Genomic DNA, 57,671 nt, shown 5'->3' with positions numbered 1-57,671 from the left:
GTCTGCGATAGTCATCGATGACTCTGTATTTTGCGACATATCCGTTTTGATCTTTAGCGTTCTGTTCGTTAGCAGTCGAAAGCGTATCAATCAGGAGCAGATAAGCGCCCTGCCGGCATAGAGGCCTTAACTTATCGAGAAAGAAAACAAACTTTATATCGTCGATAATGCAGCTTGTTACTCCCATGCAAGCGACTAGGTCGTACTTTGCAAAGGGTGCGATTGCCTCCAGTTCCTGCACTGAAAAAGTGACATTAGTCGCGCCACAAGTACTAGCGGCTTCTCTGGCTTTGTCAATGAGTGCCGACGATATGTCGTAGGCAAGAATCTCCTTGGCAAATTTAGCCAGCTGAAAAGTGAATTTTCCATCACCGCAACCTATGTCGATAGCTTTTTCAATAGGCGGTAATCGCAGCAAAAACTGCTGCAGGATAGCTTCTTTAGCCTCGTAATAATCGGAAGGCGCTAGATAAGTGTTAGTAGAATTCTTCCAGTATGTCTCGGAGTCATTTTGTAATGAAGCCCTTTGTTTGTTAAGCCGCGGAAACCAAGTATCTCCAGCCGTTATTGATGAATAAATACTTTGGGCAATCTTCTCGCCTACGTTTACATCAAGACCCGAGAGGAATTCCGGCACTATTGCTTCACGCTCAGACTTTTTCGGATCCTGCCCATTAAAGACCATCTCGATAAAATACTTGATATCGTCGGAAGTTGAGGCCTTGTAAAGAAAGTTTACTAGTTCTCCGTCGTCGTTCATTCCCAGGCCATCGGGAAGATTGAGATAGAGTAATGGTTTTCCGGTTGGCAGGTATTCGAGTAAAAAAGACCCTACGTCAGTCATAAGTCCATCGGATACCGAAAATGCAGCATGATAATCCGGACTTTCGTCAAGTTCGACATTCGAACTCTCTTTGATAGCCTGCCTGAATTTCCGTTCACCTTCAGCATCCCAAACCCCGTGTTGCAGCATCGCTTTGAAAAAAAGCGGATGAGGTCTTAACAGAAGGAACAAATCTTGACGTTGAGTGAACTCAGAAAAAATATACTCACTATACCGACGATATGTAGACCAGGCGGGGACATCCGATACTGAAAAATGCGGCGTCCAGAGAATCACCTTACGTCCAGCGATTTTTCCAGCTATTTCATTAGACGGAGGTAATTCTGATTTGGCATTCACAGCATCAAATTTTGGATGGCCGGTGACTACAACATGACTATTACCGGCGTGGCAATATTTGCCGTACATTTTTTTATGGCGTTCAGAACGGGCAAATATTTTCCAGGCAGTTCTATGAAGCGCGGAATCAAACTGGGCGGTAATGTTCCATGCTCCTCCCCCCACTTCTAAACCATATGGAATATAGGCAACTCTTATTCCTTTTTCAGCAAGACACTCCGATCTCAAGTGCTCCGGCCGGGTTTCATCATAAGGATTCTGAAGAAACATTAAATGGGGCCGGTATGTATCAATATTGAAATAATCAACTGTACAAAACGGTATATTTGCATCGATAAAGCACGCTCGCATCTCGTCCAACGTCACGGCTGTCGAAGAAAATGGATGTATAAACGGTGACAAAACAATTTTTACAACAAAACGTGGATCCTTATCCATCGCCTGCCAAACACTTCGCCAACTGGGCCAGATTGATGGATGTTGAGCGACAAATACCACTCTGACAGACTCGCCCGGCTCTAAACTTTGTCGATCAAGGTATTTTTCTGCTGCTGAATCAACTGCAGCCTCTCCCGACATCATAGATGCCGTGAGAACATCAATTTTATTATGCATGACATCCAATCTTGCCTGATAAGCATCTAGCCCAAGCAATTTTCTTCGAATTGAACGCAAACCGGTAAATATCGATTTCATTTGTGAGCACTCGTGGAACAGAAACTAAGATTCAGATCAAATACGCAATTTATTTCTAAAGTATCGAAGATAGAAAACACCTGCAACCGAAACAACTTCCACCCCGCATTAACACACATAAGTTACCTTATGAATTCTTTTATCAGCCATAACACCACCGCCATCAAATACAAGCAATTAAGATAAGCCTTTTAAACTATTTTTCAAAATTTATTCTTTCCTTCTCAATAACCAAGGGCATGTTGCGTATTTGGGTGTGAATCGATCCTATATACTCACCGAGCAAACCAATAAAGAAAGCTTGAATAGCTCCAAAAAAGAATACCCCAATTAACAGAGGAGCAGTACCTAGCTGAAATGAATCCCAATATAACAACTTTGCTATAAAAAAGGAAAAGGCAACCAATAAGCTAAATAGTGCAAGCAGAAATCCGCTTATGGTCATAAGACGTAATGGAACTTTTGAATGATTAGTGATACCTAGCATTGCAATATCATACAAAGTATAAAAATTGTTTTTGGTAACACCGCCCTTCCGCCTGGGCTGTTTAAATGGAACCGTCGCTATGGGAAATCCTATTTCGCATAACAACCCTCTAAAGTACGGATAAGGATCTTGAATACTGCGTAGAATATCGACAACTGCTCGATCAAACAGGCCAGCCCCAGTTGCGTTTTGCACCAATGGCACATCGGATATCCTGGCCAATAGGCGGTAGTAGGCTTTTCTCAAGCCAAACATCGCCGATGATTCTTCACTTTCCGGCTTGACTGCTAATACCGTCTTGTATCCTTGCTCCCATTTATTGATAAATTCAGCGATCATTTCAGGTGGATCTTGTAGATCGGAGGCAATCAATATGCAGGCATCGCCGCTGGACTGTTGTATGCCATAGTACGGAGACCTGATATGTCCAAAATTTCGCACATTGACGATTAATTTTATGCGTTTATTCTGCTGCGCGATTTCTTTTATTTTTTCTACTGTTCCGTCGGTTGAACAATTGTCTATACAAATATGTTCATACTCGTAAGGCTGTGCAGCCATAACCGTAGCGACACGCTGACAAAGCTCTTCAATATTATCAATTTCGTTGTAACAAGGAGTGACTATACTAATAAGCTTATCGTTTTTCGTCATTTTTAAATACCCAGTAATTCATCAAAAACCAACTAAGAAGCACACTCAGTGGTATACATAAAGCCTGCCCAATATAAGGGTTGATTTGTAAGTTATTAATTAATAATTTCAGAGCAGTCGCATTTATGCAATATACCAACCCATATGCCGCAATAAACTTAGCAAATGTATGCGCCCCACTTTTTGACTTAAAAACCAATCGCCCAATGCTAAAATAGTTAAAAATCACGCCCACAATGGTTGCCATAAGAAGCGCGCCTAAATACGGCATGTTAAATAAAATTAAGAGCGCATAAATTGCGTAGCCAAAAACCGTATTAATTAATCCCACACCTAAGAAGCGAGCTATTAGTTTTATTCTGCCGCTGTTTGATCTTATTTGGCGACCCGCCGGCTTATCTCTTCGGCCTGATTTAGGCCGCCGATCCGTGCGTTTCTTACGTTTACACTTTGGTTTAGAACGCATTTTCATCCACTACTGCTTTCGAGCACCGAGTAATATTTGTTTTTCAATCAGAATATCCTCAAGGGACAACACCGAGCCAATATCTGCAACGCAGATGTTCAACCGAAAGTGAGGCGGGCTCTTTGCCGCATTAATGCCGGCAGTTGTCTCGGTTATTTCAAAAACTAAACCAAATTTGTCTTGCATGATTAACCACGGCTTCGATATGACAATCGGCGCTAGACTGTAGCAATGGAGCTTAGCAGCGGTAAAGGATTGACAAAGCAAGGTGCCGACCATCCAATAGAAACTGGAGGGACGCGGAAAGCACATGGAAATATCTTGTGTGCGACTGAAATAATTGAACACGCGAATATTGATGATAACTAACTCAGGACACCGGCAATGCCGATATTTTGCGAGACGGTAAATTTAGTCTAGATCCACTGCCGAAAAGCAAGCAAAGACCAGCGGTGCGCGCGTAACGCAAATTAAGTGGCAAACCATAAACGTGCAAGTTAATGTCAAACATTGATCCACCACCCGCCATTGTCTGCGCCGGTTTGCCCCCTTCAAAATTGATGACTACATCGAATTCTTGCTTCGCAAACCCGTAAGCTGGCTTTACCGAAAAATACCGCGACAACCGCCCAAAAGCTATCAAGAGTTTTGCGACTTCACCGGAACGGTGAACGACAACAGCTCTGACGATTCGATTGGTTATACCGAAAATAGCTATTCGAATCATCATTAATACATTGTCCAGCCCTTCAACTAGGAAAGGTGCTCATTCAGTTTCGACGATCCAAAACCCCAGTAGGGTCTACTTTCCGTCGGCACGGACAACAATAAAGTAAATGAAAACAAGCTATACATTTTAATAAAGAAAAAATAGCGCACTTCAAAGTGTGAAAACGCAATGATGACACAATGCGCGGCCACCAATCCCAACGACACCCCAAGCCACGCAGGCGCGCCATTAGTGTCTCGAACTCTCCAAAGGGACCACAACATGCCAACAAAACAGACCAATAAGGCACCTTTTAGCAATACATCCACTAAGTCCGGCTGAGCGTTGGGAACCGTAAGAGAAGTTGTAGGTGCAAACCAATATCTTGGCAGCAATTTCACCTTTCCTTTGATCCATTCATATGGATGCCCTAGGAAGATCCTCCAATAAACACTACTGCTTGTTTCGCCGCAATGCTCCGGAGCAATATGGCAAGCCATATTTATGCCTCCCTGAGCCAAAAATCCGCCGCCTTTTTCCTGTAAAGCAATATCCGTAGAAAGACTTGCTTCAATTATTAAAGGACCAGTATAAACCCACCTTAAATCATGTCCTTGATTTAAATGATATATCCGCCACGGCAGCATAAAAAGTTGCGCGACAAGCAACGCAATCAATAAAAGTCTTGATGCCTGCGACCAATTGTCCACACCCTGTTTTTTGCGAAGCGATGACACTATTGCCAAAGCAATTGAAACGAACAGCATCACATTCAGAAAAAACTCGAATTGCGATCTAGCATAAGCGGCAAACGCGAAAAACATCCCGGCCAATATGGCTGCTTTTAAGGTTGTACGCACCAATAACAAGACCGCCCAAAAGAAACACGCTATGGATAACCATTCACCAAACATCAGTCCCAAAGGGCTGATTAAAAAGACACGCGCCTCTGCAAAGCAAAAAATTAACAGTGGTATCAACCAAGCCCATTGCCCAAATGAGCTAACTAAAATACGGCGCATTTCCATCATGATAGCCGCAAAAAGTCCGGCGCTTATCACGAGCAATAGCAACGGCATGGGCGCGTTACTGCCAAACAACGTTAATAATAACGCTTCAAGCAAAACAAACCCTGGCGGCCATAGATTGAATATCCAGCTGGTATTTTGGGTAACCCAGCCTTGGGAACTCACATCCATGGCTGCCGACGCAAACGAGTTTGGATCGCCATAATGGGTTTCCCTTGCCGCTTCAAGCAAGCTGTGCCCCCAAACATCTAAAGAGGTAATTGTCTGGAACACAGCGATAACCAGCAACGCCAGGAAATAACATGCCCATACAAACCAACAACAATTAATTGCACCCAAGCCTACTTGGCCAGTCTCGGTAGTTCCTACCTCGCTCATTTTTTTTAATCCAAAAAGGGGGTTAAGCATAAGATTTGTCAATTTATGAAAGGCAATCATTCCCACCCTTACAAGCCCACCACGGGATAAACAGGGTGAGATATTAATAAACGCCGAGTGGTCACTAATGGGCAGCCTCATTGCTTGCCAAGGATATCGCGATGGTCCGGGCCGCAAATTCAACCTCATCAACCGTCATTGCCGGCGAAATTGGTAAACTCAACACTTCATTCGCCAACATTTGCGCTACCGGTAAGGCGAGCTCTCGAAACCCGACATAGCACGCTTGTTGATGTGGCGGAATTGGATAGTGGATAATAGTCGACACCCCTTGCTGTTCGAGCTTGGTCTTTAATGCATCCCGTTGTTTGCTGCGAATGACGTAAAGATGCCATACCGGTTCGGCGTAATCAGGAACCTGGGGCAAGTCAATATCCGTGCCCGCCAAGAGCTTCGAATAACGGTCTGCGACATCTCTGCGGCGGCCGTTCCATTCATCCAGCAAAGCCAGTTTTACGCGGAGGAAAGCTGCCTGCATTTCGTCTAAACGGCTGTTATAACCAGCAATATCATGGCGATATTTGATTTTTGAACCGTAATTGCGGAGTTGTCTTACCTTGTTAGCAACAGCGTCGTCATCGGTAAGTACCGCACCGCCGTCACCAAGCGCTCCCAGATTTTTACCGGGGTAAAAGCTGGTACCCGCAGCGTCGCCAAGCGATCCGACACGCCGCCCTTTATAACGAGCGCCTTGTGCCTGAGCGGCATCTTCGATAACGATAAGTCCATGCCTGGCGGCAATTTCATTGATCGGATCCATGTCGGCAGGCTGACCATACAAGTGTACCGGCATGATAACCCGTGTGCGGCTCGTCACAGCTGCTGCGATCAACGCCGGATTAATGTTATGGGAATCAATATCAGGCTCTACCGGGACCGGAGTGGCTCCACACTGAGTTACCGCCAACCAGGTAGCGATAAAGGTGTTTGATGGCACAATGACTTCATCGCCGGGTCCGACGCCGTAGGCCTGCAACAACAGATGCAAAGCTTCCAATCCGTTACCAACCCCAATGCAGTGCTTGACTTCACAGTATTGTGCAAATTCAGCTTCGAAAGCTTCCAATTCGGGACCCATGATAAACCAACCGGAATCCATCACACGGCTATAAGCAGCATCAAGTTGTTCACGAATAGAACGATGTAATCTTTCCAGATCAAGAAACGGTACTTGCATTATTGGGCTACTCTTTTGGCGTCGTTAGTAAATTCGTTATAGTCGCGATAATAATCTAGTTCGTCATAGTAGTTAGAAGCCAGAACCATACATACCGCTCCCGATGAGAAATTATCGATTTCTCGCCAAATCATTGGGCACACGTAAAGGCCATAATAACTGCGGTTCATATGTACGGTCTTCTTCGAATATCCGTCATCAAGATGAATATCAAACGAACCCGACATCGCAATGATTAGTTGATGGAGTGCTTTGTGCGCATGGCCTCCACGCTCTGCGCCGCCTGGAACATCGTATAGATAATAGACCCGACTGATGTCGAACGGTATGTGGCGGTTTGCTTCAACAAATGTCAAGTTACCCCGAGGGTCGTTAATTCTTGGTAAATCAATAATTCTGCAATCTTCTATCATTGCTGCTCTCCGTTATTTAATGCCCAATGTTCCGTTATCGAGGCCGGATAGCCACGCGAGAAGTGACTCGTCCATGGATAGGCCGGTCTGCCGGAACCATCACGCAACTTAATGGAACCAGTACTGCCAATAATGCGAGCGGGGACACCTGCCACAATCATATTCGGCGGCACGTCCTTGGTGACGCACGCTTGGGCCGCCACCAAGGAATGACGCCCGATAGTTACCCCTGGCAACACAACCGATGCCGCTGCGACACTGGCATAATCCTCGACGGTACAACCAATCAACACATTACTTGGTGGAGTTGGGTCGTTAGTCAGCACTACACGGGGCAATATCCACACAAAGTTGCCGATAGTGGTCATTTTTCCGACAAAGACATTCGACTGAAACCTGACATAGTCGCCCACCTTGCTGTCTCCTTGAATTTCAGTAAATGTGCCTATCTGAAAACTCAATCCTGCTATTGTTTTTTCTCTGACAATCACGTGATGACCAGTAATCAGACCCGGCCCGAATGAACTGGACTCATAAAACACCGACTGCGATCGAATTAAAGAATCATCGCCAATAATCAGTGGCGTTCCGTCGCCCAAGGGAGTGGATATTCCCATTTCACAGTAGGCTCCGACCTTTACTCTATCGCCAAGAACAACATTGTCATGGATGATAGAAAATGGGCCTATTTCAACGCCATCCCCAAGTTTTGCCGCAGGTGATACATAAGCAGAAGGATGAATGCCTTTCATTCTGTTTGCCATGCCTTTAATAGTTGATAAATATTATTGCTGTCGATAAAAAAGTCTCCATGGATACCCAACTCCTGCTTTTCAACTATCTCTCCGAGTACGTACGACACATTCACTTGTAACGGCGAAAGCATATTTAACCAATATCTGTAAATCATATTTTCGTGTTTCGCCATAAGCACGCCCAAGTTAGTCCCCAAGTTGCAGAAAATGGTATTGGATAATGCGGCACCCGTAGATGAAATAATTTCCTTGGCATTTCTGAATAATTGAATTTGCTGTAAAAACGTTAGCTTTTCCGGCTCAACAATTACATAACCCTGGTGAATTAATAGCTCTTCTAATTCTATTGTATTCGTGATTTGTCTTGTGCCGGAATTGCGCCGCAGATATATTTTTTCCGGCCAAGCCTGATCAGGTAGCTTTTCCATAAAGCCGGAAACTTGCATTCGAATGACCTCGAATGCCCCCGGATTAAATTTGCCATGCGAATGCCCGGCTAACTTAGTGTTACGCCGTTCGAACGGTACGTAACCGGCAACCGATGTGAGATAAAGCTCCTCGATATGAATTGCCCTACCGATGGGTAAGGTGATGATTGTCCGCTCTCCTCCCGCCACCAGGAACAAGGACTCCATAATGTTTTTGTGAAGTCCTTCATTTACGACAATAGGAACGTCCTCGAATTTTTTCTCACGACAAAATGCGGCAATTCGCGGCAACACCTCCGTCAACCAATGAGCATAATTCACTGCACAGGCATCTACAAAAACCGCAGCGACAGGAAGAAACTCAGGGAAGTCGTCGTGTAACAGCCAGCGAATTCTGCCTTTTTCCGGATCAATCAGATTGCGGCCGTGAAGCTCTTCACTAGTGTAATCCCGTTGGAAATCGTAAAGATCATGACAAATGACCTCATCCCCCATCAAAACGAGATTAGTACCGCCATAAATTGTCCCTTTACTGATCTTCGCCACAAAGACGGGCGGTAATGAGTAATGTTCTTGAGGCGAAACTAAGTAGCTTTCGTCGCTAAGCGGGAAAACTTTGGGCGCCGGCGTTTTAACCAGTTCGGCAGCTACCAATTCGACGGTCGGAATATCCCTTGTTTTCGCAAACACACTCAATTTGACCAACTTACGCCAGCGCCACACCCGTCTATTTAGCGGATGTGCAGCAAGCAGCTTAACGTAAAGCTGATAGCCATTGCGCCAAGTCCAAATGACTAACGTACGAACGATGGGGTGGGACTTGAGATAGCTAGAATAGAACTTACCCAATCCGGTCGCTTTGAGTCGGGCAAGAACATCACGCGTATTATCCTTACGCTGTTCGATCTCCCAAACTTTTGGCGCTACAACGTTTGACACGGTCAAAATTGTGTCTTCGGTTACCGACCTGAACGCTAAGGGATGAGGAAATTTATCGATCGCCTCAGACGCGGCTTGATTGGACTGCGGAAGAACGGTCATGACGGCAACCGCTCCCGAAGCTCTACATAAAAACACAATATGCTGATATCGAACGGCATTTTGCAGTTAGTTACAGTCTATTAAGGGAAATCATATTACTAAGCGCCTTTTCGGCCGGCCAAATAGCGCTCGACGATTTCTTCCGGAGCCCCATCCGCCAATAATTTGCCGTGATCCAACCAAATCACTCGATTGCAGAGGGACCTGATCAACAAGTGATCGTGGGAGACCATTATCATAATATTTGCCTTGTTAATCAGGTCGTGCATGCGTGCCTTGGCCTTGGTCATAAACGTCACGTCGCCACCGGCAAATACTTCATCCAACACCAAAATATCGGGATGCATTGCTGTTGCCAGCGAGAACGCCAGTCGCATATACATACCAGTGGAATAATACTTAACCGGGGTGTCAATAAATTCTTCCAATTCGGCAAAAGCGATAACTTCAGGCTCGATTTCTTTTAATTGCTGCTTACTGTAGCCAAGAATGGAACCATTCAGATAAATATTCTCGCGCCCAGTGAATTCCGGGTGAAAGCCCGCCCCAATTTCCAATAGCGGCGCAATACGCCCGTTGACTAAAACCTTACCATACGCGGATTCATAGACTCGACATAGGGCTTTTAGTAAAGTACTTTTGCCAGCGCCGTTGTGACCGACGATACCAACCCGGTCGCCGGCTTTGATTTCAAAGGAAACATCTTTGACCGCCCAGAAGTCCGAATAGGCGACCGGCCCATTCCGTCTGAACAGATTGGCAAAATAATCTTTTAACGATGGCGACCTGTCATGGTAAATACGAAATTTGATCGACAGGTTTTCAACACTGATGCTCGACATATTGCTCACAGTCTAAAAACGATTTTTTTCTCTTGCGACCGAAAAACGCATAATCCGCCGACCATGGCCGAGAAGGAAATCACAAGTGCTTGCATCATAACATCGGTACTGGGCAGCACAGCGTGATAAAGCGGTTCACGAAAAAGTTCGATAAACGGCACGACAGGATTCAAGGCTACCAACCAGCCAACCTTGCCCGCCAATGCGTCGTGCCTATATAGAATCGGCGTTAAAAAGAACAATCCTTGCATTACTATTAAAATGACATGCTGTAGATCGCGAAAAAACACAGTCGCGATTGACATGATCAAGCCAATCCCAAACGTAAAAAAAAATAATAACAAGAAGGATACGGGTATAAATAATACCGCCCAGGATAGGGAGCCTCCGATGACGAGTATAATCGCGAATAAAGCCAAGAATGAAAGCATACTATCTATCAACAGTGCAAAAGTAATACTCAATGGAAAAATCGCCTTGGGCAAATATATCTTTTTGATTAACCCTTCGTTATTGATCAAGGAGGAACCGGATTGAGTAACCACCGAATTGAAAAAATTCCACGGAATCATCCCTGCAAACAAAAAAACTGCAAAGCTTTTTAAATCTGTTTTGAATAGCGTTGCGAATACCAAAGCCATCACGGACATCATCAACAGCGGGTTAATTAGCGTCCATAAATAACCGAGCGTGGTACGACGGTATCGCAATATCAATTGCTGGAAAACTAGCTGTAACAGAACGTTTCTATTTGCTATTACTTCTGTAAAAAAAACGGCCAAGCCTTTAATCATAAAAAAACCTGCGCATCCGAAAGATTAAATCCGTCCTTATCTTTCGCCGATATTGTGGGTTTATCTGAAAACGGCCAACTGATATTAATTTGGTGATCGTCCCATTTGATGCAGCGTTCAAACTCTGGAGAGTAGTACTCAGTAGTTTTGTATAAAAACTCAGATGTTTCCGTTAACGACACAAACCCATGGGCAAACCCCTCAGGAATCCACATTTGCCGTTTATTTTCCGCAGATAGTATTTCGCCTACCCAATTGCCAAACGTCGGCGAACTTTTCCGAATATCGACGGCCACATCGAATACCTCTCCTTGCACCACACGCACCAATTTGCCTTGCGCCTTGGGCGGTAGTTGGTAATGTAAGCCACGCAAAACCCCTTTTTGCGACTTCGAATGATTGTCCTGCACAAAATTAACTTTTAAACCGGTTAGTTCCTGAAATACCCGTTCATTAAAACTTTCGAAGAAAAAACCGCGTTCGTCGCCAAACACCTTGGGCGTAAACAAAACAACGTCCGGAATGGATAATCTAGTAGCCTGCATTGATTTACCTAATGATTGACGGACAAACTCAACCATTACCTATTAACGAAGATTCGGATGAACAGTCGTTTGGTTTTGGTTGAATCGTTAGAGATTCTCGAGAATATTCCAGAATTCGCGCAGCCACTTTATAAAGTACTGGCGTCTTGGCATTTCGGACTCTTATAAATAGATCGACATTAGCGCCTTTCGCCTGGCGGCTATGCAATCGGGAACCAAACAAGTACACAGCAGCATCAGTTTTTGCTAAGCAGTATATTGTTTTAACGGTTAACTGGGTTCGCTCCTTACTTAAACGCATCTTTGCTATAACTTGCCCCAAATGTATTAAGGAATTCTCTAAAAATGCCCTCCTCAACTGTCTCTCAATTAGGGACGGAGATTTTTAGTGTTATATGGAATCCCCTTTAAGCATTTAGGCTTAAAAAACCTGTTTATTCAACAACGCAAGAAGATATTGTCCATAGCCGTTTTTCGCCAACGGTTTCGCCAGTTTTTCGATTTGCTCGTCGCCAATCCAATTACTACGCCAAGCAATTTCTTCCGGACAAGCGATTTTCAAGCCTTGGCGAGTTTCGATGGTTTCAATGAAATTGCTGGCTTCAATTAAACTGGCGTGAGTGCCGGTATCCAACCACGCATAACCGCGCCCCATAATTTCCACGCTCAGTTGTTGCCGGTCCAGATAAACTCTATTCACATCGGTGATTTCCAACTCTCCGCGCGGCGACGGTTTTAAATTAGCAGCAATATCCACGACTTGATTATCGTAAAAATACAAGCCGGTCACCGCATAATTGCTTTTCGGCTGTAGCGGCTTTTCTTCCAAGGATGTCGCTCTGCCCTGCCCGTCGAAACTGACAACGCCGTAACGCTCTGGATCCTGCACATGGTAAGCGAACACAGTAGCACCGGATTGTTGCGCGGTGGCGTTTCTGAGCTGCACATGTAGATCATGACCGTAAAAAATATTATCGCCCAACACCAAGGCGCTTGGCCGCTCGCCGATAAAATCCTTACCTATAATAAAAGCCTGCGCCAGTCCGTCGGGACTAGGCTGCACTGCATATTGTAAGTTGATCCCCCAATCGCTGCCGTCGCCCAGCAAATGCTGAAACAGCGGTGTATCTTGCGGCGTGGAAATAATCAAAATGTCGCGGATTCCGGCCAGCAATAAAGTACTGAGCGGATAATAAATCATCGGTTTATCGTAAATCGGCAGCAATTGCTTGGACACCGCTTTGGTCACCGGATAAAGCCGAGTGCCGGAGCCTCCTGCCAGGATTATGCCTTTGCGCTGGTTCATCCTCGCGTTCCGTATAGTTCTGACAGCATTCGTTCGACACCCAGTTGCCAATCGGGCAGCTGTAAATCGAACACGGTTTTCAATTTTTCGGTATCCAAACGGGAGTTTAACGGCCGACGCGCCGGAGTTTGGTAGGCGCTAGTGGGAATGGCCGCGACCGCCTGCTTGTCTGTTTTTAGCTCTATGCCGGCCTGTCTAGCGAAATCAAAGACGAAATGAGCATAGTCGTACCAACTGGTTTCGCCACCGGCAGTCAGATGATAAATACCTGATACCTCCGGTGATTTCAGTGCCGTTCGAATCGAATGCGCTGTGATATCCGCCAGCAATTCTGCTCCGGTAGGCGTGCCGATCTGGTCGTTAATGACCGATAACTGCTGACGCTCTTGCGCCAGCCGCAGCATGGTCTTTGCAAAATTATTACCTCTGGCGGCGTACACCCAACTGGTACGGAAAATCAAATACCGGCTCGTGCCGGCTTGGATGGCCTGTTCGCCGGCCAGTTTGGTTTGACCGTAAACACTCAGCGGACCAACCGGATCGTCTTCCCGCCAGGGTTTATCCCCGCTGCCGTCGAATACGTAATCGGTGGAATAATGTACCAGCCAAGCCCCGCAACGTTTGGCTTCTTCAGCCAGAGCGGCGGGCGCCAAAGCATTCACAGTATTTGCCAGTTCGGTCTCGGTCTCCGCTCTATCAACGGCCGTATAGGCAGCGGCGTTAACGATGACATCCGGCCCCACCGCGCGGACAGTTTCGGCAATTCCGCTTGGATTGCTTAAGTCGCCGCAATAATCTTGATCGAATCTATCAAGCGCGATCAACTCACCCAAGGGTGCCAAGCTCCGTTGCAATTCCCAACCAAGCTGACCATTTTTACCGAAGAGTAAAACCTTCATGCAATTACCCGCAACTCGCGGCCGAGCGCGGCAAACAGGCGCCGGATACATATATCATGCAGTACGCCCCGCATAGTTTTTATCCAGCCAGGACTGGTAGTCTCCGGACAATACGTTGCCGACCCACACTTGGTTATCCAAATACCATTGTACGGTTTTGCGAATACCGGTCTCGAAAGTTTCCGCCGGTTTCCAACCGAGCTCACGTTCCAACTTGCCGGCATCGATGGCATAACGCCGGTCGTGACCCGGCCTATCGGTAACGTAGGTAATCTGCTCGGCATAAGACTTACCGTCCGCGCGTGCTTGTAGTTGGTCGAGGATACCGCACAGGATGTTGACCACGTCCAGATTGGCTTTTTCATTCCAGCCGCCGACGTTATACACCTCGCCGACATTGCCGGCTTCCAGCACTCGGCGAACTGCACTGCAATGATCTTTGACATATAGCCAGTCGCGGATTTGTTGACCGTCGCCATAAATCGGCAAGGGCTTACCGGACAAGGCATTTTGGATACAAAGCGGTATCAGCTTTTCCGGAAAATGATACGGGCCGTAATTGTTGGAGCAATTCGTGGTCAGGACCGGCAGGCCATAGGTGTGGTGGTATGCACGCACCAAATGATCGCTGGCGGCCTTGCTGGCCGAATAGGGACTATTGGGCTGATATTGATTGGTTTCCGAGAATGGCGCATCGCTCTTGTCCAAGGAACCATAGACTTCGTCGGTAGACACATGCAATAGACGAAAACTCTGTTTGGCGTGTTGCGCCAAATTGTTCCAATACTGACGCACAGCTTCCAACAAGCGGAAACTTCCCAGGATATTGGTTTGAATAAAATCCTCGGGCCCATGAATGGAGCGATCGACGTGCGATTCAGCCGCAAAATTAATCACAGCCCGAATTTGGTGTTTTTCCAACAAACTCAACACCAAATCGTAATCGCCGATGTCGCCTTTTACGAAGACGTGCCGGGCATCGTCCTGCAGGCTGGCAAGATTCTCCAAATTACCTGCATAGGTCAATTTGTCCAGATTGATCACCGGTTCATCGCTCTGCGCCAGCCAATCCAACACAAAATTGCTACCGATGAATCCGGCCCCGCCTGTTACTAAAATGCTCATGTTTAAAGTATTTTTAATTTCTTATTCGCCCGCCCGGCGAAAAACGCTGAGCTAATTCTTGGACATTGTACCTTAGTACCATCGTTCAGTGTCCAGTCAAACAGCAAATTTCAGGGTAAAAATAGCCTGAACCTAGCCCCCCCCAAACGGCTGCGATTGTCCACCCGCACATAGCCGGCTTTCCCGGCATTTTTATGCAAACGCGCCATCTCCGAGACAAAATACAGACCCAGGCCGGTATTTCCCGAGACCCAATCCAACTCCGCCGGATTGTTTAAATCAGCATCTAAAAAGTAATCGGGGTAACCCTGACCATCGTCTTCGATCGATACGATCAGATAACCGTCCGCTTCGAGCGCCGAAATCAAAACCGCTTTTTTTGTGTAACGCAAAGCGTTATTCAACACTGCGGCCAAGGCATTGCTGACGATGGCGTAATCGCAATAGCAAACCAAATCTTCCGCGCAGTCCAGTTGCAGATCGATATTGTGCAAGCGGGACAAACGCGCCTGCTGATCGAGCGCCTCATTGACGATATCACTAACCGCGCATTCCTCGATCACTAAGCTGAACTTTTGCGAATCGACCTTATACATCACCAACAACTGCATCAGGCTATGATTGATCCGCGCGGCCTCGAACTCCAATTCGTCCAAACTATCGGATTGACCGTTTTGCCTGACCGCCGCTTGCCGAATCAGCTCCAGCAAGGTGCCCAAAGAGTTTTTGATATCGTGAACCGTCGAAGCGAGAATCGTGGGAAACAAGCCGTTGTTGTTAGTGTTCGTCGCCATGATCCTAGGATTTAACCGCTTGAGATTGCCTCAATTTCGCATACTCCACCTGTAAAATCCCCAACTTATGTTGATCGACGCCGATTTGTTTGGCCTTCCTGAATAAGGCCTTGATGCGGTGATTTTTTTCTTCGCAAGACTCGTTCACCTTCAAATCGTGAATCATGATCTTGAGCATGTTCACTATGATGGTTTTATTATCCGGCATGGTAAGAATCGCCCGTTCGAACAAATCCAAAGCCTCCTGGAATTTACCCTGTTTATATAACGCCACGCCCTTATTGTTGGTGGCAATCAAGGATTGTTTGGTTTTCTGAATCAGGATTTCCGAGTGATTATCCATGCCAATACCGCTTTGCATGCGGCGCAGATCGTTTAAAAACTGTTCATCGTCGATATGCGCATGGATCAGATCGTAAAGTATTTCTTCGGCTTTGCCGTGTTGGTCGCTCAAAAAACAGTTTTTGACTACTTCCAACTGCAGATCCCTGGGCACTTTATTGCCCAGGCGCCCGCTTATTTCCAAGGCATTTTGCAAAGCCTTTTGCGACAACTCCTCATTCCCCAGGGTTTTGTACACCTCGGCCTCTACAGTAGAAGCCCGCAACTCCGCCTCGGGATGATTGGCATACTCTTTACGCATTTCTTCCAGTGTTTTTAAGGCTTCGTCGGCGGCATTGGTTTTGGCATACAGCTTCGCAAGCCCGGAAAAATCGCTACAAGAACGATGCACGGAATGCTTGCCCAACTTTACCACCGATTTATAAGCTTTTTCGGCGGTTTCCAGATTGCCGTTTTTATCGGCGGTCTCCGCCAATTTCTTTTGCCTGAGTATCGATTGCGGCGACAATTGCAACGCCTGCTGCAACACGCTCTCGACATCGTTATATTGATCCAGGGCCTCATAAGCCTTGCCTAGCCAATCGTAGCTCTCCATCAGCATCGGATTATCGGCCACCAGACTTTGAAAACCGGCAATCGCTTGTTCGATGTTATTGTTTTGAAAATCGATCACTCCCAAACCTAACCGCGCCCAAGGTAATTCGCGATGCAGCAACACCTCGTGGTAGATTTGTCTGGCTTTCTCGAAATCGCCCGCCGAAATGGCCAACTCGGCCCGAACTTTCAGTAAATGCAGCTGCATTTTCTTGTCCGCCGACAACAGCAATGCATCGCATAACTGAATCGCCTTGGGCAAATCGCCGCCGGCAAGCGCCTTGTCGATACCGGCCATGAATTCCTTGCGGGCAAAATTGCGCGTCAACCGGCTCATCAGCTGCTGCGCATTGAAGGGCTTGGTCAAATACTCGTCGGGCTTGCTGTCCATTACACCCAATACCGCACTGGTCGTTTGCTCGGCGCTGATCAGGATAAATACGCACCGGTAGTCGATCAGCTTGCGGTGCCTCGCTTCCTCCAACACCTGCTGGCCGTTTTTACCCATTCCCAAGTTGTAATCGCATAACACTATATCGAAAGTACTTTTGCTCATCGCATTAATCGCGGCGATACCGTTGTCCGCCTCAACCACGGTATCGGCGCGCAAGTTATACAACATGTCGCGCATGGCTTTACGGAACACGGGATTGTCCTCGACAATCAGAATATTTTTGCCGGTTAAACTGAAATTCATTAGTTGCGGAATGCCATTAAAACAATCAAGAAATCGACTCCAAAAAAATCCGTGGATCAGGTGGGCTTGAAAAACAAAATTACCATCCCCAACTCGCCCGAGTCCACTTTACAACTAAATGAGTATAGACATGACTGTTGAGGCAAACAAACAAACCCTAGGTTTTCAAACCGAAGTAAAGCATTTGCTGCACTTGATGATTCACTCCTTGTACAGCAATAAGGAAATCTTTTTGCGCGAGTTGATCTCCAACGGTTCCGACGCCGCCGACAAGCTGCGCTTCGAAGCCTTGGCCAACGACAGCTTGTACGAAGGCGACAGCGAATTAAAAATCCGCATCGATTTCGACGAAGCCAAAAAGACCATCACCATCAGCGATAACGGTATCGGCATGACCCGCGCCGAGGTGCAAGACCATATCGGCACCATCGCCAAATCAGGCACCAAGCAATTCTTCGAACGCTTGACCGGCGACCAGGCCAAGGACAGCGAACTGATCGGCCAATTCGGCGTCGGCTTTTATTCGGCCTTCATCGTCGCCGATAAAGTCACGCTGATCACTCGTAAAGCCGGCGCGCCGGCCTCCGAAGCGGTACGTTGGGAATCAGCCGGCGAAGGCGATTACACCATCGAGTCGGTCAATAAAGCCACGCGCGGCACCGAAATCGTCCTGCATCTGAAAGAAGGCGAAGAGGAATTTTTAAACAGCTGGAAACTGCGCTCCATCATCAAAAAATTCTCCGACCATATTTCCCTGCCCATCGTGATGAGCAAGGAAATTCCGGCCGAGAAAGACGAGGAAGGCAACGAAACTGCGCCGGCCCGCGTCGAAGACGAAACCGTTAACAGTGCTTCGGCCTTGTGGACGCAATCGAAAGACTCGATTTCCGAAGAAGAATATGCCGAGTTTTACAAACACGTCTCGCATGACTTCCAGGATCCGTTAACCCACGTGCATAGCCGCGTCGAAGGCACCAACGAATATAGCTTGCTGTTGTATGTGCCAAGCCGCGCGCCGTTCGATATGTGGGACCGCGACGCCAAACACGGCGTGAAGTTGTACATCAAAAAAGTCTTCATCACCGACGATGCCGAACAATTGATGCCGCGCTTCCTGCGCTTCGTGCGCGGCGTGATCGATGCTGACAGCTTACCGCTGAACGTCTCCCGCGAGATTTTGCAGCAAAGCAAGCAAATCAGCGCCATCAAAACCGGTGCGGTGAAAAAAGTATTGGGCATGCTGGAAGATCTGGCCGAGAACGACGCCGAGAAGTACCAAAAATTCTGGGAGCAATTCGGTAACGTCATCAAGGAAGGCCCAATCGAAGATCACAAGAACAAAGACCGGGTTGCCAAGTTGTTGCGATTCTCTTCGACTCATACCGACGACAAAACCCAAAACGTTTCGCTGGCGGACTATGTCAGCCGGATGAAGGAAGGTCAGGATAAAATCTATTTCGTCACCGCCGACAGCTTTGCCGCCGCGAAAAACAGCCCGCATCTGGAAATCTTCCGTAAAAAAGGTATCGAGGTGCTGCTGCTGTCCGACCGCATCGACGAATGGCTGGTCTCCAGCCTGACCGACTTTGACGATAAGCATCTGCAATCCATCGCCAAAGGCGAACTGGATCTGGACAAATTCGATACCGAAGAAGAGAAACAGCATCAGGAAGAGATAAACAAGGATTTCGAGTCGGTAATCAAACAGATCCAAGACGTGTTGAAAGACAAAGTCAGCGAAGTGAAAGTCAGCCACCGTCTGACCGACTCCCCTGCCTGTTTGGTCACCGGCGCTTACGACATGAGCTTGAACATGGAGCGGATCATGAAGGAAGCCGGCCAATCCATGAACATGATGGGCATGGGTGGTAGTAAGCCGATTTTCGAGATCAACCCCGAGCACGCCATCGTCAAAGCCTTAAAAAACGAGCAAGACGACGCTCGTTTCGCGGACATCAGCCACATCCTGTTCGACCAAGCCATTCTGAGTGAAGGCGGTCAGCTGGATGATCCGTCGGCTTTCGTCCACAAACTGAACGGTTTGTTGCAAGGACTGTTGGGTTAAAAACTCAACACGCTAAACAAAAGGCCGGGTAACCGGCCTTTTTCGTTCGGCAACGGTTAACTTCAAATCGCGCGAACACCATCCTAACTATCGAACAATATCCGCTTAAACCTACCGCAATTTTTATCTAGTCGATTTTTCTATTTTAAAACTGCCCAGTCCCCGACATAATTGGACGATAGCCTGGTTACAAGGCCTATTAGCCCAATACAGGCAGAGTATGTCGGATGGTAGAATCGCCCCATCTTTTCCTTTCCGATCACGGCTTTCAGGAATGATTGTGAGAATTCGCATCGTCGCGTTATCTCTGCTGCTGTTGGCGAACCTCTGGTTACACACCGGTGCGGCCCAACCACGCATTGCGGTCATCGTGCATCCGGACAGCAGTTTCACCGATATTTCGCCTAAACAGGTCGTCGATATATACATGGGACGCCTGCTAAGCCTACCCAACAACCACATCCCGCTGCCGCTGGATCATCAAGGCGGCTCGCCGCTGCGCGAACGTTTTTACGAAACCCTAACCGAACGACCGCTGGCGCAAATCAATGCCTATTGGGCGCGCTTGATGTTCAGCGGACGCGCCACGCCGCCGCGCATGCTGCCGGACAGCCTCAGTGTATTGCAGGCAGTCTCGCAAAACCGCGATGCGATCGGTTACGTGGAAGACGACAAGGTCACCCCGGCGGTCCGGGTATTGTTTTATATCGAATAGCAAGCAGGAGTTCAGCCGATGAAAACCATCACCACTCTATTTGCCGCCTGCGGACTTCTGGCCGCCTCGGTCGGCGAGGCGGAATGGAATATCGATCTCAGTGACGAAGCGCGGCTGCGCATCAGCGGTTTCGGCACCTTGGGCCTGGCCACCAGCGACCAATCTCACAATGCCTTGACCCGGGACATCGCCGATCAGGAAGGCATCAGCAGCAGTACCCTGCCACTGTCCACCGACAGCCGGCTGGGCATGCAGATCGACGCGATCATCAACTCCCGCTGGTCCGCTACGGTGCAAGCCGTATTGAAAGACCGGCCCGCGCAGACTATCGAAGAAAGCCTGCAATGGGCATTTATCAGCTATCGACCCAACGCCAATTGGCAGATTCGCGCCGGCCGGGTGGGCTTGGACATGGGCTTGGTGTCGGATCAGCGCAATATCGGCTACAGCTATCTCTGGGTACGTCCGCCCATTGAGTTTTACGGCCGCTTACCGCTGTTTCATTTTAACGGCGGCGATGTGACCTACTCTTTCGACTTGGATGAGGTTAATTTCAGTATCAAAGCCTTCGCCGGAGAAGCCTCGCCATTTTATCCCAGCACCCCCAATTACAAGATCCAGATCGCGCCGCTATGGGGCGGCAACGTCAATCTGCGTTGGCGAGACTGGCATGCGCAATTGTCTTACGTCGGCACCCAACTGCAATCCAACCATCCGGGTTTGCAAGAGTTACAAAGCAATATCGAACAACTTCCGGCCTTTATCTATCCTGATGCCGCTAGTCTGAGTAACCGCTACACCTTACGCGGTACCCAAAACCATTTTCTGTCGGCCGGTTTGGCCTACGATGGCGATCCTTGGCGCGCCCAGTTGGAGTTCGGCCGTCTGTTACACGGCAATGGCTTTATTACCGACGTTTATATGGCTTACGCCTCGGTCGGGTACCGGATAGGCTCGATTACTCCCTTTATCGGCTATAGTACACTTTGGCCTTCGAATGGCCGCCCCGCCACGCCAAGTCCGCTTCCGGACCCAGCCCTGCAGGCTGCGGCCGAGCGGCCATTCGCGGAAAGCTATTCCAACCAGGAAACGTTTTCCGTGGGCGGACGTTGGGATTTTTACAACAATCTGGCTCTGAAACTACAATACGATCTGGTACACGTCAGAAACCGCGACGGCATCGGCCTATGGCGTACCGACCAAGCCGGCATACCCCAACCTCAGGAATTCTCGAATATGTTTTCGGCAACACTGGATTTTGTGTTCTAGCTCAGGCGTTTTCCCCATCGACAATCCGACCTAATGCAAAATGAAGTCGCCCATAGCCTGAAAACCCGCCTATCCTTGCTGGTGTTTTTGGGTATGCTGTTGCTCAGCACATTAATCGTACTGGGCGTTTACAAGCTGACTTTCGACGACGCAGAACACGACGCCAGAAAACAAGCCAGCGAACTGGTCGATGCAATGGAATATTCAGCGGCAATTGCCGTTTATGCCGGCGATGCCCAGATCGCCGACGACGTGGTACGCGGCGTGTTACGCGGGAGTTTTGTGGCTTCCGTACATCTGTTCAACGATAACGGCCTGGATGTAAAGCGCAGCACCTACCTAAGTTATCCGGCGCAACCCTTGATTAAGCGTTCACTTAAATCGCCGTTCGACAGTACCGAAGTAGTCGGCACCTTGGAAGTCGCGCTGCATCCGCCGGAAATCAGCAAACGCGCAGCCGCCAGCGCCAAAAAAATGGCAATAGCCTTGGGCGGCATTGTGTTGTTTCCCACCATGCTATTTTGGTTGATCATCAGCCGCATGATCAGCAAACCCCTGTTAAAGCTTTCCAGTCAACTCGCCACTATTGTGCCCGGCAGCGAGCAGCGTTTAAGATTGATGGGCACCCAGCATCGCGACGAACTGGCCGCGCTGACGGACAATATCAACGCGCTGTTGGCGGCCAGCGCGCAATCGATGCGTAAAGAGCGCAGTTTACGGTTACACATCCAAGCCTTGGAACAACAATACGAAGCTATTTTTACTCAAGCATCCACAGGCATCGCCCTACTCGATCAATATGGCCGCTGCCTGATTGCCAACCCGGCTGTCAGCGACTTGTTCGACGATTGGCGCGATCAAGTCCAAAGCGTGTTTTCCCTGCTCGCCAATTGGGAAACAGAGCTGTTTTCCGAGCCGGATCAATTTCGCTACCTACTGACGCAAGCCCTGAACAGCAATATACCGCAATCGCAAGACCTACGTTTGCAGCGCCGCGCCGCCGACAAGCAAGACTGGGTACATCTCCTGATTTCCCGCCATCCGCACCCGGAGCATACCGTGGTTGCGGAATGTTTATTCATCGACGTCAGCGACCGGAAACAGCAAGAAGACGAAGCGCGTTTTCAATCGCATCACGACTTACTCACTCAATTACTAAATCGCCGCGGCCTGGAAGCCCGCCTGAATCTGACGTATGCCGCCCGCGGCAACGACAATGTCACGCTCGTATTGCTCGACCTGGACCGTTTCAAACAGATTAACGATGTCTGGGGCCATCTGGCCGGCGACAAGGTATTGGTGGAAATAGCTCAGCGCATGAAAACCCTGGTACGCGGTATCGATCTCCTGGCCCGTTTGGGTGGCGACGAATTTCTAATTTGTTTACGCCGGCAGCCCGGCGAACAAGCCTTACATCAGTTTCTGATTCGTCTGATCGATAGCCTGGGCCAAGAAATAGAGTTGGGTTTTATGCAAAGCGATTACGTCGGCGCGAGCGTGGGCGTGGTGCAGTACCCGCAGGATGGCAACGACTTGGCGAGCTTGTTACACAAGGCCGATGCGGCCTTGTACGAGGTTAAACATAATGGGCGCAACGGCTACTGTATTTATTGTGACGGTAGTTTGGCGCCGGTGATTCTGGAGCGCGGATAGTGGTGTTTCGGATCTTGTCTTCAGAAACTGGAACCCGGTTGTTTTAAAAATTCAAGCTCTTCGACCGTTGAAGTACGACCCAGAATTTGGTTGCGGTGCGGGTAACGGCCGAAGCGATCGATAATCGCCTTGTGCTTTAATTCGAATTGGTAATTATCCGGCAAGCCATTTTCGCGGAAGAGCTTTTCCGCCCATGTATGCATGGTTTTGGACTCGCTGTGCATGAAGGGCAAGTATAGGAAACTCCGCTCGATAGATGACAAGCTTAGGTCAGCGCTCGCGGCAATCGCTTCCTGCGCCAGGACCAGTGCCAGCACATCGTGAGCGAATGCCAACGGCGTGTTGCGGTGGATGTTTCTGGAAAACTGGTCGATGACGATGACTTCGGCGAGGCGGCCTTTGGGGTCTTGCCGCCAACTGAATAATTCGCCTTTTACGGCTTGTTGGAGTGTGGATTCGAATCGGTGGGTGATGGTTTTATCGAATTCTAGATTGGTTGACCACCAGAGTTTGGAGGATGTTTCTTCGAACCAGAATTTTAGGATTTCTTGGTAGTTGGTCATTGGCTTGTAGTTGTGTCGCTGGCGCGACGGCTGATTTGTATGTCGGTGCTCGGACCGACGGCCGAGTAACTTTTCTTTGTTTGGCCAAAGAAAAGTCACCAAAAGAAACGCCACCCGGATGCCGCTTTTTCCCTGCGCTCCTCGCTTTTGAACGGGGTTGCCTGAAGGGGCTTCCCAGCCACTGCATGCAACGCGCCGCATCCCTGCGGCGCCCCTTCGGGCTAATCCGTTCAAAAGCTCCGGTGCTCGGCGCGGCATACGGGGGGACCATCCCGAAAGTTGGAGGAAACCTTGTTTATTTTCTGGTGGCACGGACATTCGGTAGGCAATACTTTTCTGCCCCCTAGTCGGCTAATCAAGTGACATATAAGCAAAACTGACCTTCAAGGGTAATCGGATAAGCATTGTTGATCACCATTTTGTTAAGAACTGTACCGTAGAACTTGTTTTCTTCGAGAACACCACTTGCTGAGGCCGACACACTTATAAGCATGTTGTCCAGTAGCCTAACCATTTTCCAAGTATTCATATCAAGTAACTCTTCGCCAGCGGGGAAAATGACTGATTTTGAGCAAATAAAACTCGTTGGCCTTGTGGGGTCAGTTGATATATTTGGGTCGCTGGAAACCATCTCAACTGTAGCCAAACCCAGACGCTCATTGAGTTCTTGAAATGAACGAGTTGGGGCACGCGATTCTAAAAAAGCGACCATTCTGTTTTCTGAATCCCTCTCTACCGCTCCAGAAGTTATCGATATTTGTAACGCCTCCAACGCTGGCATAGGGAAAGTACATTTTTCGTAATAAATATGTCCACCTGTTATCCGCGCAATTGACCTAAGGCCAGGACCAAGGGGAGGATATACATCAATAACTTGCGCTGGATGATCTCTGAGTAAAGCCTCAGGGGATAATACATTGAGTAAAATGCCTATGACGGCTTGATCACTTAGCTGTTCGTAGTCAAATGACAAAATAGGTTGCGATTCAGCGCCACGATTGGTTTGATAGACCAATAGACATTTGCCATTGCATATCGAAAAATAAACCGCTCGTACTTCTGGATGATTAGCATATGTCCATGCTTGTTCTATTTCATCTGCGTCAATAGCACAAGATGGCGCTTTAGCCTCTATGACCCAACGTACCTCTCCACCTGCTTCAAGTATGTAATCTGCCTTCCCTCGCAAGACCGGATCCTTTTTTGAATCCTTTCGTCCCAGATATATTCTCGGATAGCGAAGGGACTGCTCTCGTAAGACATTGTGTTCAGACGCTGATCGATAACCCAATTCACGAATCAATGGCGCAATAATTTCCTCGCGTACATCGGTTTCATTGAGCTTTGTAAAATCCATGTCGTAAATTCTCTTTGTTCTTTAAGGATTATTTGCCAAGTATACCTGTAGATTTAATACAGCCATAAATTCAGATGGTTAACTCAAAATATCTCAAAGCAAAAGCCTTATCGATAGATAATGTATTTCCAAACTTCTTAGGTTTTGGCTCCTAAAATTCAGTAGGTGTTCAAAATCAAATTTATACGATTCCTCCGCTAATTCTCGGATGGTTTTCTCCCGTATGCCGCGCCGAGCACCGGAGCTTTCGTCGGGATCAGCCCGAAGGGGTGCGGCATGGATGCCGCACGTTGACGAAGGGGCAGGAAGCCCCTTTCGTCAACCCCCGACGAAAGCTTCGGAGCGCAGGGAACAAGCGGCATCCGGGTGGCGTTTCTTTTGGTGACTTTTCTTTGGCCAAACAAAGAAAAGTTACTCGGCCGTCGGTCCGAGCACCGACATCTAAACAGCCGTCGCGCCAGCGACACAAAACAATTCAACGCTACCGAATAAAAACACAATCCCCTATAATCGAACTTACTCAAAAACAACCACCCCAATCATGCCAACCCCCTTCCAGCGTATCGGTATCATCGGCAAATGCGGCGATCCCGGTATTGCCTCGACGCTGAACGAACTTTTCCGTTATCTAAAAACCCGTGGTCACGACATCGTCGTCGATAGCCAAAGCGCGGAATTGATCGAAAACGCCGACATAAAGGCTGTACATATCGAGCGCTTGCCGGAGTTTTGCGACTTGATCATCGCCGTGGGCGGCGACGGCACTTTTCTAGCTGCAGCTCGCGCTGCGGCAGATTTCGAAACGCCGCTGTTGGGCGTAAACCTCGGTAGGCTGGGTTTTTTGGTGGATATTTCGCCGGAACAATTGTCTAGCCGCCTGGACAGGATTTTGGCTGGGGAATTCAAGACCGAGCAGCGCCAGCTGCTCAGTACCCATATCATCCGCGACCACGAAATCATCCATCAGCAAACCGCCGTCAACGAGGTGGTGGTGCACCGTTGGGTGACGCCGAGCATGATAGAGATTGTCACCAGCATTGATGGCGTGTATCTGAACACCCAGCGCTCGGACGGCCTGATCGTCGCCACCCCGACAGGCTCGACCGCGTATTCCTTGTCGGCCGGCGGCCCGATTCTGCATCCGGCCTTGAACGCCCTGGTATTGGTACCCTTGAACCCGCATACCTTGTCGAATCGCCCTATCGTCATCGACGACAACGTCGTTATCGAAATCCGTTTCAGTCAGACCAAACAGATCAATGCGCTGGTGACTTGCGATCATATGGAGATTCCGGACGTGCGCATCAACGACAAAATCGTCATCAAAAAATCCGCCAAACCGATTAAAATTTTGCATCCTGCGGATCACGATTTTTTCCATACTTTAAGAAGCAAACTCAACTGGAGCGGCTACCCCGCCTAAGGCCATGCTGTTAAACCTGAACATTATCGACCTCGCCGTCGTCGACGCCCTGGACCTGGACCTGGACCCAGGCATGTCGGTGCTGACCGGCGAAACCGGCGCCGGCAAATCGATCTTACTAACCGCATTGGGCCTGGCTTTGGGCGACCGCGCCGATTCCGGCTATGTGCGACCCGGCAGCAAGCGCGCCGAAGTGAATATCGAATTCGATTTAGCCAAGGCACCACTGGTCAAACAATGGCTGATAGACAATGAATTGGACGACGACGGCCAGTGCATGATCCGCCGTACAATCAGCGACGATGGCCGTTCCAAGGCTTACATCAACAACCGCCCGGTCAACCTGCAAACCCTGCAAGGCCTAAGCCGGCAACTGGTGGAGATCCACGGCCAACACGCACATCTGACCCTGCTGGACAGCGAGGAACAGCGCCGGCTGCTGGACGGTTTCGCCGGCAACCAGGCCTTGCTGGATAACTTGAATAGCTGTTACCAAAACTGGAAACAGGCGCATAAGCAATTGCAGCAATTATTAAAAGCCGGCAGCGATCAGGTCGAACGCGAGGAATTGCTGCGTTACCAACTAGACGAGTTACAACAGCTGGATTTGGAAAATTTCGATTACCGAGCCTTGGCTGACGAGCATCACAAGCTGGCTAACTTGGGCAAAATCCTCGGCGTCGGTCAGCAGCAATTGGATATTTTGTACGACAACGATCAGCAATCGGTGGCTGATATGCTCGGGCATGTGACTCATGCTATCAACGAGTTGGCGCAATATGCCGGCGAGTTAAAAGGCGTTTCCGAGTTATTGAGCGACGCGGAAATTCAGATTGGCGAGGCCACCCAACAATTGCGCCGTTTCCTGGAAAATCAGGAAGCCGACCCGCAGCAACTGACTTGGCTGGAAAATCAGATCGGCGTGATTCAATCGCTGAGCCGCAAGCATAAAATCCAGCCGGAAGAACTGCCGGAACTGGCCGCGCGCTTCGCTACCGAACTGGATAACCTCAGCCATAGCAGCGAGCGTATCGAAAGCCTCAATGCCGATTGCGAGCGGCTATTAAGCCAGTACCGCAAGTTGGCCGGTGAATTGTCCGCAAGCCGCCGTCAAGCCGGCTCGGAGTTGCAACAGCGCATTTCCGATGCGATCAAGGAACTGGGCATGCCGCACGGCGAGTTCATCGTCAACCTGCGCACCCCGGAAGACGCCGAACCGCAGCGCAACGGTGTGGACAGCATCGAATTTTTGGTCAGCACCAACCCCGGCCTGCCCGCCAAGCCGCTGGCGAAAGTCGCATCGGGTGGCGAGTTATCGCGGATCAGCTTGGCGATTCAAGTCACCACCAGCACCGACAAGACCACGCCGACCATGATCTTCGACGAGGTGGACTCCGGCATCGGCGGTGGTATTGCCGAGATCGTCGGCCAGAAGCTGAGACGACTGAGTGTGAATCGGCAAGTGTTGTGCGTCACACACTTACCGCAAGTCGCGTCGCAAGCGCATCAGCATTTGTTTGTCGCCAAGAATCAGAAAGCGGCGGTGACATCGTCGACGGTACGCCGTCTCAGCGACGACGAACGCGTCCACGAAGTAGCGAGAATGTTGGGCGGTGTGACCATTACCGAAAACACGTTGGCGCATGCGCGGGAGATGCTGGTATCGGGTGGCTTATCGCAGTGATATAGGGTCGAATTTCTTCGACCCAGTTCAAACCCATGCGAATCTATTCGCACCTACAAGTCACTTCCACGACAAACTCAACACCCCCACCATCACTAGCGCCGCCCCACCAATCTGAGCGGGCGTCAATTCCTCGCCCAGAAAATAACTGGCCATAAACAAGGTAGCCACCGGCCCCAAAGAACCGATCAACGAGGTATGACTGGAGCCGATCATTTTAATCGCTGCCGATAGCATGAACACCGGCAATACTGTCGAAAATATCGCCATCAACAAACTCAGTTGATACACCCGCATCGGCAACACCAATGCCTGCGACGGATGAGTGAGAAAAAATTGCATCAAGGTCGCCGCGCAAGCTACCAGCATCGCATAGGAGGTGAAACGCGAGGCGCCGATACGGGCCACCGTCTCGCCCGTGCCGATCAGATAAGCCGCGTAGGTCAGCGTGCTGGCAAACACGAAGCCGGCACCCAACGACAGATGTTCGGATTGAACGTTCAACTCGTCAAAAAACACCACGCCGATACCGGCATAACTCAGTAAGAGCGCAACGACTTCCTTGCGGCCAAAGGCTTTACCGAGCAGTAAAGCCGACAGCAAAACCACCATGGTCGGATACAAAAACAAGATCAACCGTTCCAGTCCGGCGGAAATGTATTGCAGGCCGATAAAGTCGAACAAACTGGACAAGTAATAACCCAGCAAACCTAAGGCAAACAGCCCCAGATAATCTCGGCCGTTGAGTGGGACCAAGTGTTTCTGCCCAGCATGGCGCCAGGCGACGACCAGAAAAAACGGCGCGGAAAACAACATGCGTAAGGCCAATAAAGTCACCGCATCCACCGGTTCGTAATACGCCAACTTCACCAAAATAGCCTTGCCGGAAAAACCGATAGCAGCCAGCGTCGCTAGGCCAAAGCCTAACAAACGGTTGCGGTTGGATAATGCGAGAGATGTAGTTGTTGCCATTAGGCCTCCTGGGTTGGTGCGGGCCTTAGGCGAGTGTCGAAACAACTGCGGATAGCCCGCGGTTGCTTGGATTTTTTAGAAAAACGCAAACACCACGGCAATGGGCATTGCCCAAGGCCATAGGCGTTTATTTAGATTAGCGATGCGATTGTTCATGGCTTCGGACTATATAGCCAAGCCGTTGTAGCTGTCAATCGCCACTCGCCGAAGCTAACGCTTGAATTTCCCAACCAGTTCGTTCAGCTGCGACGCCAGTTTCACCAATTCGTTACTGGCGGAATTGGTTTGCGCGGCATCCTGCGCGGTCCGTTCGGTCAGTTGTCCTATATTGGCAATGCTTTGCCCGACATGCTGCGCGACCCGGCTTTGATTATCGGCGGCTTGCGACATCCTCGAGTTCAACTGCCGAATCTGCGTGACCCGTTCGGCAATCGCACTCAAGCCCTGGTCGGCGCTTTGCACTTGCTCGCGGCGCTGCTCCGCACTGTTTTTGGCATTATTCATCACCGTTACCGCATCTTTGGCTTCGCGTTGCAATTGATCGATGATGCTTTGAATTTCCTCGGTTGCCTTATGCGAACGGGTTGCCAAGGTGCGTACCTCGTCGGCCACTACAGCAAATCCTCTGCCCTGCTCGCCGGCCCTGGCGGCTTCGATGGCTGCATTCAACGCCAGCAAATTGGTTTGCTCGGCCAGGCCTTTAATCACATCCAGCACCGCGCCGACGCCGTTGCTTTTCTGATCCAGGCGTTTAATCACCTCGGCGGCACGGTCTATCTCATTGACCAGTTCGTTGATGCCGTCGATAGCGTTTTTGGTGGTGGCCGCCCCTTGAGCGGCCTGTTGATCCGCTTCCACGGAGGCTTGCGCCGCGCCGGTCGCGCCACCTCGCACGTCTTGCACCGAGTCCTCCAGTTCGTGTATCGCCTGAATTACCGTCTCGGTTTCGCTACGTTGTTGCGTGGCCGCTTGCGAAGTTTGTCTGGCCACACCGGATATTTGGTTAGTCGCGGCAGCCAATTGCTGACTTACCGAAGATACCTGTCCCAAGCTACCGGCAAAATTGGTCAGCATGGTATTGAAGGATACACTGACCTGGCCGATTTCGTCGCCCGAATCGACTTGCAAATGCCGACGCAAGTCGGATTGTCCGGCAATGGCATTGACCGTATCGCGCATGGCCACCAGCGGATTGACCACGATTTTGCGCATCAGCATGTTCACCAACAGCAATCCGCCGGCAAACATTACCAAGGAAATAGCCGATGCGGTGACCAAATCGCGATTGATCTGCGCATCGAGATTTGCCAGTGAAAAACTCACCCGCACCGCTCCCAACACCGTCCCCTCGCTCACCGCATGACAAGTTAGGCAGTTGGTACCGCGAAAATTGGCGCTAGCCTTAATCGGCTCCAGCACGGTGATCAGACGTCCGTTTTTGTCGCTGCCCGGTTGAATAATGCTTTCACCCGCCAGTGCTCGGTCATCCAGATTATCAACGGCTCTTTGCTCGGCTTTGCCCGGGCCGTAAAAATCGGCAATCTCCTTGCCACGAATTAAACGAACTTCAGTGACATTGGCATGCGAAAGGGCTTTTTCACGCAGTACTTCGCCTTGCGCCATCGCGCCGGTCAACATCAGTGTATTTACGCCGTCGAAATAACTATTGGCAATATCCCGCGCTTTATCGGTCGCCAGAGTCTGTATCATGTCTTTTTGCCGTTCCGCCATAAACAGCGTGCTGACAAACATCAGCAATAAAAAAACGCTGGCTATGCTTAGTAAAATTTTGGACTGGATAGTGGCGTTCTTATTCATGGGATCGACCAATGTATTGTAGTGTTCGGATATATACTTTGGGTTGTCGGCAGCTTGTTGAAAACCTGTACATCATCCTAGGCTTACCTTTGTAATCCATACCTCAATCATAGAACAAATCCTGATCAGGCGTGCCGTTAATAGCCGTCCGTACAACAGGCGACTATGCTGAATATTGAACCCACTCGCAAATACCGTTCTTTTTTTACCCATTGACGTTTAACATGGTGCCTCGCCACGCTCAGCAGGCGAAAAGTAGACCTTATTGGCAGAGTCTGTTTACTTCACCCCAATCACTCGCCGTTTACCCAGCCCTGGAGAGTTGCCGTGGACGATTTTTTCGGTTTTATTGGTTTTATACTGGTTTTGGTACCTATCGTAATGATAGCGATGTTGGTCACTTTATTGGGGCGCCAAAAACGCAATCAGGACGAAATTAATCGGACCTTACGCAACATAGAGGCTGCGCTACGCGAAGACCGTAAGCTACTGCGGGAATTGTCGCCAGCACAGTTAAAAACGGTTACCGAGACGCCGCAGCAGCCGGCCATATTCGAAGCCCAAGCGCCGGTAACGGAACAGGTGATATTCGACATCGCCGCCAGCCAACTACCGGCGGAACCGGTAGCGCCGATTCCGGCGAGCATACAGGAGCCAATTGCGGCAACCGCCCAGGAAAATCCCTGGAGTCAAAACACCTGGCAACCCGCCGAGCCCAGCCGTTTCGAGCAGGCAGCGCAGAAAATCCTCAAAGAAATTTGGAACTGGATCATCGTCGGCGAAGGCCATCGGCCGGAGGGTGCGGCGATGGAATACGCGGTCGCCAGCAACTGGTTGCTGCGTATCGGCGTACTAATTCTGGTCACCGGCATCGGCTTTTTTCTGAAATACTCCATCGACAACGGCATGCTGGGCGAGCAAGCGCGGGTGGCGTTGTCAGTGCTGGCCGGTGTCGGCATGATCATCGGCGGCGTGCGCCTGGTCGGCGGCAACTACCATCTTTTCAGCCAGGGTTTGCTGGGCGGCGGCATCGCGGTGTTGTATTTCAGCGTGTTCGCCGCGCACAGTTTTTACCATCTGCTGGACGTCTATCCGACCTTTGCGTTGATGATTTTAGTGACCGCTTGCGCAGCGTTTTTGGCGATCAAGCTGGATTCCATGTTGGTGGCAATCTTTGCCATCATCGGCGGCTATTGCACGCCCATTATGCTCTCTACCGGCCAGGTCAATTTTCCCGGTTTGTTTAGTTACATGTTGTTGCTCGGTACCGGTATTTTGGCGATCAACTGGTACAAGCAATGGCATTTATTAAATTTCCTGAGCTTTTTCTTTAACTACCTGTTGTTCTTCGGCTCGATGCAAAACTATCAGGTCGAGTATTTCTGGCAGGTCTTGCCGTTTTTGACCGGTTTTTTTGTGCTGTATTCCACCACGGTATTTTTGTTTTGCCTGGTCAACCAAACCAAATCGACCCTGCTGGATTTAATCGGCCTGATCGTCAATGCCGCGATTTTCTTCGGCGCCGCCTACCATTTGACCGACGAAGCCTACGGCCAAATTTGGACCGCCTTGCTGACCGTGGCGCTGGCGGCATTTTATGTCGGCCACGTTTATTACTGCCTGGCCAGAAAGGTGGCGGATAAGGAATTATTGATCAGCTTCATCGGCCTGGCGGCGTTCTTCGTCACCATCACCCTGCCCTTGCTGCTATCCAATCAATGGATTACCGTCAGCTGGTCGCTGCAAGCACTAGTGATGTTGTGGATGGCCGGTAAATTGCGGAGCGCGTTTTTAAAGCAAGTGGCGTATCTACTGTACGCAATGGTACTGGTGCGTTTTTGTTTCATCGACTTGCCAGGTCAATACGGCATGCAAATGGATAGCCAGCAGTCGTTCGGCGCCTTTTTGCTGGGCTTGCTGGAACGGGTCATCAGCTTCGGCATTCCGATTCTGTCTCTAGCGCTGGCGCATACGCTGATCGAAAAGCCGGCGCCTGCCTCGCCTTTAGCTTGCGATGCCGGCAACGATGTGCCGCTATGGCTAAAAGACAATCTGCTGTTGCAAATCATCCTGCTGGCCGGCGGCGGCCTGTTGTTTATCGTGCTGCAACTGGAATTATTCCGCAGCTTTGCCTACCTGTACCCGCCCTTGCAATTGCCGGTATTAACGCTGATCTGGCTGGCGGCGTGCTGGCTGCTGTTAACCCGCTACGTGGCCGGCGCCGGCGATTGGCTGTTACAAGCGATGCGGCTGTTTCTGATCGGCGTGTTCGTTAAAATGCTGTTGTTCGATCTGCCGTCCTGGGATTTGACGCTGGGCCATATTGCGGTCGGCGACAGCGTCTGGACCCTGCGTTACGGCGGCGGCTATTCGTTCGAACTGGCTTTGATGCGTTTACTGGATTTCACCGCAACCATAGGCTTTTTGCTATTTGCGTTGCGCCGTCTGTCGGACAGCACGGCCGACACCGGCAACATCCGCCACTGGCTGGGCGGCGCGGCTTTGGTATTGCTGTTTACCTTTTTAAGTCTGGAAATTAACTCGCTGCTGTATCAATATGTGCCGGGTTTGCGCTCCGGCGGCGTGTCGATCTTGTGGTCGATATTTGCGTTGACGCTGGTGTTTAACGGCATCAAGCGGCAAATCTCCAGCTTGCGCCTGGTCGGTCTAGCGCTGTTTGCGCTCGTGGCCTGGAAGGTGTTTTTCATCGACTTGGCCCGGCTGGAACAAATTTACCGGATCGTCGCCTTTATCGTACTGGGCATGCTGGCGCTGGGCGGCGCGTTTTTTTACATGCGTTATCAACAAACTTTTATCGGCAATGCCGACCACGAAACATGATCATGATCGCCAAAATTGCAGTACTGGGTTGCCTATTATTTGCTCAAGCGCAGGCCAACGAAGCACCGGCTTACCGGTTTAGCAGGCCCGTGCAAGCCCCAGATAGCGGGCAACAAAACTTGCTGGCCGTGCCGCTGGACAGCGCGGTTTACGCCAACAGCGCCGCGGATTTTCGCGACCTGCGCCTGACCGATCAAAACGGCGTCGAGACCCCGTATTTGCTGCAAAAAATCGCCGGCCAAAAAACCGTAAGCCGCCGCCAACCAGCCCGCAGCGAAACGGTGGACTTGCAAAAATTCGGCGACGAGGGCTTCGTGATCACCGTAAAACTGGACAAAAACGCGGCCAATGCCGACGGCTTGAGTCTGGTCACCAGCCAACACGATTTTGAATACGCCTTACAAATCCACGGTTCCAACGACGGTGAAAACTGGCAGCTATTGGTGGATAAAGCGCTGATTTACGACTACTCACGCTACATGAGCGTCGGCAAGCGCGATGTCGCCATCCCAGCCAACAGCTTCCGCCAGTTCAAGATCGTCGTCGCCAAAGCCAATCAAACCCGGGTAGCCGAACTCTTGGAATTGACCCGCACGCTGCGCGGCAGCGAGGAATTGCAGCGCCAGGAATCGACGCAATTACAAACCGAAGCGCTGCACGTCGAGCGCATCGATCTATGGCATCTCAACAGCGAAACGCTGGCGGCGGATAATCAATCTTTCGATTACCCGGTCAGCAGCTTCAAAATCAGCCAGGATGAGGAACATAAAACCAGCGTGGTCGATATCGAAACCCTGCGGCAACCTTTGACCGGCTTTAATTTGCAAATCATGACGCCGAATTTCAGCCGTAACGCGGAGGTACAAATCCCGCTGCAACAAGGCATAGCCACCCAAATGCAAACTATCGGCAGCGCTACGCTGGAAACCTTGCATTATCAAGACATCAACCGCGATCAAACCGGCATTTCCTTCCCGGAACAACGCCAACCGCATTACCGCATTCTGATCCGCAATCAGGACAATCCTGCATTGCATATCAACACGATCACCGGCACCGGACTAGGCTATCAATTGCTGTTTCTGCCGCAAGCCGGTTTGAGTTATCGCTTACAGTATGGCGCCGACCATATCGACGTGCCGCGCTACGACACCGCACCGATCCAAGAATTACTGCGCAGAGGCTATCAAAGCACGACCGCCGGCTTGGGCCCGGAAACCGCGTTGACGCCTAAAGAGGAAAAATTCGATTTTGCCAAGCTATTGAATAGCCACCTGTTCCTCGGCTTGGCGATCGGACTGATGGTACTGGTGCTGGCTTGGAGTTTATTTAGAGTCGGCAAGCGAATTGGCGGCCTAAGTGACGAAAATTGATACATCCGGCCGGACCAGTCGCGCTATTCCCCCAGCATCTGCCTGGCCAACTGATTGCCCGCCTCCACCAGCGGATGAATGACGAAACTGGCGCCGAGCTGTTTTAATTCCCGCTCTTCGCTACGGTGGTAACAAATCGTCCCGAGCTTACCTTCGAAGCCTCGTTTGCGCAGCTGACTGATGGCTATGGCCCGCGCTTCGAACGCCGGCACGGTGATGACGATGCCCTTGACTCTTTCCAAACGCAGCCCGCTCCATAACTCGTTATCTTCCACATCGCCGTAAACCACGCGTTTGCCGGTAGCCAACAGATTTTCCAGTACGGTGGGATCGGCATCTAAACCGACGACCCGCTGATCTTGGCGGGATAACGATTGATACGCAGACACCCCGGTACGCCCCATGCCGATGACTAGCCATTCGGCAACACCGAAAGATTCCGGCAAGCGATCCGGATTGCCGGATTTTTTTTCCCATCGCACCAAAAACGGTTCGACCCAGGAAAACAACTTGTGGGAATAGCGGTTTAGGGGCGCGGCTACCGCCAACGAACCGGCTACCGCCAAACTAATAATTGCGTTCCACTCCGCCGGCAGCAGTTCCGCCTTGACCACGGCTCCCGTGGTAATCAACGCAAATTCGCTGTACGTCATCAAAGCCAATGAGGAAACGAAAGCGGTGCGCGCCCGCAATCCGGCCAACAAAAACAGACTAAAAAACAAGACGCCTTGCATCGGCAACAGCAACAGTAATTCCAGGGCATGAAAAATCTGCTCGCGATTCGGCAAATCGCTCAAACCGATTTGCAGAAAAAATGCCACCAAAAACAATTCCTTCAAACTCCACAGGCGATCGGTCAATTCATTGATCTTGGCATGATTGGCCAACATGATGCCGGTCAGCAAGGCGCCGATATCGGCTGCGATACCGACGCGTTCCGCGGCCACGCCGCCTGCTAAAGCCAAGGACACACCCAGCAGCAGCTTCAGCTCCGACGAACTGCTCACGGACAGCATGCGATGCGCGAACGGCCGCAACAGCGGCAACAAAAACAAAGCCAGCGCCCAGGGCGTGGGTTGCTTACCTTCGGCCAAAGCCAACAGTCCTATCGCCACGATGTCCTGCAGAATCAAGATACTCATGACATCGCGACCATGTAAAGAAGACAGTTCTCCACTGTCCTCAAGCACCTTGATAGCCAACACTGTGCTGGAAAACGCCAGGCTGACGCCCAGCACCAATCCGCCGGTCACCTGTTTATTCAACCATAGAAAAACCAGCGCGAAGATTATCGCCATCAGGAACAAATGCAGCCCGCCGACGCTAAGCACTTCCCGGCGAATCAGTGAACTGGGCTTGAGCTTCAAACCGACCGAGAACAACAGCAATTCGATACCGACATCCGCCAAATGACTTAAATTGGGCAAGGGCTCGATATGCAAAGCATGTAATGCGTACCCCGCCACCAGGTAGCCCACCAGTGGCGGAAAAGTCAGGCGGCTTGCCACCAAGCCCATCAAATAAGCCGCACTAATCCAGATTAATTCCATCATATCGATCAACCAAAACATAAACATTGTTTAATATATTTGGGATCGTAACTTGTTTTGAAAGTTTTCTGGCTAAATTTTGCCGGTTACCGCCGATAGACGGTAGCCGGTGTTTTCCAGCTGGCAAATTGTCGGACGATTAGCTCAACTCTGCGGGTATTCAGAAATAGCACCTCATCGAAAGGCAGGGACAAGCTTCGCATGACCACCGTATCGAACTTACATGGCTTTGGTGGAAGGCCGGAAAACGCGGGTTAAAATGATTCCACCGCATGCCGGCACCAACAAGACCGTAACCGAATATGAACGGATCGTCGCCCACCAACCGGATACAAAGCCATGGAACCCGCAGACACTTACCGGCAGCAAGGATATTTAGTCGTTAAATCGCTGTTCAGCACCCCGGAAATCGCTGCGTTGACGAATATCGTCGACCGGATTCATCAGCAATGGCTGGAAGAAAACCACGCTAGTTATGTCGAGCAAGGATTGGTCAATATGCATTCGCTGACCAACCCACGCTATTTCACTCATCATGCCTCAGACCGGCTGCGTTTTTTTCGGCTCCTGGCCTCGGATCGCCTGACAGCACTTGCAACCGGCCTATTCGGCCCGCGGATTTATTTTCACAATACGCAGCTTTTCTTCAATCCTCATCAAAATCGCCGCCTGCCCTATTGGCACCGGGATTTACAATACAGCCCGTTGGGCGACGCCGAGCTCCAAGCCGAGCAGTTGAATTTGCTCTCGTTGCATATCCGGATTCCACTGCTGCCGGAAACCGGCATCGAACTGATACCGGGCACGCACCAACGTTGGGATACCACGTTGGAACGGGATGTGCGGCTGGAATTAAACGGTCATCGAAACAGCGAACAACTACCGGATACCTTGTTAATCGGCCTGGAAGCGGGCGATATTTTGATTTTCGATGCGCAAATGCTGCATCGCGGCAATTACAGTTTAAATTCGGCCAGAAAAGCCCTGGATCTTTGCGTCGGCAGACCGCACCGGTACGCCTTGCAGTATCTCGATGCCGACAATCTGCCGACATCCGCCGAACTGGAGGCCATCGAAAACCCGCAATGGTACAAACTAGCCCGCACTATGCTGCTAGAGCCCCGAGATCATCCGACAATTTGACGCCAAAATGCACCAAGCAGTAAGCAATAACGAATTTTTTGCCCGAGTCGGTTCGATATTCCAAGAACCGGGCATTCCGCCGGGCCTGCCCGCAAGCAAAAATTTGATCCCCTGGCCGGAGCCCGCAGTACTGGTCACCGCCGACATATCCGCGAACGGCCGAATTTTTCAGCTAAAACCGCCTGCCGCGGTCGCCTGGCAAGCACTCAAAGCCGCGGCGGCCGACGATGGCGTCGCCCTACTCATGGTATCGGCATTCCGTAGTGTGGAATACCAGGCTACCATCATTCGCCGAAAACTTGAGCGCGGGCTGAGCCTGGCGCATATCCTCACCGTCAACGCGCCGCCCGGCTATAGCGAGCATCACGGCGGTTGTGCGATCGACATCGGCAGTCCTGATTGCCCCGATATTGGCGAGGCTTTCGAAAACACCGATGCCTACCGCTGGCTGGCAGCCAATGCCGAGCGCTTCGGGCTGTATTTGTCGTTCCCGAGAGATAACATTTATGGATACGTCTACGAACCATGGCATTGGCGTTATCGCGGCGATGACAAGACCTAAAACGGATCGGCCGGGAATCCGCCGATAAATTATACTGATCGCATTTTCACTCTGCGGCGGCGCTGCCAGTAAACCCATGAAACATCCTGAATTCCCCTTAGTCGACGACTTGATCTATCTCAATCACGCCGCCGTGGCGCCCTGGCCGAAACGCACCAGTGCCGCCGTGATTCAGTTTGCCGAACAAAACTGCCGGTTCGGCTCACATTACTATCTTGATTGGCTGAAGAAGGAAAACGAAATCCGCCGCCAATTGCAAGCCTTACTCAATGCGCCATCGGCTAACGACATTGCGCTGGTGAAAAATACCTCGGAGGCCCTATCCTTCGTCGCCTTTGGCCTACCCTGGCAGGCCGGCGACAACATCGTCTCCAGCAACGAGGAATTCCCCTCCAACCGCCTGCCCTGGCAAGCCCTGGCCGAGCGCGGCGTGGGGTTTAGAGAAGCCGATTTGCATAGCGCCGACACGCCGGAAGACGCCTTGTTTGCGCTGGTGGATGGCAATACCCGTTTGCTGACCGTCAGCTCCATCCAGTTCGCCTCCGGCTTGCGCATGGATTTGGAACGCATCGGCGAGTTTTGCCGACAACGCGACATCTTGTTTTGCATCGATGCGATTCAAAGCCTGGGCGCGGTGCAATTCGATGTGCAAGCCTATCATGCCGACTTCGTGATGGCCGACGGCCATAAATGGATGTTCGGTCCGGAAGGCCTGGGGGTGTTTTATACCAACCCGGCAGCCCGCGACCGGCTAAAGCTCAGCCAATACGGCTGGCATATGATGAAAGACACCCATAACTACGAAAACCTGCCCTGGGAAGTTCACCCCGGTGCGCGCCGGTTCGAATGCGGCAGTCCGAACATGTTGGGTATCCATGCCCTGTCCGCCAGCTTATCCTTATTGCTGGAAACCGGCATGACCGCGGTGGAAGCGCTAGTCTTGGAACGTAGCGATTATCTGCGGAACGCTATCGGCGCAAGCGACGATCTGGTTTTGTTGTCGCAACCGCAAGGCATTTTGAAATCCGGCATCGTCAACTTTAAACACCATAAGATAGCGAACGACTTGCTGTATAAGCATCTACAGCAAAACGGCGTGGTATGCGCCTTACGCGGCGGCGGCATCCGCTTCTCGCCGCATTTTTATAATACCTTGCCTGAACTTCAGCGAGCGCTGACATTGGCAGCGGAGTATTCCTAAAAAACATCGCGCAACGGCGGCCACGATTAAGCTTCTTTGCTTGTAACAGAAGAAGTGGCAACCAATCGGATATTGCCGTCACAGTCCGGATTTGCATCTCCATGTTTACCGTGGGCTCGTTTGTAATCAGCCAGTCCGCCGGCACCAAATTCACTACGCTGTTTTTGCCAGAACGCAACGCCGGAAATACTCTGCGAAAACGGCTAAACCGACACCGATACAGCCGAAAAATTAAATTATTTTTCGGCTGTATCGCTTGCTTGGTAAATCCGACAATTTAATAACTTCTTGATTTTCTGTGTGCAAATTCAAATACATCAAATTCTTGCAGGAAGCTCTGCCGATTTAAATTTATTTACACACGCAAAGACCTTTGAATAAGGCTTGCAAAGCCCATTTTAATGGGTGTAAGGTTGGCTCCAACGGTATAAAAAAACAATTTAACACCGCATATAAGCAACGGCTTTTGCAAAAAAACGTCATTATTGTGGTCATTAAGCAACTGGCATTTTTTAATATTTGCCTGGGGTGTTTTCTTGTTTATGCCGTGATAATAACGACAGCGTAATAACTAAATGCGCGTCTATAAAAAATAATATCCTCACCATGAGCTTAGTTATGTCCAAATTTCCAATCGATCTTGGCGCTTATCAGCGCATTGCTTTAAATCCGAATAATTCAACCTTAACTGCCGAACAACGTGCCAGCCTCAAAGCCAATATTCAGCTTTGCCGGGATGCCATCGTATTTTTTACCGCCACCGGCGCGGCGCGCGGTGTAGGCGGCCATACCGGCGGACCTTACGATACCGTGCCGGAAGTGGTGATCATGGATGCCTTATTCCGCGGTTCACCGGACGGCTTCGTGCCGATATTTTTCGACGAAGCCGGCCATCGGGTGGCGACTCAGTATCTGATGTCGACGCTGAACGGCGACCTGCCGGCCGAGCGACTGGTGGAATACCGCGCCGCGCATTCGCATTTGCCGGGTCACCCTGAATTGGGTTTTACCCCCGGCGTGAAATTCAGTTCCGGCCGTTTGGGCCACATGTGGCCCTATGTCAACGGCGTGGCCATTGCCAACCCTGGCAAAATCCTATTCTGCCTGGGTTCTGATGGTTCGCAACAAGAAGGTAACGACGCGGAAGCAGCCCGTCTGGCCGTGGCGCAAGGCTTGAACGTCAAACTGATCATCGACGACAACAACGTCACCATCGCCGGCCATCCGTCCGAATATCTGAAAGGTTGCAGCACCGCCAAAACCCTGGCCGGTCAAGGCGTCACCGTGTTGGAAGGCGATGGCGAAGACCTGGATGATCTGTACAAACGTATCATCACCGCCATCAATACCCCTGGCCCGGTTGCAGTGATTAACCACCGTCCGATGTGCCCAGGCATTGTTGGTCTGGAAGGTTCGACTCACGGTCACGATGTAGTCTCCGTGAAAGTCGCGCTGGAATATCTGGAGTCGCACGGCCAACAAGCGGCCGCTGATGCTTTGCGCGAAGTAAAAGCGCCAAAAAATGACGCGGTATTTTTGGGTTCCAGCGACAAATGGGATGCCAACCGCAACGTCTTCGGCGATGCCTGCGTGGAAGTTTTGGGTCGTTTGACTGAAGCGGAACGGGTTGCCAAAGTACGGGTAGTGGACAGCGACTTGGAAGGCTCTTGTGGCCTGTTCAAAATCCATAAAGCCTTCCCGGAAGTATTTATCTCCTCCGGCATTATGGAGCGCGGCAACTTCTCCGCGGCAGCCGGTTTTGGTATGGAAGCAGGCAAGCAAGGGATTTTCGGTACCTTCAGCGCGTTCTTGGAAATGCTGATGTCTGAGATCACCATGGCCCGTTTGAACAAATCCAACGTGCTTAGCCATTTCTCGCACTCAGGCATTGACGACATGGCCGACAACACCTGCCATTTCGGTTTGAACAATATGTTCGCCGATAACGGTTTGAGCGACGGCTACGATACCAAGCTGTATTTCCCGGCTGATCCGCTGCAAATGAAAGCCTGCGTCGAAAAAGTCTTCTTCGATCCGGGTTTGCGTTTTATTTTCTCCACCCGTTCCAAAGTGCCGACTATTTTGGATAGCGACGGCAAAGAGTTCTTCGGTGGCGACTATAAATTCGTGCCTGGTAAAGACGAAGTCATTCGCGAAGGTACTGCCGGCTATATCGTCAGTTTCGGCGAAGCCTTGTATCGTGCGCTGGATGCGGTCGAACGCTTGAAACAACAAGGCGTCGATGTAGGCTTAATTAACAAACCTACGCTTAATGTCATCGACGAAGATATGCTGGCGAAGCTCGGCAAATCGCCCAAAATATTGGTGGTTGAATCATTCAACCGTAAAACCGGTTTGGGCAGTCGGATGGGCACTTGGTTACTGGAGCGTGGCTACACACCGAAATACTCTCATATTGCGACGCATAAAGAAGGTTGCGGCGGTTTGTGGGAGCAATTCCCGCATCAAGGTATTGACCCGGCCGGCATCATGGCCAGCTTCTTGAAGGGTTAATCCTCCCCACTCTTGGGGCACAAGGAAGTGCCCATATTTTTTGGCTGCGGTTCGTCGCAATATATGGTGTTGTTATCGGCAATCATCCAATTGGTCAAATTTGCAGGAAACCATAACTCTAAGCTTCAAAAAGGCACTACATGTCGGAATTAATTTATGTCTTAACGGTGCTGTTTTTTTCTTATGCCATTTATGTGGTTCTTGGAGACAGAATCTCGGCGCATCTTAAAAAGAGCTCGCAACCCAATTAATCTGTTCGCAGTACTGCTTAACTTTACGTAAGCAATTCAATATATCTTTCGGCTGTGTCTAGCAGTCTTGCACTGGGTGGAAAATGCAAAAACGAATCATCGGCAACGTTCGATCAGACACCGCGTGTTTAGCCGAAAACTGTCTAAGCCTGGCGGAACTTGCAGACGTTGAAGTGAGTTCCGAGGATTCCCGGCACCCTATCGAAGCCGCTTTATTGCCTGGTTTTAGCCAAGGTTGGCGAGCAGGAACCCCCGGCAAGCAAACCATTCGGCTGTTGTTTAACCAAGCCCAACCGATCAAAGCCATCCAACTGGATTTTCTCGAAGCCGACATCGCCAGAACGCAGGAATACACGGTCCGCATGTCGTCGGATAACGGCCGCTCGTTCTTGGAAATCGTCCGTCAGCAATGGAATTTTAATCCGGAAGGCGGGACCGCAGAATCGGAACGGCATATTATCGATCTACCTGCGGTAAGTATTATCGAATTAAATATCACTCCGGATATTAGCGATTCAAGCGTGTTTGCCTCGCTTGAAAAAATGCGTGTATTTTGAGTTTTTACTGATGCCTTTAAGACTTTAACAGCCTTGAAACACCAGGATACACCTATTAAACATATTCGGTCAGCAGCTTATTTTATCTGAAGATATGACAATGTCAGCGCCTACCCACAATATCCATCAACTTACTAAAAATACTATAGCTTTAATTCTTGCCGGAGGACGCGGTTCGCGCTTAATGAATATGACCGATTGGCGAGCGAAACCCGCCGTACCTTTTGGCGGAAAGTTCCGTATTATCGACTTTCCGTTATCCAATTGCGTAAACTCCGGTATTCGTAAAATCGGCGTAATGACGCAATACAAGGCCGATTCTTTGATTCGCCATATTCAAAAAGGCTGGGGCTTTATGCGCGGCGAATTTGGAGAATATGTCGACATAATGCCCGCTCAACAGCGCATCGACGAAAACTCCTGGTACAAAGGTACCGCCGATGCGGTATTACAGAATATCGATATTCTGAAAACCCGTAAACCGGAACATATTTTAATCCTAGCCGGCGATCATATTTATAAAATGGATTATGCGGCGATGTTAATCGACCACGTCGAAAAAAATGCCGATTTAACCATAGGCTGCCTGGAAGTATCGTTAAAAGACGCGTCTGCTTTTGGCGTGATGGATGTGGATGCCAATCGCCGAGTCAGAGCCTTTGTGGAAAAGCCGGCCAACCCGCCGGTCATGCCCGGTAGAACCGATACGGCCTTGGCATCGATGGGTATCTATATTTTTAATGCCGACTTTTTATGGCAACAATTAATAAAAGACTCTCAACTGGAAAACTCCACCAACGACTTCGGCAAGGATATCATTCCCGCCGTCATCGATGACCATATAGTGAATGCCTACCCCTTTTTGGATCTGCAAAGCGGCCAACAAAGTTATTGGCGCGATGTCGGGACTATAGACGCCTATTGGGCCTCCAATCTGGAATTAATCGGTGTCGAACCGGATTTGAATTTATACGACGCGAGCTGGCCTATCTGGACTTATCAGGAACAAACGCCGCCGGCTAAGTTTGTGTTTGACGATAACGGCAGGCGCGGTCAGGCGGTTGATTCAATGATAGCCGGCGGCTCCATTATTTCCGGCGCAACCGTCAAACATTCCATGGTGTTCTCGAATGTGGTTGTCAGAGAACACTCGTTAATCCAAGACAGCATCTTATTGCCGCAAGTACAAATCGGCAAAAATTGCCGTATCAGTAAAGCCATTGTCGAGAAAGGCTGCGAAGTTCCCGAAGGCACCGTGATTGGTGAAAATCCGGATGCAGACAAAAGTCGATTTTATGTCAGCGAAGGCGGTGTCGTGTTGGTAACTGCGGAGATGCTCGGACAAAAATTACATTACGTCAGGTAACCGGATGTAAGTGCGGCTCGCGGCATCAACCTTTTTCATAATTGAATATAAAACAAACGCATGACTGAGTCCGTCCCTCTCTACACTCTTAAATCCTTGCTTGCACACCCGGAGTTTTCGGAAGGACAGTATTGGTATCAACAAGCGTACGACGCCAATCAAGTGGTATTTTTAGAAGGCGATAAAGGCAGGAATACATACGTAATCTTAAACGGGCAAGTATCGGTCTGTACTCGCGTGGTCCTTTCCGAAAATCAACAGATGTTGTCCGGACTGTGCGAGCTATTCGACGGTGACGAGTTTGCCCATTCCTGTTTTTTTGATGACGAACCGCATAACGCCACGGTCAAAACGGTAAGCCCGTGTCTGTTGGCAGTCATCGATGCGATCAAGCTGAAGGCATTCCTGGACGCTAATCCCGAAATTGGTTACGGTTTATTGACACACTGGATCGGCATTATTTTGCCACGTATTAGGCAAGGCAATAAACGGCTTTCCAGTTTGTTTAGCTGGGGACTGAAAGCGCACGATATCGATAGTTTGTTTTAATCCGCGGCTTTTGGCTCCGGAGCATCGCTTGAAAATCCCCGGCTTTAACTTGATGGCCCGCACCGTTTGTTTCATTCCACGCGGTGCCGGCCACGTTAATCCACCGCCACTTCCACCCGGTTTCTGCCGTGTTTTTTGGCTTCATACATCGCTGCGTCAGCCCGTTTGATCAAGGAATCCGGGCTGTCGCTACCTTTTAACGTAGCAATCCCCAAACTCGCGGTCAGGTTCAGCACATCCATGCCGTAAGCCAAAGTATGAGATTCGATGTCGGCGCGGATCCTTTCGCCAATCACCATCGCGCCGTCGATATCGGTGTCGCTGAGCAAGATGACAAACTCTTCGCCACCATAGCGAAACACCGCATCGCTACCGCGTACGCTGTCTTTCAACCAACCTGCCAACGATGACAAGGCCAAATCGCCGCAACCATGACCGTAATCGTCGTTGATATGCTTGAAATGATCGATATCGACAAATATCAGCGACAAATGCTGCGAGTTGCGATGCGCGCGTTTAATCTCGCGCATTAAGCTGTCGTTGAACGCGGTGCGGTTGTTGGTTTTGGTCAATTGATCGGTAAACGCCATTTTCAGCGCTTGCTGAAACAGGGTGGCATTTCTCAAAGGGTAAATCAGACAGCACAGCAGGCTTTCCAACATTTTCAGCTCGTCTTTGCTGAAACGACTACTGCGGGTCAGTTTTAACTCGCCCAACTGTTGCTCTTCGACTTTCAAAGCGTAGTTGCAAAAGTGGCGGGCCATCACGCCGCGCTTGAATTCTAACCCAAACTCCTCGTTGATATATTCCACACCGTTATGCGGAATAGTATTTTGGATTTTATTGCAGAAAATACTGATCAGCTCGTTGAATTCCAATGTGGTCTGCAAGGCACTACTGATATCGTAATGATGCAAATTGACAGCGGTTGAAGCTTCAAAGGTTTTATTGCTGACAATGGCTAAATCGGCTGCTTTATCTTTCATGACGGTTCCCCGAGTCTTGAATCAAAGTTCAAGAACAAATAAGCCAGGAACGTGCCAAAACAATATTACAGTTACATAACAATTAGTTATATAAAATCAACGCACCATATTTGCAACAAGCGGCAATTTTCCGCCGCATCGCTGCCGCTCTATGCAAAAGCGGGTCGTTGCCGAAGCAACGACGGTCTAAAACAAACCCAACTGCACCTGTGCCACTTCGGACATCATTTCCCGCGACCAAGGCGGGTCCAGAACGACTTCGACATCAACCGAGCTAACGCCAGGCAAGGCGCGAATGCATTTCTCGACGTCGCTTTGAATTACCGGGCCCATGCCGCAACCCGGCGCCGTCAAGGTCATCTGCACATGCACATCGTTGCCGCCGCCGGCATTGGGGCTGGCGCTGCAGTGGTAAACCAAACCTAAATCGACGATGTTGACCGGAATTTCCGGGTCATAGACAGTTTTCATGACTTCCCAGCAGTTCTTTTCGACGGCTTTGCTGTCGGTTTCGGACACTAGGGTGTGCAGATGTTGGGGTTCCTTACCTAAGGCGTCGGCATCGATACCGGCGATACGCACCATATGACCATAGTCCGTGACTACGGTATAGTTGCTGCCTAAGGCCTGATGTATCGTGACTTCCTGACCCTTGTTCAAGGTGCCGTGATTGCCGTCCGGAATCGTCACAATGTTGACGTCGCGGGTTAAAAATACAACTTCTCTGTCTGCCATAAGATTCTTAAGGTTTAAAAGTTTGGGCGTCAATAATTTGACCGGTCTTACCGATACTGGCGTCGCTGAATAAATAAACATAAAGCGGCTCAAGGCTGCTCATGCTTGGAATGGCGGTTTTATCTTCCGCGGGATAGGCTCGCTTACGCAGCGGTGAATCCACCGGCCCCGGCACCAAAGTATTAACACGAATTTTTTGCGCTGCTTCCAGTTCGGCGGCCAGAATGCCGGCAAAGCCTTCCAGCGCGATTTTTGCTACGCCGTAAGCACCGGAATAAGCCTGGACTTTGCGCGCAGACGAATCGGAAATAAACACGATGGAAGCATGCTCGCTGCGTTGCAGCAAGGGCAGCAACACCCGACATAACAGGAAAGGCGCGCTGAGGTTGACGTTTAACGCGTGGCCCCAATCCTTGGTTTTGTAATTGGCGATGGGGCTATAGGCGCTAAATTCCACCGCAGCATGCAATAGGCCATGCAAAACACCGTAGCGTTGCTCGATAGCATCGGCCATCTCTTCGTATTGCGCTTCGCTGGCGCCGGCCAGATCGAAGGGATACATCACCGGCTCCGGGCCACCGCTCGCCACGATTGCATCGTAAACTTTTTCCAGCTTGGGAATGCTTTTATCCAACAGAATGATTTGCGCGCCTTGCTTGGCTAACGCCAGGGCCGCAGTCCCTCCCAAACCGCCGCCGGCGCCGGTGATGAGTAAAACTTTATCGCTTAATGACATAAATTCGCGTGTATCCATTGCATCAATTGCGGCGGTTGTTCTATCAACGCATCGGCACCCCAGGTGTGAGGTTGATCGTCGCTTTTCAGGTAACCGTAAAGCGCCGCCAGGGTTTTCATATTGGCTCGTTTGCCGGCGGTAATGTCATGAATGGCATCGCCGATATACACACAGTTCTCCGGCGATACGCCGGCTTGACGGCAGGCCGCCAGCATCGGTTCGGGATGCGGCTTGCTGTTGGCTGTGGTATCGCCGCTGACAATGCAGGCAGCCCGGCTGCTGAGTTGCATCGCTTCCATTAACGGAACGGTAAAGCGGGACTTTTTGTTGGTGACCACCCCCCACTTCAAACCCAGCTGCTCTATAGCCGCCAAACTATCGGCAATACCTTGAAAAAATTGGCTGTGTTCGGCAATATTGTTTTGATAGGTGTCCAGCATGAACGCCAACATCTGTTGCGCCAGATTGTCGTCCACGCTCACGCAATGCTTGATCATCGGCAAGGCCCCGTGGGAAATGAACGGCCGCACCGTTTCCGTAGGCGCTTCCGGAAAGCCGTGCGCCGCCAAAGTCTTATTCAAGCAAGCGATCAAATCCGGCGCGGTATCGACTAGCGTACCGTCGAGATCGAACAACACGCAATCCAGTTTAAATCCGCTCATGCGCCGTTACTCGGGACGCTGAAACGCGGCAATATAATTGACGCCGATATCCTTACCCAGACTAAAGCGCTTGCTGAAAGGACTATACTCGATGCCCACTATCCCTTGCAGCTCAAGTCCTACGTTTCTAGCCATCTGTCCCAGTTCGGAAGGTTTGATAAAGGTTTTATAGTCATGCGTGCCTTTCGGTACCATTTTCAGCACATGCTCGGCCGCGACAATAGCCAACAACCAGGCTTTCGGCACCCGGTTCAACGTCGAGAAAAACACCATGCCGCCGGGCTTAACCAGCGTCGCGCAAGCGGCGATGATGGATGCGGGATCGGGTACATGCTCCAGCATTTCCATGCAGGTAACGTGATCGAAGCCGCAGGCTGTTCTTCGGCGAGCCGTTCGGCGCTGATTTTCCGGTAACTGGCATTCACGCCGGTTTCCAGGCCATGCAAATCGGCAATATCCAACAAGTCTTCGCTTAAATCCACACCCAATGCTTCAGCACCGGCTTTCGCCAGTCCTTCGGTCAGAATGCCGCCGCCACAGCCAACATCCGCCACCCGTTTACCTTGCAAATCGGCGTACTGCTGAATAAATTGCAGCCGTAAGGGGTTGACGTCGTGCAAGGTTTTAAACTCGCCGTTCGGATCCCACCAGCGCTCGGCCTGCGAACCGAACTTATGAATTTCGTGGGGATGTACGTTTTCTGTCGCTGTCATAATGCCAACCTGTTCATAGGGCTATAGTTTACTGTATTACTAGGTTATTAGTCATGCGCCAACTTGCAACATAGTCGCCACAGTAACTGCGACCGGCGCTAAGACTTTAACTCCGAGGAAATTACCAATCAATCGCCCGGACGCTCCTGCAAGCGCTCCTGCCAAAGCTTGATTTTTTGCTTGAGGGCCGGCAAATCGAAGGACGTCAGCTTGCGCTTTTTCAACAACTGCTTGCCCGCTACCCAGACATCGGTGACCTGATGCCGGCTGGCGGCATAAACGATCTGCGCCAGCGGATTAAACATGGGTTGGGTCTCCAGTTCGCTCAAATCGATCGCCACCACATCGGCGGCTTTACCGATGGTCATCGAACCGATTTCGCCGTCCAAACCCAAGGCCTTGGCACCATTGATGGTAGCCATCTGCAGTGCCGTCATCGCCGACACCGCGCTGGCGTCGCCGGCTACACCCTTGCCCAGCAAAGCGGCCGTGCGCATTTCCGACAGCATATCCAGATCGTTATTACTGGCGGCGCCATCGGTGCCCAAGGCCACGTTGATACCGGCAGCCAGACATTGCGCCACCGGACAAAAACCGCTGGCCAGTTTCAAATTGGATTCCGGACAATGCACGATGTGGCCGCCGGTTTCCGCATAAATACGAATGTCTTCGGCGGACAATTGCGTCATGTGCACCGCGATAAAAGAAGGCGTCAGCAAACCTAAATCATGTAGGCGCCGCAGAGGCGTTTGGCCGTTTTTACCTTTTTGCTCATCCACTTCATGCGCGGTTTCGTGCAAATGCATATGCACGGTCAGATTCATCTCGTCTGCATAAGTTATGACATTGCGTAAAGGTCCGTCCGATACCGTATAAGGCGCATGCGGCGCAAACGAGGTGCTGATCAGCGTTTCGTGACGCAATTGCTCGTGCAGCGCCAAGCCCTTAGTCAAATATGCGTCGGCGTTTTCCGCCCATACCGTTGGAAAATCAAACACAATCAAACCGACATTGGCGCGCATGCCGTGCTGCATGGCCTGCTGCGCGGTAATTTCCGGGAAAAAATACATATCGTTGAAACAAGTCGTACCGCAGCGCAACATTTCGGCTATTGCCAGATCCGTACCATCGCGCACAAAGGCTTCGCTGACCCATTTTTGCTCGGCGGGCCAGATATGGTTTTGCAGCCAATCCATCAACTGCAAATCGTCGGCGATACCTCTCAGCAAAGACATGGCCGCATGGGTATGGCAATTTATCAGGCCGGGAATCAGCGCATGCTGATCCAGAATCTCGACGCTACGCGCCTGATATTTCAGAATCGCCTGTTCGGTCGGCAATAAATCGACGATTTTCCCTTCATCGACAACCAGACTGGAATTCTCATGAATGACGGATTCCGGCTCAACCGGGATAATCCAACGGGCTTGAATCAGAAGATCGACCTGCATCTGCGCTCCTGGCATGCAAATTGGCGATTATACCGCGTAGCCGATAAGCCCGTGCGCGGAGTAAAGCCTCTCGGCGAGTTTACCGGCATGCGCTTGCCATTCCCGGATAGCCGGGAACACTCGGCAATATTCGACAACGCCGACAACAATCGTTAAAACATCTTAAAATAGAGGCCAAGCGAAAAAACACGCTGTCAGCCAGGCAAGTGCCGGCTGACAAGCTCTCGAAAAAAACACCCGTTAATTAATTGATTTCATCTAAACCACCATGAGCACCATCCAAAAACTTTCCGTACAAGCCTTGCAATGGAGCGGCCATAGCTTAAAGGTACTGGATCAGCGCCGGCTACCGGAAACCATAGCCTACGACGAATACCGGGATGCCGCTGGCGTAACCGATGCCATTGCCTCCATGCGCGTGCGGGGGGCACCGGCCATCGGCATCGCCGCCGCCTACGGTGTGGTGTTGTCGGCGATGCGGCACTATCCGCAGCAGGGTTGGCAAACGGCTGTAGAGCACGATATTCGGCAACTGGCCGCCTCGCGGCCGACGGCGGTCAATCTGTTCTGGGCGCTGGATAAAATGCGCGGTTTACTGGCTAATGAACCGGCCGAACCCGTCGCCGCCCTGACACAACTGGCCGAACAAATACACGCCGACGACATTGCCGCCAATCACGCCATGGGCGAGCGCGGCGCGGATGTGATCGGCAACGCCAAAGCGGTGTTGACGCATTGCAACGCCGGCGCGCTGGCGACCGGCGGTTACGGCACCGCGCTGGGCGTGATCCGCAGCCTGCACCAGCGCGGCGAATTGCAAAATGTGTATGCCGACGAAACCCGGCCCTGGCTGCAAGGCGCGCGCCTAACCGTGTGGGAACTGGCGCAGGACGGCATTCCCGCCACGCTGATCGCCGACTCGGCGGCAGCCTGGCTGATGAAATCCGGCAAGGTAGACTGGATTATCGTCGGCGCCGACCGCATCGCCGCCAACGGCGACGTGGCCAATAAGATCGGCACCTATTCGCTGGCGGTATTAGCCAAACAACATGGGGTCAAAGTCATGGTCGCGGCGCCCTCTTCCACTTTCGACTTCAGCATGGAGAACGGCGACAGCATCGAAATCGAGGAACGCAACCCCAAAGAGCTGCTGACGGATTGTTACTTAAACGACGGCTCGTTGGTGAACGCCTGGAACCCGGTGTTCGACGTCACTCCGGCCGCATTGATAAATGCCATCGTCACCGAACGCGGCGTGGTTATCGATCCCGGTCTACACGGGGTAAGGAGCTTGGCACCATGTTAAATCTAACGCGCGGCAACAACCCCTTATTTGCGCTGGGCTGTTTGTGGCAAGGGGTAAAAATGTTGACTCACCCCGAGTTGCGCAAATACTTGTTAATCCCCTTGTTCATCAATATGGTGCTGTATACCGGCGCCTTCGTGCTGGGCTACCATTCGGTGTCGGCCTTGATTCATTCCTTTATCCCGGACTGGTTGTCCTGGCTGAATTGGATTTTGTGGCCGCTGTTTTTTATCAGCTTTTTGGTGATCGGTTTCTTTACTTTTACCCTGTTCGCCAATCTGATCGCCGCCCCCTATTACAGTCAATTGGCGGCCAAAACTCTGCAAATTATCAGCGGCGGGCAGATCGCCAAAGCCGATCTGCCTTGGGATAAAGTATTTTTTGGGGAGCTGCGGCGGGTAGGCTATCTATTACTGCGCGTATTGCCGCTATTGCTGCTGTTTTTGATACCGGCCGTTAACCTGATCGCGCCCTTACTATGGGCCGTATTTGCCGCCTGGGGCATCGCGATGGAATTTTTGGCCTATCCGCTGGAAGAGCGCGGCCTGCCGTTTCCCGAACAAAAACAATTCATGAAGCAAACCCGTTGGGGGGTATTAAGTTTCGGCGGTCTGACCGGTTTAGGACTGACACTACCCCTCGTCAATTTGTTGATCGGCCAAGCTGCGGTAATCGGCGCGACGATATACGTGCACAGCCTGTCGGAAAACACTTCCAACAATCCCAAATCTTGAGGAAAACCCCATGAAATATCAACCCTGTATCGACCAATGCACTTGCGAAGGCAGCCATTGCGAAGGCTGCGGCAGATCGCATCAGGAAATCACCGACACCAAAAAACTGGTGAAATCCGTGGTGGATTTTATCCGGGACCATGAATACGAAAACCCCGAAGAGTTTGTCGAGCGGATCGGGAAAAGTATTCTGAAAAAATTACAAAAACCTGCCTAATCTCCGCGCTGTTCCTGCCGGCAATGCCTTGGCGTTGCCGGCTAGACTCAAGTTAGAAACTCCCGATATTCATTCCAAATCCGCCGCCAAGCGGTAACCGACGCCGACTTCGGTCAATAAGTAACGCGGGCGGGCCGGATTGATTTCCAGCTTGTGGCGCAATTGCCCCATGTAAATCCGCAGATAATGCTGATCGTGAATATGTTCAGCGCCCCAAACTTCCGTCAGCAACTGCCGATGAGTAACGACCAAACCGGCGTGGCGAATCAGGATGCTCAACAGGCGGTATTCGATCGGCGTGATCCGTAGTTCGTTTTCGGCGATAAACACCTTACGCCGCGCCAGATCGACGCGCAACTGTCCGGTCTCGAAACTTTCGAAATTGCCGATACTGCGTGAAACCCGGCGCAACAAGGCCTGCAACCTGGCCTGTAATTCGCCGCTGCCGAACGGTTTGGTTAGATAATCATCCGCACCGGCATCCAGGGCCATAATTTTGTTTTGCTCCTGACTGCGCGCCGACAACACCAGCACCGGCAAGTCGGATAACTGCCGCAGACGCCGAGTGACCGAAATACCGTCCATATCCGGCAAACCCAAGTCCAGAATGACGCAATCGGGATGATCGCTTTTCAGCAATGCCAAGCCCGTTTTGCCGCAATCCGCCTCTATGATGCGCCAGCCTCGGTTACTCAGGCTGCTTTTCAGGAAACGCCGGGTTTGGGAGTCGTCTTCTATCAACAGGATCAAGGGTTCGGATTGATTCATCATTCGACTAGCCCGGTTTCCTTAAAATCCAGAGGCGGCGGTTCGTGCACGGGTAATTCGATAACAAATATCGCGCCTTTACCGGACAAATTGGCCGCGCTTATCGTCCCCTCGTGCGCCTCGACGATGGCCCGGCATAAAGCCAAACCCAGCCCTACCCCGCTTTGCTGGGTTTCGGCCACGGCCCGATAGAATTTATCGAATATTTTTTCTTCCATACCCGGCTCGATACCGGGGCCGTAATCCGATACCGCCAAACGCAAACCACGCACGGTTTTTTCGGCGCCGATATCGATAGGACTGCCGGGCGGCGTGTATTTGACGGCGTTCTCGATCAGATTCACCAACACCTGCTCCAACAGCACCGCATCGATCCAAACCAAGGGCAAACTGTCAGGCAACTGCGTGCGCACCGGCCTGTCCCGCAAATGTTTATTCAAACGAGTCAGGGCGCTGCCGACGATTTCTTCCAACGCATTCCATTCCCGATGCAGCACAATCTCGCCGCTACTCAGCCTGGCCATATCCAGAATTTTACTGGTCAACTCCGCCATGCGTTGCGCTTCGTCAATCACCGCTTTATATAAATCCTGTTTTTCATCCGCCGAAAAATCCCTCGCATTGTCGATCAATGCGCCGGCGGCACCGATAATCCGCGTCAGGGGCGTGCGTAAATCGTGAGAAATGGCGCTAAGCAAGGCATTGCGCAGGGCTTCGGCCTCCGCTTGCAAAATGGCATCCCTGGCCTGTCCCGCCAGATGCAATCGCTCCAGCGCTTGCGCAATCAAATTGCGGAAAGTATCGAATAGCGCACTTAATTCCGCATCGGACAAAACCGATACCGGATCGGGTCTAACCGCCAACACTCCCGGCCAGGACTGCGAACCTTGCAAGGGGTAATACTCCAAACCCGCTTGTTGTTGGACGGCACGCTGTTGAAACGCTTGCCTGGCAATTGCCGGGTCGGCGCCACGCAGGGAACAGGATAACGGACCGGCGGCGGGTAGATGCAAATCTCCATGCGCATCGGTAAACAGCAGCACCGTCCGCGCTTGGAATTGATCGTGAATATGTTGAATCGCGATGGCCGCGACCGTTTGATTATCCTGTGCGTCCGACAACGCCCGGCTCAAACGGTATAGCGCGTTGGCTCGGCTTTCCCGTTGCCAGGCGATTTCGGCCTGTGCGCGCGATTTATCCAGCAAATTGCTGGTCAGATTGGCAACCACGATCATCACCGCCAAGCCCAGCATGTTCTGTAGATCGGAAATCGCAAACGAGAAAATCGGCGGGGCAAAGTAGTAGGCAAAAACCGGCGAACTCAGTAGCGACGCGGTGATCGATGCGCCGCGGCCATAGCGGCTGGCCACCAGAAACACGCCCAGTAGAAACGTCATCAAAATACTGGCCGGCCCCAGTATATGGCGCAGCGGCCAGTCGATTGCGGTACAAATAAACGGCGCCGCTACACCCCAGAGGTAACCGTGCCAACGCTCGGCGCCGCTTATCGCCGCAGGCAAATGCGGCTCGACTAAGGGTAGCGGCTGTGTGTGCTTAGCCTGACTGCGCAAAATATTCCTCCACCATGGGTACTGTCAGCCCGATTTCTCAAAACGAATTGGCATTGACCAGAAAATGCACCCCAATGCTGGCGAAATAACCTAACAAAATCGCCGGACACCATTTCATATGGCTGCTAAAGGTGTATTGACCCTTGGCTTGGCCGAGCAAGCCTATACCCGGCGCAGAACCGATTGCCAGCAAACTGCCGCCGACGCCCAGCGTCAAAGTCAATAACAGCCATTGGCCTTGCGGAATATCCGGATGCATGGTCAGCACCGCAAACATCAAGGTACCGTTATCGACAAAGGCCGACGATAAACCGATCAGAATATTGGCCAGGGATGGGTTGAGTTGCCCGTATAAAATATGCGAAATGGCATCCAGATAACCGATATAACCCAGGCCGCCGATACCCATCATCGCCCCGTAAAAGAACAGCAAGGTATCCCACTCCAGGCGTCCCACTTTGTCGAAAATATCGAATCGGCTGGCATTAACCGCCGAGGCGTTCAGATCGCCGCCGCCGAAAAACAACGCAAACTCGGATTGTTGCTGGGCATCGGCTTTATCGGTTTTATGCATATAGAAATAAAAAAACTGCAGCAGCGACAAGCCGGCCATCATGCCGGCCGCGGCCGGCAAATGCAACGCCATGTCAAAGCCAACCGCCAACCCAATGGTGACGCCGAACAGCAAAATGATGCGTTTGGCACCGCGCGGCAATTCCACTTGCTCAACTTCGATAGTCGGTTTGTCCTTGGGCAATGCAAAATGCATCGCCATGGCGGGAACCAACAAATTCACCAGGCAAGGTACGAACAGTTTGAAAAATTCGGTAAAGCCCAACATGCCGTGTTGCCAAACAAATAGCGTCGAAATACCGCCCAAAGGACTGAAGGAACCGCCGGCATTGGTCGCGACCACAATATTGATGCAAGCCAAGGACACAAAGCGCGGACTATCTTTACCGACCGCCACCGCCACCGCTCCCATCAATAAGCCGGCCGTCAGGCCGTTGACCACGCAGGAAATGAAAAACACCAACAAGCCGGTGATCCAGAACAATTGCCGATAGCTCAAATTCTTCCGGACCAGCCAAACTTTCAAGGCATCGAAAATCCGCATGTCTTCCATCGCGTTCAAATAAGTCATCGACACCATAATGAACAGCAACAGTTCGATATACGTTTGCAAATTGCTTTTAAAGGCGGTTACCGCCAGCAAATCGTTGCCTTGCTCTTGATATACCAGGACGATGACGAACCAAATCAACGCCGCCGCCAACAACATGGGTTTGGATTTGCGCAGTTCCGTCGCTTCTTCGAACATCGCCGCGACATAGGCCGCCACCATCACCGTCAGTGAAAAATAGCCGGCCCAATGATGAGTCAGATCGAGCGGCTGCACGATCGCCGCTCCGTTCGTTTCGGCATAACCCCATTCGGGTAGCGCCAAAGCCGCCAATCCCAGCAGCCAAAATATACCTTGCACGATGCTCTCCTTAGATTGTTTGCCATTCGCAAATTCTAATCGGCGGGATATAAAAAAGGTGTAAAGAACCTGGGAGATTGCGGTTAATTGGCAGAAGCCAGGGTATGCTTTGGCGGCCTTCTCTATTCCGTTATTTCCCGCAGTTTCCAAAAACAAGCGTAGTATGCTCAATGCGCTAAATTTCGTTTCCTGAATTCACCCGGTGCACACCCCACCTCTCGGCGAAAGAATTTGACGAAATTCGTTGCTTCCTCAAAACCCAAGCTTTCTGCAATCAGCGACACGGATAAGTCTGTGTGGAACAAAAGCCGTTTTGCTTCCAGAGCTATACGCTGGGAAAGATAGGTTTTGGCATTCACGCCGGCGACTTCCAGTGTAGTGCGACCAAGCGTCTTTTCAGAGCAACCGAGGAATTTGGCATAGTCGGATACCCGGTGCCAATGGTAAAAGTGTTGCGCTATGGCCGATCGGTAACGTTTGAAGCGCTGTACTGCCGATGGATCAGCTCTCTCCAGTGAAGGTTTATCCGACTGATAAAGATACAGACGAATAAGCAGCTCATATAACTGGTAACGCAAAATGGCATGCACCACACCCCGCTCAGCCAAACGCTGCGTATCGGCGAACATGCATGCGATACTTGCCGCCATCCATTGTTGCTGGTTTTCGTCGAGCACCAATGCAATTGGTAAATCTTCCACATATTGAAAGACTTCCTGTTCATCGGCAGACATCGGAGTTTTCCTAGGCTCTCGAAATTCAGGACGATAAAGCATCACCCAACCTTGCCAGTCAGTCGCCATATCGAAACGGTGTACCTGTTCCGGCTGTAATATCAATAGCGAGCCCGGCTCACAGTCGATAAACTCGAAATCCACCATGTGTCGACAACATCCATCGCTGACATAAATCAACATGTAAAAGGCGATACGTTCGGCCAGTTGCAGCCTTTTCGCGCTCACTCTTTGCCTAAGCGCTGATATGGGGAAAATCTCCAAATCCAAATCATAGCCAGTCGGCGGCGCGTAGCCGATTTGGGCAATGGCGGCTTTTACAGAGCGGTGAGCCATGACAACCTCAAATTGTCCATTTTATACCATAAATCCCCCCTTAGTTACCTTGTGAATAATGCAGATGAAGCCGAAAATTTCCTTCGTAATTTTTTATCAACCATTTGAAAAACATGAAGGAGATTTTTGTCATGACCATCATCAAATCACGGCGTCTTATCTTGGCCTCGGTTGGGATAGGTGCAATTTTTATCCCTTTTATTGCCATGTCTAATGATTATTCCCAGGAGAAAACCATGTCCAGCCAGTACAAACAAAAAGTCGTCAGTTTGCTCAAAAGCATCGAATCCGGGGATCCCAAACCAGTCGGCTATATCAATCCTAATCAATACATTCAGCATAATTTAGCAGTAGCCGATGGCTTGGAAGGTTTTGCTGCCGTGCTTAAACTACTGCCGAA

The 57,671-nt window shown here is 50.6% G+C and carries 52 protein-coding genes and 1 pseudogene (2 of these 53 only partly in view); 19 read left to right on the top strand and 34 right to left on the bottom strand.

Features of this window, described 5'->3' with window-relative positions; genetic code table 11:
• The 18 genes from ACH50O_RS04465 to ACH50O_RS04380 all read right to left on the bottom strand — a co-directional run.
• Positions 1 to 1,879 carry the 5' portion of a methyltransferase domain-containing protein gene (locus ACH50O_RS04465; protein WP_446810837.1) on the bottom strand. The gene continues 104 nt to the left of window position 1, outside the view, so 1,879 of the gene's 1,983 nt are visible here — the first part of the coding sequence; the start codon lies at positions 1,877 to 1,879; the stop codon falls past the left edge of the window.
• Between the two features lie 196 nt (positions 1,880 to 2,075).
• Complete coding sequence (locus ACH50O_RS04460) at positions 2,076 to 3,020, bottom strand: glycosyltransferase (RefSeq protein ID WP_446810836.1); 945 nt, start codon at positions 3,018 to 3,020, stop codon at positions 2,076 to 2,078.
• On the bottom strand, positions 3,004 to 3,492 hold the full coding sequence (locus ACH50O_RS04455; RefSeq protein ID WP_446810835.1) for a GtrA family protein: 489 nt from the start codon (positions 3,490 to 3,492) through the stop codon (positions 3,004 to 3,006). Before ACH50O_RS04455 ends, ACH50O_RS04460 begins: the two co-directional genes overlap by 17 nt.
• Before the next feature lie 3 nt (positions 3,493 to 3,495).
• Positions 3,496 to 3,672, bottom strand: coding sequence for a hypothetical protein (locus tag ACH50O_RS04450; RefSeq protein WP_446810834.1), 177 nt, complete (start codon positions 3,670 to 3,672; stop codon positions 3,496 to 3,498).
• A 184-nt stretch (positions 3,673 to 3,856) separates the two neighbouring features.
• Entirely contained in the window at positions 3,857 to 4,216 is a 360-nt protein-coding gene (locus tag ACH50O_RS04445; protein ID WP_446810833.1) for a hypothetical protein, read from the bottom strand.
• 23 nt (positions 4,217 to 4,239) lie between these two features.
• Positions 4,240 to 5,661: a hypothetical protein gene (locus tag ACH50O_RS04440; RefSeq protein WP_446810832.1), complete on the bottom strand. Its 1,422-nt coding sequence runs from the start codon at positions 5,659 to 5,661 to the stop codon at positions 4,240 to 4,242.
• Positions 5,662 to 5,725: 64 nt separating this feature from the next.
• Complete coding sequence (locus ACH50O_RS04435; protein WP_446810831.1) at positions 5,726 to 6,838, bottom strand: DegT/DnrJ/EryC1/StrS family aminotransferase; 1,113 nt, start codon at positions 6,836 to 6,838, stop codon at positions 5,726 to 5,728.
• A complete protein-coding gene (locus ACH50O_RS04430) occupies positions 6,838 to 7,251 on the bottom strand; it encodes a sugar 3,4-ketoisomerase (RefSeq protein WP_446810830.1) in 414 nt (137 codons plus the stop codon). The genes ACH50O_RS04435 and ACH50O_RS04430 overlap by 1 nt, the downstream gene beginning before the upstream one ends.
• Entirely contained in the window at positions 7,248 to 8,003 is a 756-nt protein-coding gene (locus ACH50O_RS04425) for a hypothetical protein (RefSeq protein WP_446810829.1), read from the bottom strand. The genes ACH50O_RS04430 and ACH50O_RS04425 overlap by 4 nt, the downstream gene beginning before the upstream one ends.
• Positions 8,000 to 9,475 (bottom strand): glycosyltransferase family 61 protein, encoded by a 1,476-nt coding sequence (locus ACH50O_RS04420; protein WP_446810828.1) that lies wholly within the window; start codon positions 9,473 to 9,475, stop codon positions 8,000 to 8,002. Before ACH50O_RS04420 ends, ACH50O_RS04425 begins: the two co-directional genes overlap by 4 nt.
• 98 nt (positions 9,476 to 9,573) lie before the next feature.
• Positions 9,574 to 10,317: an ABC transporter ATP-binding protein gene (locus ACH50O_RS04415; protein WP_446810827.1), complete on the bottom strand. Its 744-nt coding sequence runs from the start codon at positions 10,315 to 10,317 to the stop codon at positions 9,574 to 9,576.
• A 5-nt stretch (positions 10,318 to 10,322) separates the two neighbouring features.
• Entirely contained in the window at positions 10,323 to 11,111 is a 789-nt protein-coding gene (locus ACH50O_RS04410) for an ABC transporter permease (protein WP_446810826.1), read from the bottom strand.
• Positions 11,108 to 11,656 carry a dTDP-4-dehydrorhamnose 3,5-epimerase gene (gene rfbC / locus ACH50O_RS04405; protein WP_446812111.1) on the bottom strand — a complete coding sequence of 183 codons (549 nt, stop codon included), beginning with the start codon at positions 11,654 to 11,656 and terminating at the stop codon, positions 11,108 to 11,110. The genes ACH50O_RS04410 and rfbC overlap by 4 nt, the downstream gene beginning before the upstream one ends.
• Before the next feature lie 421 nt (positions 11,657 to 12,077).
• The gene (gene rfbA / locus ACH50O_RS04400) at positions 12,078 to 12,962 is read right to left on the bottom strand and encodes a glucose-1-phosphate thymidylyltransferase RfbA (protein WP_446810825.1); all 885 of its coding nucleotides are present in this window, start codon (positions 12,960 to 12,962) and stop codon (positions 12,078 to 12,080) included.
• Positions 12,959 to 13,861: a dTDP-4-dehydrorhamnose reductase gene (gene rfbD, locus ACH50O_RS04395; RefSeq protein WP_446810824.1), complete on the bottom strand. Its 903-nt coding sequence runs from the start codon at positions 13,859 to 13,861 to the stop codon at positions 12,959 to 12,961. Before rfbD ends, rfbA begins: the two co-directional genes overlap by 4 nt.
• Before the next feature lie 54 nt (positions 13,862 to 13,915).
• Positions 13,916 to 14,986 carry a dTDP-glucose 4,6-dehydratase gene (gene rfbB / locus ACH50O_RS04390; protein WP_446810823.1) on the bottom strand — a complete coding sequence of 357 codons (1,071 nt, stop codon included), beginning with the start codon at positions 14,984 to 14,986 and terminating at the stop codon, positions 13,916 to 13,918.
• Positions 14,987 to 15,096: 110 nt separating this feature from the next.
• Positions 15,097 to 15,780: a sensor histidine kinase gene (locus ACH50O_RS04385; protein ID WP_446810822.1), complete on the bottom strand. Its 684-nt coding sequence runs from the start codon at positions 15,778 to 15,780 to the stop codon at positions 15,097 to 15,099.
• 4 nt (positions 15,781 to 15,784) lie between these two features.
• Positions 15,785 to 17,413: a tetratricopeptide repeat protein gene (locus ACH50O_RS04380; RefSeq protein WP_446810821.1), complete on the bottom strand. Its 1,629-nt coding sequence runs from the start codon at positions 17,411 to 17,413 to the stop codon at positions 15,785 to 15,787.
• A 130-nt stretch (positions 17,414 to 17,543) separates the two neighbouring features.
• Here ACH50O_RS04380 and htpG point away from each other — a divergent pair, with 130 nt between their 5' ends.
• From htpG to ACH50O_RS04360, 4 genes are all read left to right on the top strand, one after another.
• Positions 17,544 to 19,478, top strand: a complete 1,935-nt coding sequence (gene htpG / locus ACH50O_RS04375; protein ID WP_446810820.1) for a molecular chaperone HtpG — start codon at positions 17,544 to 17,546, stop codon at positions 19,476 to 19,478.
• 274 nt (positions 19,479 to 19,752) lie between these two features.
• Positions 19,753 to 20,193 carry a hypothetical protein gene (locus tag ACH50O_RS04370; RefSeq protein WP_446810819.1) on the top strand — a complete coding sequence of 147 codons (441 nt, stop codon included), beginning with the start codon at positions 19,753 to 19,755 and terminating at the stop codon, positions 20,191 to 20,193.
• 18 nt (positions 20,194 to 20,211) lie between these two features.
• Positions 20,212 to 21,462 carry a hypothetical protein gene (locus ACH50O_RS04365; RefSeq protein ID WP_446810818.1) on the top strand — a complete coding sequence of 417 codons (1,251 nt, stop codon included), beginning with the start codon at positions 20,212 to 20,214 and terminating at the stop codon, positions 21,460 to 21,462.
• Positions 21,463 to 21,495: 33 nt separating this feature from the next.
• Entirely contained in the window at positions 21,496 to 23,115 is a 1,620-nt protein-coding gene (locus tag ACH50O_RS04360) for a diguanylate cyclase domain-containing protein (RefSeq protein ID WP_446810817.1), read from the top strand.
• 20 nt (positions 23,116 to 23,135) lie between these two features.
• Here ACH50O_RS04360 and ACH50O_RS04355 read toward each other — a convergent pair whose 3' ends face one another.
• A complete protein-coding gene (locus tag ACH50O_RS04355) occupies positions 23,136 to 23,990 on the bottom strand; it encodes a DUF924 family protein (RefSeq protein WP_446810816.1) in 855 nt (284 codons plus the stop codon).
• Between the two features lie 43 nt (positions 23,991 to 24,033).
• Positions 24,034 to 25,035, bottom strand: a complete 1,002-nt coding sequence (locus ACH50O_RS04350; protein ID WP_446810815.1) for a hypothetical protein — start codon at positions 25,033 to 25,035, stop codon at positions 24,034 to 24,036.
• Between the two features lie 541 nt (positions 25,036 to 25,576).
• On the opposite strand from ACH50O_RS04350, the gene ACH50O_RS04345 reads away from it, so the two are divergent.
• Both ACH50O_RS04345 and recN read left to right on the top strand, forming a co-directional pair.
• Complete coding sequence (locus ACH50O_RS04345; protein ID WP_446810814.1) at positions 25,577 to 26,458, top strand: NAD(+) kinase; 882 nt, start codon at positions 25,577 to 25,579, stop codon at positions 26,456 to 26,458.
• Positions 26,459 to 26,462: 4 nt separating this feature from the next.
• Complete coding sequence (gene recN / locus ACH50O_RS04340) at positions 26,463 to 28,142, top strand: DNA repair protein RecN (protein ID WP_446810813.1); 1,680 nt, start codon at positions 26,463 to 26,465, stop codon at positions 28,140 to 28,142.
• A gap of 60 nt (positions 28,143 to 28,202) precedes the next feature.
• Here recN and ACH50O_RS04335 read toward each other — a convergent pair whose 3' ends face one another.
• Positions 28,203 to 29,114 carry a DMT family transporter gene (locus ACH50O_RS04335; protein ID WP_446810812.1) on the bottom strand — a complete coding sequence of 304 codons (912 nt, stop codon included), beginning with the start codon at positions 29,112 to 29,114 and terminating at the stop codon, positions 28,203 to 28,205.
• 210 nt (positions 29,115 to 29,324) lie between these two features.
• The gene (locus ACH50O_RS04330; RefSeq protein WP_446810811.1) at positions 29,325 to 30,932 is read right to left on the bottom strand and encodes a methyl-accepting chemotaxis protein; all 1,608 of its coding nucleotides are present in this window, start codon (positions 30,930 to 30,932) and stop codon (positions 29,325 to 29,327) included.
• Between the two features lie 327 nt (positions 30,933 to 31,259).
• Here ACH50O_RS04330 and ACH50O_RS04325 point away from each other — a divergent pair, with 327 nt between their 5' ends.
• Together ACH50O_RS04325 and ACH50O_RS04320 are read left to right on the top strand one after the other, a co-directional pair.
• Complete coding sequence (locus ACH50O_RS04325) at positions 31,260 to 33,773, top strand: DUF2339 domain-containing protein (RefSeq protein WP_446810810.1); 2,514 nt, start codon at positions 31,260 to 31,262, stop codon at positions 33,771 to 33,773.
• 2 nt (positions 33,774 to 33,775) lie between these two features.
• A complete protein-coding gene (locus ACH50O_RS04320; protein WP_446810809.1) occupies positions 33,776 to 35,146 on the top strand; it encodes a hypothetical protein in 1,371 nt (456 codons plus the stop codon).
• Positions 35,147 to 35,169: 23 nt separating this feature from the next.
• On the opposite strand, the gene ACH50O_RS04315 is transcribed toward ACH50O_RS04320, so the two are convergent.
• The gene (locus ACH50O_RS04315; RefSeq protein WP_446810808.1) at positions 35,170 to 36,699 is read right to left on the bottom strand and encodes a cation:proton antiporter domain-containing protein; all 1,530 of its coding nucleotides are present in this window, start codon (positions 36,697 to 36,699) and stop codon (positions 35,170 to 35,172) included.
• A 336-nt stretch (positions 36,700 to 37,035) separates the two neighbouring features.
• Between ACH50O_RS04315 and ACH50O_RS04310 the strand changes: the two genes are divergently transcribed.
• The 7 genes from ACH50O_RS04310 (at position 37,036) to ACH50O_RS04280 (ending at position 44,839) form a co-directional block, all read left to right on the top strand.
• Positions 37,036 to 37,839 (top strand): phytanoyl-CoA dioxygenase family protein, encoded by an 804-nt coding sequence (locus ACH50O_RS04310; protein ID WP_446810807.1) that lies wholly within the window; start codon positions 37,036 to 37,038, stop codon positions 37,837 to 37,839.
• A 7-nt stretch (positions 37,840 to 37,846) separates the two neighbouring features.
• Positions 37,847 to 38,401 (top strand): M15 family metallopeptidase, encoded by a 555-nt coding sequence (locus tag ACH50O_RS04305; protein ID WP_446810806.1) that lies wholly within the window; start codon positions 37,847 to 37,849, stop codon positions 38,399 to 38,401.
• Positions 38,402 to 38,477: 76 nt separating this feature from the next.
• Positions 38,478 to 39,602, top strand: a complete 1,125-nt coding sequence (locus ACH50O_RS04300; protein WP_446810805.1) for an aminotransferase class V-fold PLP-dependent enzyme — start codon at positions 38,478 to 38,480, stop codon at positions 39,600 to 39,602.
• 618 nt (positions 39,603 to 40,220) lie between these two features.
• On the top strand, positions 40,221 to 42,116 hold the full coding sequence (locus ACH50O_RS04295; protein ID WP_446810804.1) for a transketolase C-terminal domain-containing protein: 1,896 nt from the start codon (positions 40,221 to 40,223) through the stop codon (positions 42,114 to 42,116).
• A gap of 334 nt (positions 42,117 to 42,450) precedes the next feature.
• Entirely contained in the window at positions 42,451 to 42,924 is a 474-nt protein-coding gene (locus ACH50O_RS04290; protein WP_446810803.1) for a carbohydrate-binding protein, read from the top strand.
• Positions 42,925 to 43,024: 100 nt separating this feature from the next.
• Complete coding sequence (gene glgC / locus ACH50O_RS04285) at positions 43,025 to 44,290, top strand: glucose-1-phosphate adenylyltransferase (protein WP_446810802.1); 1,266 nt, start codon at positions 43,025 to 43,027, stop codon at positions 44,288 to 44,290.
• Positions 44,291 to 44,350: 60 nt separating this feature from the next.
• Positions 44,351 to 44,839 carry a cyclic nucleotide-binding domain-containing protein gene (locus ACH50O_RS04280; RefSeq protein WP_446810801.1) on the top strand — a complete coding sequence of 163 codons (489 nt, stop codon included), beginning with the start codon at positions 44,351 to 44,353 and terminating at the stop codon, positions 44,837 to 44,839.
• Positions 44,840 to 44,934: 95 nt separating this feature from the next.
• Here the strand turns inward: ACH50O_RS04280 and ACH50O_RS04275 are convergent, their stop codons facing one another.
• The 7 genes and pseudogenes from ACH50O_RS04275 to ACH50O_RS04245 all read right to left on the bottom strand — a co-directional run bounded on the left by ACH50O_RS04275 (position 44,935) and on the right by ACH50O_RS04245 (position 50,122).
• On the bottom strand, positions 44,935 to 45,825 hold the full coding sequence (locus ACH50O_RS04275; protein ID WP_446810800.1) for a GGDEF domain-containing protein: 891 nt from the start codon (positions 45,823 to 45,825) through the stop codon (positions 44,935 to 44,937).
• Between the two features lie 186 nt (positions 45,826 to 46,011).
• Positions 46,012 to 46,560: a putative Fe-S cluster assembly protein SufT gene (sufT, locus tag ACH50O_RS04270; RefSeq protein WP_446810799.1), complete on the bottom strand. Its 549-nt coding sequence runs from the start codon at positions 46,558 to 46,560 to the stop codon at positions 46,012 to 46,014.
• Positions 46,561 to 46,567: 7 nt separating this feature from the next.
• Positions 46,568 to 47,296 carry an SDR family NAD(P)-dependent oxidoreductase gene (locus tag ACH50O_RS04265; protein WP_446810798.1) on the bottom strand — a complete coding sequence of 243 codons (729 nt, stop codon included), beginning with the start codon at positions 47,294 to 47,296 and terminating at the stop codon, positions 46,568 to 46,570.
• A complete protein-coding gene (locus tag ACH50O_RS04260) occupies positions 47,287 to 47,958 on the bottom strand; it encodes an HAD family hydrolase (protein ID WP_446810797.1) in 672 nt (223 codons plus the stop codon). Before ACH50O_RS04260 ends, ACH50O_RS04265 begins: the two co-directional genes overlap by 10 nt.
• A 6-nt stretch (positions 47,959 to 47,964) precedes the next feature.
• Positions 47,965 to 48,447, bottom strand: coding sequence for a bifunctional 2-polyprenyl-6-hydroxyphenol methylase/3-demethylubiquinol 3-O-methyltransferase UbiG (ubiG, locus tag ACH50O_RS04255; RefSeq protein WP_446812110.1), 483 nt, complete (start codon positions 48,445 to 48,447; stop codon positions 47,965 to 47,967).
• Positions 48,393 to 48,671 (bottom strand): annotated as a pseudogene (locus tag ACH50O_RS04250) (methyltransferase domain-containing protein); the annotation flags it as partial. The gene ubiG and the pseudogene ACH50O_RS04250, both read right to left, overlap by 55 nt.
• Before the next feature lie 128 nt (positions 48,672 to 48,799).
• Positions 48,800 to 50,122: a TRZ/ATZ family hydrolase gene (locus tag ACH50O_RS04245; protein WP_446810796.1), complete on the bottom strand. Its 1,323-nt coding sequence runs from the start codon at positions 50,120 to 50,122 to the stop codon at positions 48,800 to 48,802.
• Positions 50,123 to 50,390: 268 nt separating this feature from the next.
• Here ACH50O_RS04245 and mtnA point away from each other — a divergent pair, with 268 nt between their 5' ends.
• The 3 genes from mtnA to ACH50O_RS04230 are packed head-to-tail and all read left to right on the top strand — an operon-like array spanning position 50,391 to position 52,379.
• The gene (gene mtnA, locus ACH50O_RS04240) at positions 50,391 to 51,428 is read left to right on the top strand and encodes an S-methyl-5-thioribose-1-phosphate isomerase (protein ID WP_446810795.1); all 1,038 of its coding nucleotides are present in this window, start codon (positions 50,391 to 50,393) and stop codon (positions 51,426 to 51,428) included.
• Positions 51,422 to 52,162 carry a sulfate transporter CysZ gene (gene cysZ / locus ACH50O_RS04235; protein ID WP_446810794.1) on the top strand — a complete coding sequence of 247 codons (741 nt, stop codon included), beginning with the start codon at positions 51,422 to 51,424 and terminating at the stop codon, positions 52,160 to 52,162. The genes mtnA and cysZ overlap by 7 nt, the downstream gene beginning before the upstream one ends.
• A gap of 10 nt (positions 52,163 to 52,172) precedes the next feature.
• The gene (locus ACH50O_RS04230; RefSeq protein ID WP_446810793.1) at positions 52,173 to 52,379 is read left to right on the top strand and encodes a DUF1289 domain-containing protein; all 207 of its coding nucleotides are present in this window, start codon (positions 52,173 to 52,175) and stop codon (positions 52,377 to 52,379) included.
• A 69-nt stretch (positions 52,380 to 52,448) separates the two neighbouring features.
• On the opposite strand, the gene ACH50O_RS04225 is transcribed toward ACH50O_RS04230, so the two are convergent.
• The 4 genes from ACH50O_RS04225 to ACH50O_RS04210 all read right to left on the bottom strand — a co-directional run bounded on the left by ACH50O_RS04225 (position 52,449) and on the right by ACH50O_RS04210 (position 57,271).
• Positions 52,449 to 53,147, bottom strand: coding sequence for a response regulator (locus tag ACH50O_RS04225; RefSeq protein WP_446812109.1), 699 nt, complete (start codon positions 53,145 to 53,147; stop codon positions 52,449 to 52,451).
• Positions 53,147 to 54,718 carry a DUF4118 domain-containing protein gene (locus ACH50O_RS04220; RefSeq protein ID WP_446810792.1) on the bottom strand — a complete coding sequence of 524 codons (1,572 nt, stop codon included), beginning with the start codon at positions 54,716 to 54,718 and terminating at the stop codon, positions 53,147 to 53,149. Before ACH50O_RS04220 ends, ACH50O_RS04225 begins: the two co-directional genes overlap by 1 nt.
• A 37-nt stretch (positions 54,719 to 54,755) precedes the next feature.
• Positions 54,756 to 56,201 (bottom strand): sodium:proton antiporter NhaD, encoded by a 1,446-nt coding sequence (gene nhaD / locus ACH50O_RS04215; protein ID WP_446810791.1) that lies wholly within the window; start codon positions 56,199 to 56,201, stop codon positions 54,756 to 54,758.
• A 167-nt stretch (positions 56,202 to 56,368) separates the two neighbouring features.
• Positions 56,369 to 57,271 carry an AraC family transcriptional regulator gene (locus tag ACH50O_RS04210; RefSeq protein WP_446810790.1) on the bottom strand — a complete coding sequence of 301 codons (903 nt, stop codon included), beginning with the start codon at positions 57,269 to 57,271 and terminating at the stop codon, positions 56,369 to 56,371.
• Between the two features lie 131 nt (positions 57,272 to 57,402).
• On the opposite strand from ACH50O_RS04210, the gene ACH50O_RS04205 reads away from it, so the two are divergent.
• Positions 57,403 to 57,671 carry the beginning of a nuclear transport factor 2 family protein gene (locus tag ACH50O_RS04205; RefSeq protein ID WP_446810789.1) on the top strand. 505 nt of this gene lie beyond the right edge of the window, so the window shows 269 of its 774 coding nt (coding positions 1-269); the start codon lies at positions 57,403 to 57,405; its stop codon lies off the right edge, out of view.

The sequence above is a fragment of the Methylomonas sp. 2BW1-5-20 genome, assembly GCF_052474515.1.
This window is presented reverse-complemented; position numbering and strand designations above follow the sequence as displayed.

Bases quoted from the DNA above. Each gene is read 5' to 3' on its own strand.
- ACH50O_RS04380 (WP_446810821.1), bottom strand. From the start codon at position 17,413: ATGAATTTCAGTTTAACCGGCAAAAATATTCTGATTGTCGAGGACAAT.
- ACH50O_RS04225 (WP_446812109.1), bottom strand. From the start codon at position 53,147: ATGAATCAATCCGAACCCTTGATCCTGTTGATAGAAGACGACTCCCAA.
- ACH50O_RS04280 (WP_446810801.1), top strand. From the start codon at position 44,351: ATGACTGAGTCCGTCCCTCTCTACACTCTTAAATCCTTGCTTGCACAC.
- ACH50O_RS04245 (WP_446810796.1), bottom strand. From the start codon at position 50,122: ATGCAGGTCGATCTTCTGATTCAAGCCCGTTGGATTATCCCGGTTGAG.
- ACH50O_RS04360 (WP_446810817.1), top strand. From the start codon at position 21,496: ATGCAAAATGAAGTCGCCCATAGCCTGAAAACCCGCCTATCCTTGCTG.
- ACH50O_RS04370 (WP_446810819.1), top strand. From the start codon at position 19,753: ATGATTGTGAGAATTCGCATCGTCGCGTTATCTCTGCTGCTGTTGGCG.
- rfbA (WP_446810825.1), bottom strand. From the start codon at position 12,962: ATGAACCAGCGCAAAGGCATAATCCTGGCAGGAGGCTCCGGCACTCGG.
- ACH50O_RS04230 (WP_446810793.1), top strand. From the start codon at position 52,173: ATGAAATATCAACCCTGTATCGACCAATGCACTTGCGAAGGCAGCCAT.
- ACH50O_RS04300 (WP_446810805.1), top strand. From the start codon at position 38,478: ATGAAACATCCTGAATTCCCCTTAGTCGACGACTTGATCTATCTCAAT.
- ACH50O_RS04290 (WP_446810803.1), top strand. From the start codon at position 42,451: ATGCAAAAACGAATCATCGGCAACGTTCGATCAGACACCGCGTGTTTA.
- ACH50O_RS04385 (WP_446810822.1), bottom strand. From the start codon at position 15,780: ATGGCGACGAACACTAACAACAACGGCTTGTTTCCCACGATTCTCGCT.
- ACH50O_RS04330 (WP_446810811.1), bottom strand. From the start codon at position 30,932: ATGAATAAGAACGCCACTATCCAGTCCAAAATTTTACTAAGCATAGCC.
- ACH50O_RS04415 (WP_446810827.1), bottom strand. From the start codon at position 10,317: ATGTCGAGCATCAGTGTTGAAAACCTGTCGATCAAATTTCGTATTTAC.
- ACH50O_RS04260 (WP_446810797.1), bottom strand. From the start codon at position 47,958: ATGAGCGGATTTAAACTGGATTGCGTGTTGTTCGATCTCGACGGTACG.
- ACH50O_RS04450 (WP_446810834.1), bottom strand. From the start codon at position 3,672: ATGCAAGACAAATTTGGTTTAGTTTTTGAAATAACCGAGACAACTGCC.
- ACH50O_RS04315 (WP_446810808.1), bottom strand. From the start codon at position 36,699: ATGATGGAATTAATCTGGATTAGTGCGGCTTATTTGATGGGCTTGGTG.
- ACH50O_RS04445 (WP_446810833.1), bottom strand. From the start codon at position 4,216: ATGATGATTCGAATAGCTATTTTCGGTATAACCAATCGAATCGTCAGA.
- ACH50O_RS04275 (WP_446810800.1), bottom strand. From the start codon at position 45,825: ATGAAAGATAAAGCAGCCGATTTAGCCATTGTCAGCAATAAAACCTTT.
- ACH50O_RS04335 (WP_446810812.1), bottom strand. From the start codon at position 29,114: ATGGCAACAACTACATCTCTCGCATTATCCAACCGCAACCGTTTGTTA.
- ACH50O_RS04420 (WP_446810828.1), bottom strand. From the start codon at position 9,475: ATGACCGTTCTTCCGCAGTCCAATCAAGCCGCGTCTGAGGCGATCGAT.
- ACH50O_RS04430 (WP_446810830.1), bottom strand. From the start codon at position 7,251: ATGATAGAAGATTGCAGAATTATTGATTTACCAAGAATTAACGACCCT.
- ACH50O_RS04265 (WP_446810798.1), bottom strand. From the start codon at position 47,296: ATGTCATTAAGCGATAAAGTTTTACTCATCACCGGCGCCGGCGGCGGT.
- ACH50O_RS04350 (WP_446810815.1), bottom strand. From the start codon at position 25,035: ATGGATTTTACAAAGCTCAATGAAACCGATGTACGCGAGGAAATTATT.
- sufT (WP_446810799.1), bottom strand. From the start codon at position 46,560: ATGGCAGACAGAGAAGTTGTATTTTTAACCCGCGACGTCAACATTGTG.
- ACH50O_RS04295 (WP_446810804.1), top strand. From the start codon at position 40,221: ATGTCCAAATTTCCAATCGATCTTGGCGCTTATCAGCGCATTGCTTTA.
- rfbB (WP_446810823.1), bottom strand. From the start codon at position 14,986: ATGAGCATTTTAGTAACAGGCGGGGCCGGATTCATCGGTAGCAATTTT.
- ACH50O_RS04410 (WP_446810826.1), bottom strand. From the start codon at position 11,111: ATGATTAAAGGCTTGGCCGTTTTTTTTACAGAAGTAATAGCAAATAGA.
- cysZ (WP_446810794.1), top strand. From the start codon at position 51,422: ATGTTAAATCTAACGCGCGGCAACAACCCCTTATTTGCGCTGGGCTGT.
- ACH50O_RS04425 (WP_446810829.1), bottom strand. From the start codon at position 8,003: ATGAAAGGCATTCATCCTTCTGCTTATGTATCACCTGCGGCAAAACTT.
- ACH50O_RS04345 (WP_446810814.1), top strand. From the start codon at position 25,577: ATGCCAACCCCCTTCCAGCGTATCGGTATCATCGGCAAATGCGGCGAT.
- ACH50O_RS04310 (WP_446810807.1), top strand. From the start codon at position 37,036: ATGGAACCCGCAGACACTTACCGGCAGCAAGGATATTTAGTCGTTAAA.
- ACH50O_RS04320 (WP_446810809.1), top strand. From the start codon at position 33,776: ATGATCGCCAAAATTGCAGTACTGGGTTGCCTATTATTTGCTCAAGCG.
- ACH50O_RS04305 (WP_446810806.1), top strand. From the start codon at position 37,847: ATGCACCAAGCAGTAAGCAATAACGAATTTTTTGCCCGAGTCGGTTCG.
- ACH50O_RS04440 (WP_446810832.1), bottom strand. From the start codon at position 5,661: ATGATTGCCTTTCATAAATTGACAAATCTTATGCTTAACCCCCTTTTT.
- ACH50O_RS04455 (WP_446810835.1), bottom strand. From the start codon at position 3,492: ATGAAAATGCGTTCTAAACCAAAGTGTAAACGTAAGAAACGCACGGAT.
- htpG (WP_446810820.1), top strand. From the start codon at position 17,544: ATGACTGTTGAGGCAAACAAACAAACCCTAGGTTTTCAAACCGAAGTA.
- ACH50O_RS04460 (WP_446810836.1), bottom strand. From the start codon at position 3,020: ATGACGAAAAACGATAAGCTTATTAGTATAGTCACTCCTTGTTACAAC.
- ACH50O_RS04210 (WP_446810790.1), bottom strand. From the start codon at position 57,271: ATGGCTCACCGCTCTGTAAAAGCCGCCATTGCCCAAATCGGCTACGCG.
- mtnA (WP_446810795.1), top strand. From the start codon at position 50,391: ATGAGCACCATCCAAAAACTTTCCGTACAAGCCTTGCAATGGAGCGGC.
- ACH50O_RS04365 (WP_446810818.1), top strand. From the start codon at position 20,212: ATGAAAACCATCACCACTCTATTTGCCGCCTGCGGACTTCTGGCCGCC.
- glgC (WP_446810802.1), top strand. From the start codon at position 43,025: ATGTCAGCGCCTACCCACAATATCCATCAACTTACTAAAAATACTATA.
- rfbD (WP_446810824.1), bottom strand. From the start codon at position 13,861: ATGAAGGTTTTACTCTTCGGTAAAAATGGTCAGCTTGGTTGGGAATTG.
- rfbC (WP_446812111.1), bottom strand. From the start codon at position 11,656: ATGCAGGCTACTAGATTATCCATTCCGGACGTTGTTTTGTTTACGCCC.
- ACH50O_RS04435 (WP_446810831.1), bottom strand. From the start codon at position 6,838: ATGCAAGTACCGTTTCTTGATCTGGAAAGATTACATCGTTCTATTCGT.
- recN (WP_446810813.1), top strand. From the start codon at position 26,463: ATGCTGTTAAACCTGAACATTATCGACCTCGCCGTCGTCGACGCCCTG.